The 56322-nt window shown below is 61.2% G+C and carries 52 protein-coding genes and 1 pseudogene (2 of these 53 running past the window's edge); 19 read left to right on the top strand and 34 right to left on the bottom strand.

The window, feature by feature from the left end:
* From HU739_RS07230 to HU739_RS07190, 9 genes are all read right to left on the bottom strand, one after another.
* Nucleotides 1-3466, bottom strand: the 5' portion of a protein-coding gene (locus HU739_RS07230; RefSeq protein WP_217844304.1) for a hypothetical protein. Its footprint begins 446 nt before the window's first position; only the first 3466 of its 3912 coding nucleotides appear in the window; the start codon lies at nucleotides 3464-3466; its stop codon lies beyond the left edge, outside the window.
* A gap of 266 nt (nucleotides 3467-3732) precedes the next feature.
* The gene (locus HU739_RS07225; RefSeq protein ID WP_186551659.1) at nucleotides 3733-4602 is read right to left on the bottom strand and encodes an isocitrate lyase/PEP mutase family protein; all 870 of its coding nucleotides are present in this window, start codon (nucleotides 4600-4602) and stop codon (nucleotides 3733-3735) included.
* Nucleotides 4603-4791: 189 nt separating this feature from the next.
* Nucleotides 4792-5826: an arginine N-succinyltransferase gene (gene astA / locus HU739_RS07220; protein ID WP_186551658.1), complete on the bottom strand. Its 1035-nt coding sequence runs from the start codon at nucleotides 5824-5826 to the stop codon at nucleotides 4792-4794.
* 61 nt (nucleotides 5827-5887) lie between these two features.
* Nucleotides 5888-6904 (bottom strand): arginine N-succinyltransferase, encoded by a 1017-nt coding sequence (locus HU739_RS07215; protein ID WP_186551657.1) that lies wholly within the window; start codon nucleotides 6902-6904, stop codon nucleotides 5888-5890.
* 119 nt (nucleotides 6905-7023) lie between these two features.
* Nucleotides 7024-8373, bottom strand: a complete 1350-nt coding sequence (locus tag HU739_RS07210; RefSeq protein ID WP_186551656.1) for an APC family permease — start codon at nucleotides 8371-8373, stop codon at nucleotides 7024-7026.
* A 79-nt stretch (nucleotides 8374-8452) separates the two neighbouring features.
* A complete protein-coding gene (locus HU739_RS07205) occupies nucleotides 8453-9205 on the bottom strand; it encodes an N-formylglutamate amidohydrolase (protein WP_186551655.1) in 753 nt (250 codons plus the stop codon).
* Nucleotides 9189-10520, bottom strand: a complete 1332-nt coding sequence (locus HU739_RS07200) for a glutamine synthetase (RefSeq protein ID WP_186551654.1) — start codon at nucleotides 10518-10520, stop codon at nucleotides 9189-9191. The genes HU739_RS07205 and HU739_RS07200 overlap by 17 nt, the downstream gene beginning before the upstream one ends.
* Nucleotides 10517-11161 (bottom strand): isochorismatase family cysteine hydrolase, encoded by a 645-nt coding sequence (locus tag HU739_RS07195; protein ID WP_186551653.1) that lies wholly within the window; start codon nucleotides 11159-11161, stop codon nucleotides 10517-10519. The genes HU739_RS07200 and HU739_RS07195 overlap by 4 nt, the downstream gene beginning before the upstream one ends.
* A 2-nt stretch (nucleotides 11162-11163) precedes the next feature.
* Entirely contained in the window at nucleotides 11164-12018 is an 855-nt protein-coding gene (locus HU739_RS07190) for a MurR/RpiR family transcriptional regulator (RefSeq protein WP_186551652.1), read from the bottom strand.
* 322 nt (nucleotides 12019-12340) lie between these two features.
* Between HU739_RS07190 and HU739_RS07185 the strand changes: the two genes are divergently transcribed.
* Together HU739_RS07185 and cobF are read left to right on the top strand one after the other, a co-directional pair.
* Complete coding sequence (locus tag HU739_RS07185) at nucleotides 12341-12910, top strand: histidine phosphatase family protein (protein ID WP_186551651.1); 570 nt, start codon at nucleotides 12341-12343, stop codon at nucleotides 12908-12910.
* Nucleotides 12910-13665: a precorrin-6A synthase (deacetylating) gene (gene cobF / locus HU739_RS07180; protein WP_186551650.1), complete on the top strand. Its 756-nt coding sequence runs from the start codon at nucleotides 12910-12912 to the stop codon at nucleotides 13663-13665. The genes HU739_RS07185 and cobF overlap by 1 nt, the downstream gene beginning before the upstream one ends.
* A 223-nt stretch (nucleotides 13666-13888) precedes the next feature.
* Here the strand turns inward: cobF and HU739_RS07175 are convergent, their stop codons facing one another.
* Genes HU739_RS07175 through HU739_RS07165 form a run of 3 tightly spaced genes read right to left on the bottom strand, consistent with a single transcriptional unit; the run spans nucleotide 13889 to nucleotide 16470 of the window.
* Nucleotides 13889-15070: an acetyl-CoA C-acetyltransferase gene (locus HU739_RS07175; protein WP_186551649.1), complete on the bottom strand. Its 1182-nt coding sequence runs from the start codon at nucleotides 15068-15070 to the stop codon at nucleotides 13889-13891.
* Nucleotides 15071-15081: 11 nt separating this feature from the next.
* Nucleotides 15082-15747: a CoA transferase subunit B gene (locus tag HU739_RS07170; protein ID WP_016774134.1), complete on the bottom strand. Its 666-nt coding sequence runs from the start codon at nucleotides 15745-15747 to the stop codon at nucleotides 15082-15084.
* A 24-nt stretch (nucleotides 15748-15771) separates the two neighbouring features.
* Nucleotides 15772-16470, bottom strand: coding sequence for a CoA transferase subunit A (locus tag HU739_RS07165; protein WP_186551648.1), 699 nt, complete (start codon nucleotides 16468-16470; stop codon nucleotides 15772-15774).
* A gap of 288 nt (nucleotides 16471-16758) precedes the next feature.
* Between HU739_RS07165 and HU739_RS07160 the strand changes: the two genes are divergently transcribed.
* On the top strand, nucleotides 16759-17655 hold the full coding sequence (locus HU739_RS07160; protein WP_186551647.1) for a LysR family transcriptional regulator: 897 nt from the start codon (nucleotides 16759-16761) through the stop codon (nucleotides 17653-17655).
* A 119-nt stretch (nucleotides 17656-17774) separates the two neighbouring features.
* On the opposite strand, the gene HU739_RS07155 is transcribed toward HU739_RS07160, so the two are convergent.
* From HU739_RS07155 to HU739_RS07130, 6 genes are all read right to left on the bottom strand, one after another.
* Nucleotides 17775-18614: an NAD-dependent protein deacetylase gene (locus HU739_RS07155; RefSeq protein WP_186551646.1), complete on the bottom strand. Its 840-nt coding sequence runs from the start codon at nucleotides 18612-18614 to the stop codon at nucleotides 17775-17777.
* 54 nt (nucleotides 18615-18668) lie between these two features.
* The gene (locus HU739_RS07150) at nucleotides 18669-19715 is read right to left on the bottom strand and encodes a class I SAM-dependent methyltransferase (RefSeq protein WP_186551645.1); all 1047 of its coding nucleotides are present in this window, start codon (nucleotides 19713-19715) and stop codon (nucleotides 18669-18671) included.
* 134 nt (nucleotides 19716-19849) lie between these two features.
* Nucleotides 19850-20902, bottom strand: coding sequence for an NAD(P)/FAD-dependent oxidoreductase (locus HU739_RS07145; RefSeq protein WP_186551644.1), 1053 nt, complete (start codon nucleotides 20900-20902; stop codon nucleotides 19850-19852).
* On the bottom strand, nucleotides 20889-23072 hold the full coding sequence (locus HU739_RS07140; protein WP_186551643.1) for a hypothetical protein: 2184 nt from the start codon (nucleotides 23070-23072) through the stop codon (nucleotides 20889-20891). The genes HU739_RS07145 and HU739_RS07140 overlap by 14 nt, the downstream gene beginning before the upstream one ends.
* A gap of 230 nt (nucleotides 23073-23302) precedes the next feature.
* A complete protein-coding gene (locus HU739_RS07135) occupies nucleotides 23303-24613 on the bottom strand; it encodes a sensor histidine kinase (RefSeq protein ID WP_186551642.1) in 1311 nt (436 codons plus the stop codon).
* The gene (locus tag HU739_RS07130; RefSeq protein ID WP_102902756.1) at nucleotides 24610-25350 is read right to left on the bottom strand and encodes a response regulator; all 741 of its coding nucleotides are present in this window, start codon (nucleotides 25348-25350) and stop codon (nucleotides 24610-24612) included. Before HU739_RS07130 ends, HU739_RS07135 begins: the two co-directional genes overlap by 4 nt.
* Before the next feature lie 298 nt (nucleotides 25351-25648).
* Here HU739_RS07130 and HU739_RS07125 point away from each other — a divergent pair, with 298 nt between their 5' ends.
* From HU739_RS07125 to HU739_RS07105, 5 genes are all read left to right on the top strand, one after another.
* A complete protein-coding gene (locus HU739_RS07125) occupies nucleotides 25649-25912 on the top strand; it encodes a DUF2790 domain-containing protein (RefSeq protein ID WP_016775158.1) in 264 nt (87 codons plus the stop codon).
* 32 nt (nucleotides 25913-25944) lie between these two features.
* Nucleotides 25945-26325: a hypothetical protein gene (locus HU739_RS07120; protein ID WP_186551641.1), complete on the top strand. Its 381-nt coding sequence runs from the start codon at nucleotides 25945-25947 to the stop codon at nucleotides 26323-26325.
* An 88-nt stretch (nucleotides 26326-26413) separates the two neighbouring features.
* Nucleotides 26414-27625, top strand: a complete 1212-nt coding sequence (locus tag HU739_RS07115) for a cytochrome c biogenesis protein DipZ (protein ID WP_186551640.1) — start codon at nucleotides 26414-26416, stop codon at nucleotides 27623-27625.
* Nucleotides 27626-27792: 167 nt separating this feature from the next.
* A complete protein-coding gene (locus HU739_RS07110; RefSeq protein ID WP_186551639.1) occupies nucleotides 27793-28065 on the top strand; it encodes a DUF4242 domain-containing protein in 273 nt (90 codons plus the stop codon).
* Nucleotides 28066-28098: 33 nt separating this feature from the next.
* Nucleotides 28099-28911, top strand: a complete 813-nt coding sequence (locus HU739_RS07105) for a class I SAM-dependent methyltransferase (protein ID WP_186551638.1) — start codon at nucleotides 28099-28101, stop codon at nucleotides 28909-28911.
* A 123-nt stretch (nucleotides 28912-29034) separates the two neighbouring features.
* Here HU739_RS07105 and pcsA read toward each other — a convergent pair whose 3' ends face one another.
* Nucleotides 29035-29757, bottom strand: coding sequence for a phosphatidylcholine synthase (gene pcsA, locus HU739_RS07100; protein WP_186551637.1), 723 nt, complete (start codon nucleotides 29755-29757; stop codon nucleotides 29035-29037).
* A gap of 257 nt (nucleotides 29758-30014) precedes the next feature.
* On the opposite strand from pcsA, the gene HU739_RS07095 reads away from it, so the two are divergent.
* Nucleotides 30015-30761 (top strand): tellurite resistance TerB family protein, encoded by a 747-nt coding sequence (locus HU739_RS07095; protein ID WP_186551661.1) that lies wholly within the window; start codon nucleotides 30015-30017, stop codon nucleotides 30759-30761.
* A 534-nt stretch (nucleotides 30762-31295) separates the two neighbouring features.
* Entirely contained in the window at nucleotides 31296-33917 is a 2622-nt protein-coding gene (gene ligD, locus HU739_RS07090; protein ID WP_186551636.1) for a DNA ligase D, read from the top strand.
* Here ligD and HU739_RS07085 read toward each other — a convergent pair whose 3' ends face one another.
* Complete coding sequence (locus tag HU739_RS07085) at nucleotides 33918-34319, bottom strand: hypothetical protein (RefSeq protein WP_186551635.1); 402 nt, start codon at nucleotides 34317-34319, stop codon at nucleotides 33918-33920.
* Between the two features lie 80 nt (nucleotides 34320-34399).
* Nucleotides 34400-34714, bottom strand: a complete 315-nt coding sequence (locus tag HU739_RS07080; protein ID WP_186551634.1) for a DUF2388 domain-containing protein — start codon at nucleotides 34712-34714, stop codon at nucleotides 34400-34402.
* Nucleotides 34715-34874: 160 nt separating this feature from the next.
* On the opposite strand from HU739_RS07080, the gene HU739_RS07075 reads away from it, so the two are divergent.
* A complete protein-coding gene (locus HU739_RS07075; protein WP_186551633.1) occupies nucleotides 34875-35528 on the top strand; it encodes a DUF2238 domain-containing protein in 654 nt (217 codons plus the stop codon).
* A gap of 4 nt (nucleotides 35529-35532) precedes the next feature.
* On the opposite strand, the gene sodC is transcribed toward HU739_RS07075, so the two are convergent.
* On the bottom strand, nucleotides 35533-36054 hold the full coding sequence (gene sodC / locus HU739_RS07070) for a superoxide dismutase family protein (protein WP_186551632.1): 522 nt from the start codon (nucleotides 36052-36054) through the stop codon (nucleotides 35533-35535).
* Nucleotides 36055-36195: 141 nt separating this feature from the next.
* On the opposite strand from sodC, the pseudogene HU739_RS26990 reads away from it, so the two are divergent.
* Together HU739_RS26990 and HU739_RS26985 are read left to right on the top strand one after the other, a co-directional pair.
* Nucleotides 36196-37053: pseudogene (locus HU739_RS26990) on the top strand (MCP four helix bundle domain-containing protein); the annotation flags it as partial.
* Nucleotides 37048-37911 (top strand): methyl-accepting chemotaxis protein, encoded by an 864-nt coding sequence (locus HU739_RS26985; RefSeq protein ID WP_407681957.1) that lies wholly within the window; start codon nucleotides 37048-37050, stop codon nucleotides 37909-37911. The pseudogene HU739_RS26990 and the gene HU739_RS26985, both read left to right, overlap by 6 nt.
* Nucleotides 37912-38063: 152 nt before the next feature.
* On the opposite strand, the gene HU739_RS07060 is transcribed toward HU739_RS26985, so the two are convergent.
* Entirely contained in the window at nucleotides 38064-38495 is a 432-nt protein-coding gene (locus HU739_RS07060; RefSeq protein ID WP_186551630.1) for a nuclear transport factor 2 family protein, read from the bottom strand.
* A gap of 463 nt (nucleotides 38496-38958) precedes the next feature.
* On the opposite strand from HU739_RS07060, the gene mqo reads away from it, so the two are divergent.
* Complete coding sequence (mqo, locus tag HU739_RS07055) at nucleotides 38959-40608, top strand: malate dehydrogenase (quinone) (RefSeq protein WP_186551629.1); 1650 nt, start codon at nucleotides 38959-38961, stop codon at nucleotides 40606-40608.
* Nucleotides 40609-40694: 86 nt separating this feature from the next.
* On the opposite strand, the gene HU739_RS07050 is transcribed toward mqo, so the two are convergent.
* Nucleotides 40695-41123: a nuclear transport factor 2 family protein gene (locus HU739_RS07050; RefSeq protein ID WP_186551628.1), complete on the bottom strand. Its 429-nt coding sequence runs from the start codon at nucleotides 41121-41123 to the stop codon at nucleotides 40695-40697.
* A 438-nt stretch (nucleotides 41124-41561) separates the two neighbouring features.
* Here HU739_RS07050 and HU739_RS07045 point away from each other — a divergent pair, with 438 nt between their 5' ends.
* Nucleotides 41562-42365, top strand: a complete 804-nt coding sequence (locus HU739_RS07045; protein WP_186551627.1) for an OBAP family protein — start codon at nucleotides 41562-41564, stop codon at nucleotides 42363-42365.
* 1 nt (nucleotide 42366) lies between these two features.
* Here HU739_RS07045 and HU739_RS07040 read toward each other — a convergent pair whose 3' ends face one another.
* Together HU739_RS07040 and HU739_RS07035 are read right to left on the bottom strand one after the other, a co-directional pair.
* The gene (locus HU739_RS07040; protein ID WP_186551626.1) at nucleotides 42367-43233 is read right to left on the bottom strand and encodes a CAP domain-containing protein; all 867 of its coding nucleotides are present in this window, start codon (nucleotides 43231-43233) and stop codon (nucleotides 42367-42369) included.
* 246 nt (nucleotides 43234-43479) lie between these two features.
* The gene (locus tag HU739_RS07035) at nucleotides 43480-44250 is read right to left on the bottom strand and encodes an alpha/beta hydrolase (protein WP_186551625.1); all 771 of its coding nucleotides are present in this window, start codon (nucleotides 44248-44250) and stop codon (nucleotides 43480-43482) included.
* A 111-nt stretch (nucleotides 44251-44361) separates the two neighbouring features.
* On the opposite strand from HU739_RS07035, the gene HU739_RS07030 reads away from it, so the two are divergent.
* On the top strand, nucleotides 44362-45321 hold the full coding sequence (locus HU739_RS07030) for an aldo/keto reductase (RefSeq protein ID WP_186551624.1): 960 nt from the start codon (nucleotides 44362-44364) through the stop codon (nucleotides 45319-45321).
* A gap of 166 nt (nucleotides 45322-45487) precedes the next feature.
* On the opposite strand, the gene paoC is transcribed toward HU739_RS07030, so the two are convergent.
* From paoC to HU739_RS07010, 4 genes are all read right to left on the bottom strand, one after another.
* A complete protein-coding gene (paoC, locus tag HU739_RS07025) occupies nucleotides 45488-47686 on the bottom strand; it encodes an aldehyde oxidoreductase molybdenum-binding subunit PaoC (RefSeq protein WP_186551623.1) in 2199 nt (732 codons plus the stop codon).
* A complete protein-coding gene (locus HU739_RS07020; protein WP_186551622.1) occupies nucleotides 47683-48639 on the bottom strand; it encodes an FAD binding domain-containing protein in 957 nt (318 codons plus the stop codon). The genes paoC and HU739_RS07020 overlap by 4 nt, the downstream gene beginning before the upstream one ends.
* Nucleotides 48636-49259, bottom strand: a complete 624-nt coding sequence (gene paoA, locus HU739_RS07015) for an aldehyde dehydrogenase iron-sulfur subunit PaoA (RefSeq protein WP_186551621.1) — start codon at nucleotides 49257-49259, stop codon at nucleotides 48636-48638. Before paoA ends, HU739_RS07020 begins: the two co-directional genes overlap by 4 nt.
* A 285-nt stretch (nucleotides 49260-49544) precedes the next feature.
* Complete coding sequence (locus HU739_RS07010; protein WP_186551620.1) at nucleotides 49545-51296, bottom strand: L-lactate permease; 1752 nt, start codon at nucleotides 51294-51296, stop codon at nucleotides 49545-49547.
* 243 nt (nucleotides 51297-51539) lie between these two features.
* Here HU739_RS07010 and HU739_RS07005 point away from each other — a divergent pair, with 243 nt between their 5' ends.
* The gene (locus HU739_RS07005) at nucleotides 51540-51746 is read left to right on the top strand and encodes a hypothetical protein (protein ID WP_186551619.1); all 207 of its coding nucleotides are present in this window, start codon (nucleotides 51540-51542) and stop codon (nucleotides 51744-51746) included.
* Nucleotides 51747-51794: 48 nt separating this feature from the next.
* On the opposite strand, the gene HU739_RS07000 is transcribed toward HU739_RS07005, so the two are convergent.
* Entirely contained in the window at nucleotides 51795-52067 is a 273-nt protein-coding gene (locus HU739_RS07000) for a hypothetical protein (RefSeq protein WP_186551660.1), read from the bottom strand.
* 226 nt (nucleotides 52068-52293) lie between these two features.
* On the opposite strand from HU739_RS07000, the gene HU739_RS06995 reads away from it, so the two are divergent.
* Nucleotides 52294-53376 (top strand): hypothetical protein, encoded by a 1083-nt coding sequence (locus HU739_RS06995; RefSeq protein WP_186551618.1) that lies wholly within the window; start codon nucleotides 52294-52296, stop codon nucleotides 53374-53376.
* A 205-nt stretch (nucleotides 53377-53581) separates the two neighbouring features.
* On the opposite strand, the gene HU739_RS06990 is transcribed toward HU739_RS06995, so the two are convergent.
* The gene (locus HU739_RS06990) at nucleotides 53582-53776 is read right to left on the bottom strand and encodes a hypothetical protein (RefSeq protein ID WP_186551617.1); all 195 of its coding nucleotides are present in this window, start codon (nucleotides 53774-53776) and stop codon (nucleotides 53582-53584) included.
* A gap of 106 nt (nucleotides 53777-53882) precedes the next feature.
* Between HU739_RS06990 and thpR the strand changes: the two genes are divergently transcribed.
* Complete coding sequence (gene thpR / locus HU739_RS06985) at nucleotides 53883-54422, top strand: RNA 2',3'-cyclic phosphodiesterase (RefSeq protein WP_186551616.1); 540 nt, start codon at nucleotides 53883-53885, stop codon at nucleotides 54420-54422.
* A gap of 254 nt (nucleotides 54423-54676) precedes the next feature.
* On the opposite strand, the gene HU739_RS06980 is transcribed toward thpR, so the two are convergent.
* Together HU739_RS06980 and HU739_RS06975 are read right to left on the bottom strand one after the other, a co-directional pair.
* A complete protein-coding gene (locus HU739_RS06980; RefSeq protein ID WP_186551615.1) occupies nucleotides 54677-55774 on the bottom strand; it encodes a polyamine ABC transporter substrate-binding protein in 1098 nt (365 codons plus the stop codon).
* Between the two features lie 200 nt (nucleotides 55775-55974).
* Nucleotides 55975-56322: the final stretch of an ABC transporter permease subunit gene (locus HU739_RS06975; RefSeq protein ID WP_186551614.1), read on the bottom strand. Its footprint extends 525 nt past the window's final position; 348 of the gene's 873 nt are visible here — the last part of the coding sequence; its start codon lies beyond the right edge, outside the window; it ends in the stop codon at nucleotides 55975-55977.

The raw sequence follows: 56322 nt of genomic DNA, 5'->3' as shown, positions 1-56322 counted from the left end.
TTGTAACAGAGGCGACGGTAGGATCCGACGAGACATACTCGTAAGGCGGGCTGCCACCCTGTGCGTGACGGGTTTGATGGGTGTTTAGGCTTAAGAAGTACTGTGTTTTTTCAAAGGGTGGAGTATATGGGGCGGGAGCTAGGTACGCATGAAGTCCATCCAGCACCATAGGAGTGGTATCGATCTCCAATGTGGAGACCTTAACGGTATAGATTTTTACCGGAAAACTCACCGCTTCGCCGACCGCTTGACTGCCGACAAGCCCTGCCTTGAATATCACGTTCAACTCACTGCCGTCCTTCAGATTCTTCAGATCGGCCAGTGGAATCGGATGCGTGTAATAGCCTTGGCTGATCCACCTGTCGTTGGTTGTTCCGCCAGGCGGCTGCCAGAATGTTTTCGCATAAACGCTGTCATCTTTGTTGGTGCCTTCCAGCTCCAACCAGACATATTGCCGTAGCGCAATCAGCGGCCAACTATTTACACGGATGGTCGCGTCCGCGGTCAACTGTCTGACATCGAACTCGGGACCCGCACCGCCGTTAGTCGCTTGCGTGATCAGAGGCATGCCCAGCTGCGGATCGCCATGCGCAATCGGTTGCACCGCCAGGAGGAAGGGCTTGGAGTCCTTGGGCGTGCCATTGCTGATTATTGTGTAGATTACTGTCACCGGCTTGCCCAGGTTGAAGGGCACCACCGAGTTGGGCAGCGGAACGCTCTGAGGCCCTTGCGTGGTCACGGTGATCGCCACAGTGGTGTGGCTACCATGCCCAGCCGTGCCGGTCCAGGTCACGCTCAACTGGGTGCCGACCATGTCGTCGTAGGCTGGGATAACCGCAGTCAGAGTGTCCTTGGCGGCAAACGGATTCAGTGAATTGCCGATAGCCTCTTTGATACTTGGCGGCTCCAGCTCAATAGCATTGCCGATCAAGTAAGTCCTCACCGGAAAACTCACCGCCGTACCGGCATCGGCCACACCATTAAAATTCACCTTGAAGGTGATCGTCAGCGAACTGCCATCTTTGAGTTCACGGAGCCATGCAACCTGCGCGGCATAAACCAAGCCGTCCGTATAGTGATGCGCTGCCCCGGCCCAGAACACGAGTTCTACCGGGCTACCCGTTTTGCCGATGCCGTCGTAACGCAGCCAGATGGTCTGGCCGGAGAGCTGGAGGGGCCATTTGGCGACCTGTATTTTCGCGTCATCCGCGAGATTGGCCACATCCAGCTGGCTGCCCACCGCTCCATTGATGTTCGGAACCGGCAGGTTTGTATCGCCCGGTGCAATGGGCTGCACGGTCAGGACAAACGGCTTGGAATCCCAGGGCGTGTCATTGTGGATCACCCTGTAGGTCACCGTCACTGATGCGCTCAAGTTGTGTGCGACAAGCGAGTTGGGTAACACAATGTTTTGAGGCCCTTGCGTGGTCACGGTGATCGCCACAGTGGTGTGGCTACCATGCCCAGCCGTGCCGGTCCAGGTCACGCTCAACTGGGTGCCGACCATGTTGTCGAAGGCTGGAACAACCGCAGTCAGGGCTTCCTTGGCCGCAAACGGGTCGAGGCTGGTGCCGTTCGGCGCTTCCTTGATACCGGGTGCGGTGAGATCCAGCGCCATCCCAACACTGAACTCCAGCGGCTCGGCATAACTCGTCCCGCCCGCCGTGCGCTTGATTTCGTACCGGGCGATCACCGCTCCGCCTTCATTGTTCTTGATCAACTTGGCTTCGATGTTGAACGGTACTTCCTTGCCGGCGGTGAACTCGTTCAGCTTGATCGAGTCGGTGTACTCACCGGTGAGCGAACCGATCCAGAACATGAAGACTTCGTCGCCGGCGACCGTTTCGATGTACGGCACGGTCGAGGTGGTGCCGGCAGTGTCGGCGGGCAGCACACCGTCCACCACGCCGGCCACCACCGGTTCAGGCAGTTCCAGGCGCGGTTCGCCGACTTGCAGGATCTTTGTGTGAATCGACTCGCGAACGGCCCGGGTGGCCTCGAACGGGTCCAGTGTGGCAAGCACCGCGGCGGCGACCAGTTGCTGGTAATAGAACTCGGCCGTGCCACCGTTGACCGGGGTCAGATGCTCGCCGTCAATCTTGTGCTGCAACGGTTTCGCCTCGACGATGTCGTTGTGGGTGATGGGGCGCGTTGGCAGGTCAGGCAGGTAGGGCTTGAGGCCTGGCGTGGTGCCGAGCATGACTATCTTGAGGACCTGGCCTTCGACAAAGGATTTGTCGAAGGGAATCTCGAGACTGATTTGCAGCAGTGTCGGGTCCAGCGCCCCGGAGTTCTCGTCCAGCATGATCGGCGCGGCCAGCCGCCGGATTTCGCCGATGGCATGGATGAACTGGCTTTTGGAGCGTAAATCGGCAGAGGCATCGGCTTTTTCCAGGCGGTAGGACAAGGTGATCTGCGACTTGGCCAACTGGCGCAGCACGGCGTTGGGCGCCATGATTTCCATAACGCTCGGCACACTTTCCAGCTTCACGCCTGCTGATGGTTCCCAATCAATCGGCGGCCCTTCGACGGGCGTGCCCTTGATCCTGATGAATACAAGGTCACCGACCTCGAACTTGTTCTTATCCATGGCGATAATCTGCACGGTGCCATTGGCGTCGCCCAGCTTGTCGACGTCCAGTACATTGTTCAGCGTTTCCTTGAGCAACGGCGCGTCCGCCCGAGTCGCATCCACCGCCACCGGCACACGCTGCTCGGGGCTCCAGTCCTCGGAGCGGTTGAATACGCAGTCGTATACCTCGAACACCACGGCCACGCCGGGAGAGTCCGCATCACCGGCCTCGCGGATGACGGCTTCGGTGATGGTCACGATGATCGGCGCTTTGCCTTCGGCCTGTTCCTGGGTCAGCGGCTCACTGAACATAAAAACGCCACCCCAGCTGATGCGTATAACATCGCCCGCCGCGGCAAAGGGATAAGGCGGCGTGCCATCGTTGTTGCCGATGGTGATCGGCACGCCCTCGGCCACGTTTTCCTTGTCGATACCGCCGTCAGCAATCTCCTTGGGAATCGTCATGATCAGCTTGGAATGCCCACTGTCATCGTTGTCATCGTGCCCGCCCGGGCGAGTGAGCTTGACCTGCACCTGCATGACTTCGGACGGTTGATCCGTGCCGCCCAAGGGCTTGACCGTATACGACACTGCGAACCTGCCATCGACCATGTGTCGGGAAGGTACGAACATACGGAGCTGCGTGTTGACCTCGATCTTGTCGACGGTTTCAACCCACACGTTTTGCCCGGTGCCCCAATAGAGGGTCAATGTGTCGCCAACCGCCATGTTCCCCCACGGACCCGCCTGGCACAGCAGACCATTAAGTGGAAAATTGCCCAGCGCGGCCGCGATGTTGATGCCCCAGATTTTCACCGGAGTTTCCGCTACCGGGCCGGTGCGACCGGGGATATCGAGTTCCGCGAGGACGAGAGGCTCGCTGGGGCTGGACATGGCGCTGACTCCGTGGGCAAAGGTGACGGAGTGAGTTAACGCGTATTGGAGGGCTTGCGCACCTGTAGGATCTGACAGGTGCGGGCTTGAATCCGACGGGTGGTGCGGGTTCGAGTTGTGCTTGTCAAGAAGCAAGGTGACTGAGCGTTGGCCTTCGCGAGCAGGCTCGCTCCCACAGGGATCTTAAGTGGCCACAGGTTTTGGGTCCGCCACGGACCAAATGTGGGAGCGAGCCTGCTCGCGAAGGCGCCGGTAGGGCGTTCACATTACTCCTTGACGCTCATGTATTCCTTGGCCCAGAGAATGTATTCCTCCGGCTGGGTATAAGTGTGCGTCAACTCGGTGGCGCTCAGGTCGGAGGCCTGGGTGAAGATCTGCCGCTGTTCGCGCAGGCTGTCGTAGGTTGCCTTGATCGCCGCAAAATAGGCGCCATGCCCGTCGATGGTTACGCGCACGCCGAGTTCGGCCAGGCGCTTGTCGTCGTGCAGCGCCGGGTTGCCGTAAGTCACCAGCATCAGCGGTACCGTCAGGTGTTCGGCGATTTGCTCCAGTTGATCGAAATCCTGCACGCCGACCATGCAGATGCCATCGGCGCCCGCGGCTTGATATTGGCGGGTGCGGCTGATGATTTCCTGGATCGGCAGGATGCCGGCGTTGGTGCGGGCGATGATCGCCATTTCCGTGTCGACCCGGGCTTCCAGTGCCGCGCGGATCTTGCCAACGCCTTCGGCGACGGTGATCAGGTCAGTGGATTTGCGGCCAAATTGCGCAGGCAGCAGGGTGTCTTCGATGGTCAGGGCGGCAATGCCGGCGCGTTCCAGTTCGACAATGGTGCGCATCACGTTGAGGGCGTTGCCGTAACCGTGGTCGGCGTCGGCGATCACCGGCAACTGGGCGACGCGGCCGATGCGTGTGGCCTGTTCGGCGAATTCGCTGAGGGTGATCAGGGCAAAGTCCGGTGCACCCAGCACCTGCAACGAAGCCACCGATCCACCGAGAATCCCCACTTCAAAACCGAGGTCGGCCGCGATGCGCGCCGACATGGGATCAAACACCGAGGCCGTGTGGTAGCAGGTGTCGGAGGCCAGTAACTGACGAAAATTACGGCGCAAATCTTGATGAGAAAGCCTGGTCATACGAGTTCCACCAATACAAAGGAATGGAAAGGCTTGAGCAAAGGTGTCAACGCCGAAGAGTGAAAAGGCTATCACGCGGGTGGGTCAATAATCATGACGAATTTGTCGGGGAGCCGTTTATGGCAGTCCCGAGCTGAAAGGATTCATCTTCGAACGCGAGCAAGTCCTCGCCACGGGGGGAGCGGCGTCTCAGGCAGCGGCGGCCTGCTGTTGCTGATGGGGCAGCATCACCGCCCGCACCGAATTGCCCGGTTGCAACTGCAGGCGTTTGGCGGTGAGGCGGTCGATCGCCAGGCTGTCGCCGACTCGTCGGGCGCGGGCCACGGTGATTCGGCAATTCTCCAGACGGCGGTTGTGGATCAGCCACAACGGCGCCTGATCGTCCGGGCTGCCGAGGCTCAGGGTCAGTTCAAGGCTGTCGCGCACGGTGCGGATATTGCGCACCGGCGCTTCGATCACCGGGCCACCGTCAAAAATATCGATGTAGCCTTTGTGGGCAAACCCCTCGGCCTGGAGGATTTTCAGCGCAGGTTCAGTGTTCGGATGCGTCTGGCCGATAGCCGCCTGAGCCGCCTCGGTGAGCAGGCAGGTGTACAGCGGCTGGCGCGGCATCAGTTCGGCAATAAAGGCTTTGTTGCCCAATCCCGACAAGTGGTCGGCATGGCTGAAGTCCATCTGGAAGAAGTGCCGGCCCAGGCTGTCCCAGAACGGCGAACAGCCTTGCTCGTCGGCATTGCCGCGCAGTTCGGCAATCATCTTTTCGCCAAACAGGTGAGGAAACTCGGCGACGAACAGCAGACGGCCTAGCGATAGCAGGCGGCCGTTACTGCCGACGCGCTGGTCATGGCGCAGGAACAGCGAGCACAGCTCCGATTGGCCGGTCAGCTCGTTATTGAGAAATAACGTCGGTATTTGCCTTTGAATGCCCAGGTCCGGCGCTGAACTGACGGTTACGCCGAGCCGGTAGTTGTACCAGGGCTCGCGCAGGCCGATGGCGCCGGCCATCGCGCTGACGCCGACCACGCGCGATTCGTCGTCCTCGAGCACAAACAGATAATCGGCGTCGGCGCGCTCCACCTGTTCGGCGAAAGCGCGCTGTGCCCAGCGCACCCGGTGAGCGAGGCGGTCTTCGTTGGCCGGCAGGGTCGTGAACCCCGGGCCCGCCTGCTGCACCAGGGTCATCAAGGCGGGCAGGTCGCTGACTTTGACCGGACGGACAATCATGCTGTAACTCCTTTTGCGCGCCTGGCGGGGCGCTGTCGTGGGGTTCGGAACCGGGCGCGGTTCACAGGGCAATCAGCCGGATCGGGCTGCCCTCGGTCACGTTCAGCGCCGCACAGAGGGCGGGGGTGAGGCACAGCGGTTGATCGGGTTGATAATCGAGTTCGGCCACAACGGCTCGAAAACCGTGCAGTGCATCGTTGCTCAGCAGGTAACGCCCGCGCGCATCGATGCGTGGCTGTTGTTGCACCGCGACAATTTGGCTGCGTGCGATCGAGCGGATGTTCGCCGTGCGCGCATACAGCGTCGGGCCGGCATCGAACAGGTCGATGTAGCTGTTGGTCTCAAAACCTTCCCGCGCCAGGATGTCGAACGCTTCCTGGCCGTCCGGGTGAATCTTGCCAATACAGTCCTGCGCCGCTTGCGGCAACATCGGCACGTAAATCGGGTATTGCGGCATCAGTTCGGCGAGGAATGTCCGGCTCTGCAATCCGCACAGACGTTCGGCTTCGAGGTAGGGCAAGTCGAAGAAATGTTTGCCCAGTGCATCCCAGAACGGTGAATGGCCGTCTGCGTCGCTGTAACCGACGATTTCGGTAATCACCGTCTCGGCAAAGCGTGGCGCGTGTGCGGCGATGAACAGCAGGCGCGCCCGCGACAGCAGCTCGGAAAATACTGTGCGCACCAGCTTCGCATCGATGTGGAAACCGCGCAGCAAGGTGTGGCCGCTGAGGTCATGGCACAACGACAATGCCGGCACCCCGTGTTCGATGTTCAGCTCCCGCGAGGCACTGGTGAAGTGACGGTTGCGCAGGCTGTAGAACGGCTCGTTGAAACCGGCGGTGGCGAGGATCTCCGAGCAGCCGAGCAGTTGTTGGCTGTCGAGGTCTTGCAGGACGAAAAAATAGTTCTCCGGGCCCTGCGCTGCCGCTTCGCTGTCGAACGAAGCGCAGGAGGCGGCAATCTTGTCGCGCAGGCGTTCGCGGTCGTCAGGCAACGAGGTCACGCCGACCAGACTGTCGCGGGCCAGTTGCTGTAGCTGGGGCAGGTCGCTCTGCTCGACCGGGCGTAAGACCAGCATGGATGTAACTCCTGTATCAAAAGGCTTGGCGCGTTCGCCAAGCCTGACTATCACTGTCGGTGTCCACGCGATAAATCGGCGGTCGCCTGATTTGTTGTCAGACGCCGCTCTTTTTCTTGTCAGCCGTTGCTCGGGTCAGGCAGCGCCGTACTGGCGCCAAGCTTGTTGAGGAAAAACAGATAGACCAGACCCAACGCAATCCAGATCAGCCCGAGTTTCTGGGCATCGACGCCCATGTTGTACATGATGGCCGCAACGATGCTGAAGCCGATCGCCGGGCAGAGCAGATGGCGTACCACCCGACCGGACTTCTGCCGACGCCAGTAGTAGTTGATGACCGTCAGATGCAGCAGCATGAAACCGCTGAGCGCGCCGAAGTTGACCAGCGAGGTGAGGGTGTCGACCGAGTTGATGAACAGATAGCAGATCACCAGCGACAGCACCGCCACCAGATAGATGCTCAGGTACGGTGTGTTGTGTTTCGGATGAACCCTGGCGAGCACTTTTGGCAGTTTGCCGTCGCGGGCCATGCCAAACAGCAGGCGCGACACCGCAGCCTGCGACGTGATTGCCACGGCGACGCCCCAGGCCAGAGCGGTTGCCACGGCGGTCAGCGTGGCCAGCCAACTGCCGGCGGCGATTTCGGCGATTTCATAGAACGCGGTGTCGGCGGACTTGAAGCCCATGCCGGCCGCCAGGTCGGTGGCGATCCAGGTTTGCGCGACAAATATCACCCCCATCACCAATAGCGTGATCAACGCCGCTTTGCCGACGCTCTTGCCCGGGTCGCCCTTGATTTCCTCGGCAAGCGTGGAAATCGCATCGAAGCCCAGGAATGACAGCACCGCAATCGACACCGCTTGCATTAGCAGGGCGAAGTTGAAGGTTTCCGGGTGATACAGCGGCGCCAGCGTCAACTCACCATTGCCGCCGCCGCTGTGCAGGGCATTCCAGGCGTAGAACAGAAAAATGCCGAGGACCACCAACTGCGCGAGCAGAAAGACAATGTTCATCCGCGCTGTGAAGGTGATGCCGCGCAGGTTGACGAACGTCGCGCTGACCAGGAACGCCAGAATGAAGCCGACCTTGGGAATGTCCGGATACAGATGGTTCAGCGCCATCGCCGCATACACATACAGCAGCGGCGGAATCAGCAGGTAGTCGAGCAGCATCAGCCAGCCGGCGATGAAACCGACGTGTTGATTCAGGCCGCGCTGCGCGTAGGAATACACCGAGCCCGCAATCGGAAAAGCGCGGGCCATGCTGCCGTAGCTCAGCGCCGTGAACAGCATTGCCACCATGCCGATGATGTACGCCAGCGGCACCATGCCCGGCGCTTCGGCGTTGACGTAGCCATACACACCGAACGGGGCGATGGGGATCATGAAGATCATCCCGTAAACCACCAGATCGGTGAGGGTCAGACTCCGTTTCAACTCTTGTTTGTAGCCGAATTCTTCAATTTCCATGAAGCGCAACTCCTTGTCTGGCAATCGGTCGTTTCAGTTGTTATGGCGGTCGATCATTTACAGCGTCAGCAGAGTTTTCCTACAACAGTGGTGCGAGGTAATCGGCCCAGCGCGACACGTCTTCGCGGTTGCGCAGCAGATCGTTGCGCACCTCGATCAGCACCGAGTCCAGGCCCCGGGCATCACCGTGAACCGGCACTGTCATATCGCCCAGCGGGTCGATCCGGTACGGCTGGTTGCCCGCCACTTTCAGCGAGTGTTTGTCGAGACCGTCGAGTACGCGTTGGGCGTAGGCCTGCGCCTGGCCGAACAGCACGCCGATTTCCAGCGGTCGCGGCTGGCCGTAATACACCGGGGTGAAACTGTGAATCCCTACGACCCGCACCGGTTGGCCTTGGGCAATGCGCTCGTCGATCAGCGTCTGCAAGCGCGCATGAAACGGCTTGAACAGCTTCTGCCGGCGGTACTCGCGGGTGGCTTCGTCGAGCTCGCGGTTGCCCGGAATCTGATAGATCTCGCTCTGCGTCGGAATACTGTCGGGCGCGTGGCGTGGGCGGTTGAGGTCGATCAGCAGTCGCGAGTAGTTGGCGCTCAACAGCGTCGCATTCAGTTGCTGCGACAGTTGCTCGGCCAGTTCGAGGGCGCCAATGTCCCAGGCGATGTGTTCAGCCGCCGCGGCATCGTCCAGGCCCAGATTGTTCAGGGCCTTGGGGATGTAGCGACTGGCGTGCTCGCACACGAGAATCAACGGCGTCGTCGACTGCTCGCGACTAAGGTTATAGACCGGTCGGGTGTATAACCCCAGTTCGGCGGATTCAGTACAGGCGTGCATAGTGCTCACACAAGTCAGCGGGCGAGAGCTGTTCCGTCAGCGCCAGTTCCTCGGTTTTAAGGGCGTGGTAGGTGTCGAGCAACGGCTTGGGCAGCCATTCGTTGAAGGCGCCGCTGTCGCGCAGGCAATCCAGTGCCTGCGCCAGCGAGGCGGGCAGGGCAACAATGCCCCGGGCCTTGCGTTGCTCGTCGTTGAGTGAATCGGGAATCTCGTCGGTGATTGCGTTCAGCGCCAGCCGTTGCTCAATGCCCAGGCGGCCGGCGATCAGCAGTGCCGCCATGGCCAGGTGTGGCGAGGCGGTGGCGTCCATGGCGCGGAACTCCAGGTTGAACTGCCGGGCCACGGACTTGCCGCCCAGGGTCACCGTCGGGCAGATGCGCAGCGCCGCTTCACGGTTCTGTTGCCCCAGGCAGGCGTAGGACGCGCTCCAGTGATGCGGCTGCAAGCGCTCGTACGACACCGGCGTCGGTGCAGTGAACGCACACAAGGCCGGCAAATAGTGCAAGACGCCAGCGGCCCAGTGTTGGCCAATCTGCGACAGGCCATTGATGGTGCCGGCGTCGTACAGCACCGGCTGGCCGGCGAGGTCGAGCAGACTGATGTGCAAATGCACGCCGTTGCACACGGCATTGGCGGCGGTCTTCGGCGCGAAACTCAGCGCCAGGCCCATCTGCCGGGCGATCTCGCGGCTGATCTCGCGCACGTTCACCGCGCGGTCTGCCGCGGCCACGCCGAGCGTCGGCCGGCAGGTGATTTCGTATTGATGCTTGCCGTATTCAGGCAGGAACATTTCCGGCTCGACTCCGCCGGCGCGTAAAGCGCTGAGCAGCCAGCCGCCGAATTCGGCGCCCTGACGTTGCGCTTCCAGGGAAAATGCCGAATGTTCGGCAACGCCCGCGTGCAGGTTGAATTCGTGTTCGAAGGCAGCATTGACCTGCAAGCCCAGCGTCTCGCGATAACGCTCGATTTCATCGCGCAGCAACGTGCGCGGGCAGGCGCCCCACGGTCGGCCATCGGTCTCGCGAATGTCGCCGTGAATGAAGTCCAGCGTCGGCGCGTCGGCGTCCGGGCCAGTGCCGACGGTGACGCGGCTGCTCAGGTCGGGAATCAGGCGCAAGTCGCCATACGCGCCCCACGGGTTGGTTGAGGCAATGATGTCTTGCGGGGTCAACGCGCTGTTGGCCGGCACCCAGCCGCAACCGGCCACTTCATAATGCTCCAGCTCATCGGTGGGAAACGAGCGGCCCCGGGTGATGCCGATCAGGTCGGTGGTCACCAGGGTCGTCATCGGCAGCGGCGTCAGGCGGGCGCTCATGGCTGCATCTCCTGGAGACGGCCGAGCACAGTGGCGGTGTCGGTGATCCAGCAGTAACCCTTGATTGCATTCAGACAGGCGTGATGGCGTTCGGCGCTGTAGGTGGCGCAGGCGTCTTCGACCAGCGTCACCAGGTAGCCACGGTCGGCGGCGTCGCGCACGGCCATGTCGACGCACTGGTCGGTGACGATGCCGGCAATGATCAGGTGGCGGGTTTCGAGGTTGCGCAGCACATAGTCGATGGCGGTCGAGTTGAACACGCCGGAGGAGGTCTTCGGCAAGACGACTTCATTTTCCAGCGGAGTCAGCTCGGCGATTACCTGTGCCTGCGGGCTGCCCTTGGGCAGGTGCATGTCCGACAGCTTGTGGTCCAGCGAGCGGTCGCGGCCATCGGCGGTCAGGCTTTCGATCAAGGTATGCAGGACGTTTTGCCGGGCCTGACGAAAAGCCCCGAGCAAGCGCCGCTGATTGGGTATGACCTGCCCACGGGCACGCCCAAGGAAATACGCCGCGTCCGGGTCATTGAGGTGGGGATCGAACTGTGGTTCGAGCCAGGCACGCTGCATGTCAACCAGGAGCAATGCCGTGTGATCGGTGACAAACGGCAGATCCCGCGGCGAGCGGTGGGGAAGGCTGAACATCCTTATTTATCCTCCAGCAGGTGGGTGGCGAAGTCGTTGCGCAGGGCGTCGATGCCTTCCAGGCGATCGGCCAGATCCGGGCCGCGCTGGGTCAGGCAGGCAATCAGCGCCTCGACCTGTGCCAGCGCCGGCACCATGGTGTCGAAGGGCGACGCCGATTCCACCGGTGCGCTGATGATCAGGTCGGCCATTTCGCGCAGTGGCGAGGCATAAATGTCGGTGAACAACACCACCCGGGCATTGTGGTTTTTTGCCGCCGCGGCCACGCGCAGGGCCTGGGTCTGATAGCGGCGATAGTCGAACACCAGGACCACGTCCTGACGTTGCAGGTCGAACAGCCGGTCAGGCAGCAGTGCGTTGTCTTCCAAAGCAAAACAGCCCGGACGCAGCAGACGCAGATGGTTGAGCAGGTAGGTGGCCATCAGGCTGCTGAAGCGACCGCCAAAGCAATACACCTGATGCCGGGTGTCGAGCAGCCATTCGGTGAGGATGCGCACGTCTTCCGGCTGGGTCAGCGATTGGGTGTCTACCAGCAAGCGATGGCTCTCGCCCAGATAATGGCCCCAGACGTCGTCTTTATTGTGCTGGGCGCGCGGTTGCAACAGCGTGCGTGGCGAACGCAGGCGATGGTCCATGTCGCTGAGCAAGGCATCCTGAAATTCGGCATAGCCGCTGAAACCGAGCTTTTTTACCAGCCGGACGATGGTCGGGTCACTGACGCCGGCGTGTTCGGCCAGCCGCGCCATCGGGCCAAGGCCATTGCGTGGATACTGATCAAGCGGCGCGCGAACGACTTTGCGCTCCGACGGCGTAAGATCCAGGCCGGGGTTGGTGATCAGATCTCTAAGAGGGGGCATCCGGGCTCCTGCTGGATGAGGGGTTGTTGAATTCGCTTCACAATCCGTTAAAAGAGTATTTATGTAACTGTGGCTACATGTCTAGTGAATTTTTGTAGCTGTTTAAGCGGCCCCGAAACAGGGCAAGCAGCCCGTATCAAAAGGGCTACACGTAAGTCGATCTACCTTGTAGTCCATCGCCTACGACAGTGTGCGAAATTGCCGTCTTTGCGCTTGCCAGCGCTACAGTGCATAACCATGAGGCCCCCTGTTTCCGTCGGTCTACTCCAAAAAACGGCGGTACCTCCTTGATTTTCAATAACCTTCAACCGAGTGAAAGCATGTGCAAAGCAGCCGTTTGACATTGATCTGCCATGCGCGAACCGTCGCACAAAAATTGGCGATATTTCCTACTGATGAGCCTGTTGAAAATTCCTGTCAGGGGACCGACTTTTTTCCTGCACGTTTCAGCGCCGCACGCCGGCTGATCTGCGGTCCGGAACTGCGTACCCGGCAGACTGCCGCGTGGTTCGGTGCGGATGCTCAAGTGGAGCGAGCGTTGCGCGATTGCGATTGGGGGCGCTGGCAGGGCCGAACGCTCAAGGATTTGCAGGCGAGCGAGGCCGATGCGTTGCAGCGCTGGCTGAGCGATCCGCAGGCCGCCCCTCATGGCGGCGAGTCAGTGGCGCAGTTGCGTGCACGGGTCGCGAATTGGTTGTGTGAAGTTCAGCTCAATCCGGGGCATGTGGTTGCTGTGACCCATCCTTACGTCATGCGTGCGGCTTTGCTACACGTGATGCAGGGCGCGGCGTTCAATGCGATTGATGTCGAACCGCTGTCGACTATCGAGTTGCAGTTCAACGGTCTCTGGCGGTTACGTTTGCCTGGGGCTGACCTCCAAGGAGCACGCTGATGAAACACTTGCTGGTGATCGGTATCGGTGCCGGGAATCCGGACTACATCACAATGCAGGCAGTGAAAGCGCTGAATCGGGTCGATGTGTTCTTCCTGATGGATAAAGGTCAGCGCAAGCACAAGCTGATCGATTTGCGCCGCGAGATCTGCGAGCGCTACATCACGCAGCCCACGTACCGCTTCGTCGAAGCGCACAGCCCGGAACGCGAGCGTGGCGATGTCGACTACGCCATAAGCGTCGATGAGCTGAACCGCGCCCGGCAGCAGACCTTCGAGCGTCTGATCAATGACGAATTGGCCGACGGTCAGTGCGGCGGTTTTCTGGTGTGGGGCGACCCGGCGTTATACGACAGCACGGTGCGCATCCTCCAGGCGATCCTGGCTGCCGGGACGTGTGTCTTTGATTTTGACGTCATTCCTGGCATCACCAGCGTTCAGGCCTTGGCGGCGCAACACAAAGTGCCGCTGAACGCGATCGGGCGCTCGGTGGAAATCACCACGGGACGTCGCCTGGCGGCGGGGCAGGCGAGTGAGGCGGACAGTCTGGTGGTGATGCTTGACGCCGAGGACGCGTATCAGCGGGTGGCGGATCGGCAGACGGAGATTTTTTGGGGGGCTTACCTGGGCACGCCGGACGAAATTCTGCTCAGCGGCCGGCTGGCGGATGTCGCAGACGAGATTGAACGGGTGCGCAAGGCGGCGCGGGCGCAGCATGGGTGGATCATGGATACCTATTTGCTGCGTAAGCCCTGAATGGTCAGTAGACGTGCCGGCGCTATCGCGAGCAGGCTCACTCCTACAATTGACTGGGTTCACAATTCAAATGTAGGAGTGAGCCTGCTCGCGATGACGGCGGCACATTCACCACAGATTCTGAACAGCAAAAAGAAACCCGGCGCAACGCCAGTCGCACCGGGTTTTTTGTTGCCAGCCCACCGCCGATGTCGTGGATCCGCGATTGGCCTTTAACGCTGTATCAGGCGCGTTCCAGCGCCAGCGCCACACCCTGACCGCCACCGATGCACAAGGTCGCCAGACCTTTTTTGGCATCGCGCTTGATCATTTCATGCAGCAACGTCACCAGCACGCGGCAGCCCGAGGCACCGATCGGGTGGCCGAGGGCGATGGCGCCGCCGTTGACGTTGACCTTGTCCAGGTCCCATTGCAGATCCTTGGCCACCGCCAGCGATTGTGCGGCGAACGCTTCGTTGGCTTCGATCAGGTCGAGTTGGTCAAGGGTCCAGCCGGCCTTGTCCAGGCAACGGCGCGTCGCCGAAACCGGGCCGATGCCCATGATCGCCGGGTCAACACCGGCATTGGCGTAAGCGGCGATGGTTGCCAGCACGGGCAGGCCCAGGGCTTTGGCTTTCTCGGCGCTCATCAGAATCACTGCGGCGGCGCCGTCGTTCAACGACGAAGCGTTGCCAGCGGTGACGCTGCCGTCCTTCTTGAATGCCGGGCGCAGTTTCGCCAGAGACTCGGCGGTGGTCTCGCCGCGTGGCTGTTCGTCAACCTGGAAGGCGACAGGCTCGCCCTTGCGCTGCGGGATCAGAATCGGGGTGATTTCATCAACGAAGCGACCAGCCTCAATCGCGGCAGCCGCTTTTTGCTGAGACGCGGCAGCAAACGCGTCCTGTTGCTCGCGGCTGATCTCATATTTGTCGACCAGATTTTCGGCGGTGATGCCCATGTGGTAATCGTTGAAGGCGTCCCACAGGCCATCGCTGATCATGGTATCGACGATTTGCGCGTGGCCCATGCGCAGACCGGTGCGCGCGCCCGGCATGATGTAGTTGGACAGGCTCATGTTCTCCTGACCGCCAGCGATGATCACCTCAGCGTCGCCGCAACGGATCGCTTGTGCACCGAGGTGCAAAGCCTTGAGGCCCGAGCCGCAGACCTTGTTCAGGGTCATGGCCGGTACGGCGTGGGGCAGGCCGGCCTTGATTGCGGCCTGACGCGCCGGGTTCTGGCCGGCACCGGCGGTCAACACCTGGCCCATGATCACCTCATCGACCTGCGCACCGTCCAGACCGGTCTGTTCAAGCAACTGGCGGATCACCGCCGCGCCCAGATCCACCGCGGAAACATTGGCCAGGGCACCCTGGAAACTGCCGATCGCGGTACGCGTGGCGGCAACAATGACGACGTCTTGCATTTTCAAATTCCTCACTGGGCAGCGAACTGCATTTCCGGTACGTGGTCAGGCACAATCAGTTTGCCGGCGGTTTTGGCCACGATCTCTTCGACGCTGACGCCCGGCGCGCGCTCTTTGAGAACGAACGCGCCGTTCTCGATTTCCAGATAGGCGAGGTCGGTCAGCACACGCTTGATACAGCCGGCACCGGTCAATGGCAGGCTGCACTTGGCTAACAGCTTGGACTCACCGTCTTTGGACGCATGGGTCATGATGACAATGATGTTATCGGCACCGGCCACCAGATCCATCGCGCCGCCCATGCCTTTCACCAGTTTGCCGGGGATCATCCACGAGGCGATGTTGCCCTCGACGTCCACTTCGAATGCGCCAAGCACGGTCAGGTCAACGTGGCCGCCGCGGATCATCGCAAAGGATTCGGCGGAATTGAAGATCGACGCGCCAATGCGTGCAGTCACGGTTTGTTTGCCGGCGTTGATCATGTCGGCATCGATGGTTTCTTCGGTAGGAAAAGGTCCCATGCCGAGCAGGCCGTTTTCCGATTGCAGCATGACTTCCATGCCTTCGGGAATATAGTTGGCGACCAGGGTCGGAATGCCGATGCCGAGGTTGACGTAGTAGCCGTCCTGCATTTCGCGGGCGACGCGCTGAGCCATTTGTTCGCGGGTAAGTGCCATGTTGTTGTTCTCCGTAGCCCTGAATTATTTGCGGACGGTGCGCTGTTCGATGCGTTTTTCGAACGTGCCGCAAATGACCCGATCGACGTAAATGCCCGGGGTGTGGATCTGGCTCGGGTCCAGCTCGCCGGGCTCGACGATTTCTTCGACTTCGACCACGGTGATTCTGCCGGCGGTGGCGGCCAGCGGGTTGAAGTTCTGCGCGGTGTGGCGGTAGACGACGTTACCGAAGTGGTCGGCTTTCCAGCCTTTGACGATGGCGAAGTCACCGGTGATGGATTCTTCCATCAGGTATTTGCGCCCGTTGAATTCACGCACTTCCTTGCCTTCGGCGACCGGGGTGCCGACCCCGGTGGCGGTGAAGAACGCCGGAATGCCGGCGCCGCCCGCGCGCATCTTCTCGGCGAGGGTGCCCTGCGGCGTGAGGATGACCTCGATTTCGCCCTTGAGCAGTTGCTCTTCGAACAGCTTGTTCTCGCCAACGTAAGAGGCGACGACCTTGCTGATCTGACGGTCGGTGAGCAGCACGCCAAGACCGAAGCCATCGACGCCGCAGTTGTTGGAAACCACTGTGAGGTCGCGGGTGCCCTTGCGCTTGATCTCGGCGATCAGGTTTTCCGGAATGCCACACAAGCCGAAGCCGCCGGCGATGACGGTCATGCCATCCTCAAGCCCGGCCAGGGCTTCCTCGTAGGAACTCACACGCTTGTCGAAACCTGCCATAGGCACCTCTTTTATTATTTGCGGGCGGCTGGCTAGCCGAATGGTTTGAGTGTCTCTCTGTGAAATATATTTGTTAAGTTGATTTTTACGGTTGATTGATTGATAAAACTCAATAACGCTTTGATCGTTCCCACGCTCCGGGTGGGAACGCCTCTAGGACGCTCCGCGTCCAGTGATGCGGAGCGTCACGGGCTGCATTCCCACGCCGGAGCGTGGGAATGATCAACAATCAACCGCGTTGTGGCTTGCAGCTTGACGCTTGCAGCTTACAACTGGAACGAAGCGACCATGACCATAAAACAGATCCGCGCCTTTCTCGCCGTGGCCCAAAGCCTGAGTTTCGCCGTGGCCTGCGAGCGTCTGCATTTATCTCAATCGGCGTTGAGCCTGACCATCAAGGCGCTGGAAGAAGGCCTGGGTGGGCGCCTGTTCAGCCGCAACACACGTAATGTGGCACTGACGGCCGAAGGCGAATCCTTGCTGCCACTGGCGCGGCGGCTGATTGCCGACTGGGACAACGCCGAAGACGAAATGCGTCAACGCTTCAGCCTGCAACGCGGGCGCGTGACGCTGGCGGCGATGCCGTCGTTTGCCGGCAATTTGCTGCCGCCGATCCTGAAGACCTTTCGCGCGCGCTATCCCAACGTTAACGTCACGGTCAACGACGTGATCAACGAGCAGGTGCTGGAAATGGTCCGCGATCGTCAGGTTGAACTGGGCGTGGCATTTGAGCCCATGCAAAACACCTCGATGACCTTCACGCCGTTGTACCGGGATCGCTTCGTGGCGGTGGTGCCGATGGATTCGCCGTTGGCGCAGCGCGGCGAGATCGATTGGCAGACATTGCTGCAAGAGCCATTTATTACCTTGCAGCGACCGTCGACGGTGCGGGTGATGCTGGAAGAGCATTTGCAGGCGCGGGGGATGAAATTGCCGGTGGAATTCGAAAGCCACCAATTGGCGACCGTCGGCAGAATGGTCGCCAGTGGCCTGGGCGTCAGTGCGGTTCCGGCATTGTGTGCCGGGCAAATGCAGGAGCTGGGCGCGCACTGTCTGACCTTGAAGGACTCGGTGGAGCGCGCCATCGGTGTGCTGACCGAACCGGGCAATGAACTGTCGGCAGCGGCGCAAGCATTATTCGACATTCTCCAGCAGGAAAACCTGAGTGAACGCCTGCCTTCCTGATCGCCCCGATCCCCTGTAGGAGTGAGCCTGCTCGCGAAGGCGGTGGGTCAGGCGGCGGGGATGTTGACGGTGCAGGCCCCTTCGCGAGCAGGCTCACTCCTACAGGGGGAATAGTGTGGTCAGGAAAGGAGGCGTTCGGTCAGCAGCGGTAACAGCTGTTCGCAAGACGCTTCGATCTTCAGGTCGAGCAAATCGTCCGCGCGAGTCTTGCCCAGATTGAGCGCAATCAGCGGCTTGCCGCGGTCAGAGATGACCCGGCACAGGCGAAACGCCGAATACGCCATCAACGAAGAACCTACCACCAACATTCCCGCGGCATGCTCTGCCGCGGCCATCGCACGGGCGGCGGTGTGTTGCGCGACGTTCTCACCGAAAAATACGACATCCGGTTTCAACCGCTCGCCGGCACAATGAGGGCAATGCGGCACCTCGAAGCGCGCCTCGAATGCCGGGTCGAGCAGGGTGTCGCCATCGGGTGCCTGCACGGCATCTACGCCCGCCAGATACGGGTTTTGCCGCTCCAACAACTGCTGAATTGCGTCGCGCTCACTGCGCTGGCCGCAATCCAGGCACAGCACACGGTGCAAGTTGCCATGCAGTTCGATCACGTCAACACTGCCGGCCTGATCGTGCAGGGCGTCGACGTTTTGCGTGATGAGGTCGCGGAGCAGCCCATGGCGCTGCAGCGCGGCCAAGGCCTGGTGCGCCGCATTCGGCTGCGCCTGGCGCACCTTCGGCCAGCCGAGCATGGCCCGCGCCCAGTAGCGACGACGAGACTCCGCAGCCGCGAGGAATTCCTGATACATCATCGGCTGCCGGCCACGGCGTACGCCGTCGCTGTCACGGTAATCGGGAATGCCCGATGGCGTGCTGATCCCGGCCCCGGTCAGTACGAGAAAATCGCCATCGGCCATCGCCTGTTGCAGTGTATCGAGGTCGCGGGTCGGGCTGTCGAGCATGGTCAGCACTCCAGAGTGGGCAGTGCCAGCAGGTTAGCACGCGATCCGCATCGTCTACTTGCGCGCCTCCAGAATCAGGTTGAACGGCGTCTGCGTGGCCCGACGGAACTGCTTGAATCCGGCCTCGGTGAACACTTTGCGCAGGCGCATTTCGCCGGCTTGCGCACCGAGGCCGAGGCCGACTTCCTGGGACAGCGAGTTGGGGGTGCAAATGAACGTCGAAGCCGCATAAAACAACCGTCCGACCGCGTTGAAATTATCGTCCAGCTTGTCGTTGGCGAACGGTTCGACCAGCAACACGGTGCCATCGTCTTTCAGCGAGTCGTAAGCGTGGCGTGCGGCTCCGACTGGGTCGCCCATGTCGTGCAGGCAATCGAAAAAACAGATCAGATCGTAGTCGTCGCCGGGGTAGTTTTTTGCCGTGGCCTCGAAGAAGCCGGCCCGGTTGCCGACACCACCTTCTTCGGCCCGTTGGGTGGCGACCGCGATCGACGGCGCATGAAAGTCGAAACCGACAAACTGCGACCTTGGAAAGGCCTGAGCCATGATCACCGTCGAGGCGCCGTGGCCGCAGCCGATGTCGGCGACTTTGCCACCGCGTTCGAGTTTGGCCACTACGCCGTCCAGCGCCGGCAGCCATTCGGCGATCAGGTGGCCCTTGTAGCCGGGGCGGAAGAACCGTTCGGTGCCGGAGAACATGCATGGATGGTGATCGCCCCACGGCAGGGCGCCGTTGCCGCGCATGGCTTTGACCAGTTTGTCCTTGTCATGGAAAAACGACGCCACCACCCCGAGCCCGCCGGCGACATACACCGGCGAGTCTTCCACCGCCAGCGCCAGCGCTTGTTCTTCCGGCAAACGGAACTGGCCGTCACGGTGTTCCATGTAGCCGGACGCCGCGTGTGCGCTGAGCCATTCGCGCACCAGACGCGGGTTGCAGGTGGTTTTCGCGGCGAGGGCTTCGGGGCTGATCGGTTGGCTGTCGGCCATGGCCCGGTACAAGCCGAGCTCTTCGCCGACGATGACATTGGCCAGCATGGCCGCGCCGCCCATATCGTTGAGCAATTTGCCCATGAATTCGTTGAGTTTCGCCTCATTCATCACGTGTGCTCCTGAAACAGGATCACCGTCCGGCGGCGTTGAGTGTCGAGGCAGGCGCCACCGGGCGGTGGTCACGGATTAGGGCAGGGCACCGCTGAAGTCCTGCGTCCCCCTCGACTGGGTAATGAATGAGTCTAGCTCGGTTTTGCCGGGCAACCGAGCCATTGTGGCGGGTAGGGATGCTGGCGGTAGAAGTGGCGCAGTTGGGTCGCGTCGCGTTCAAACCAGGCATGCAGCCATTGCCGGTATTGCGCCTGTACCGCCGCTTCTAATATAGGCCGCCGAAGGCAGTCGTGAACCGCTTGTGCCGCCTGCATGCCGCTCATCAGCGCCTTGAGCACACCGTGTGACGCCGCCGGATCGAGCCGGCTTGCGCAGTCACCGACCAGGAAATAGCCGTTGCCGGCGGCGGCCTTGCTGATACGCCAGCTGACGTCGGCGCCGCGGATCGGACCGGCTTGCGGCAATACGCGCAGCGCTTCGGGCAGCATTTGCCGGTCAGCGTTTTGCGCCCGATCAGTTGCGAATGCCAGGTTTGTCCAGTGCAGCAATTGTGTCTGGACCTGAGTGATCCAGGTCCAGCCGTAAGGCCCGGCCAGCAGGTGCGGGGTGTTTGCGTAAGGACCGAGACAGCCGTGGAGATAACCATAGCGCACCTGGAGCGGCGGTGAACCCGCTTGATCCGGCAGCGCCAATTGCCGGCCCAGCCAGCCAGTGGCGCCGCTGGCATCGACCAGCCAGGCAGCGTGCAGGCAACCGCTGTCAGTTTCCAGGCCTGTCACGCGGGCATCGAGAGTGAGCACTCTGCTCGCGCGGCACGGCTGGCGCACATGCACGCCGAGCCGCCGTGCTTGTTGCAGCAAGGCGCCATCGAGGTCGGCCCGGGCAATCTGGAAACCCCGCCACGGGCCATTCTCATCCGCGCCAAAGGGGCTGAAACGCGGCGGGCCGTCCCAGTGTATCCAGTGCCCGTCAAAACGCATGGCTGGCGGGGAGTATAATTGTCCGGCGACGCCGAGGTGTTGCAACAACGGCTCAATGCCCGGATGCAGACTTTCGCCGGGGCGATATCGTGGGAACGGCTGGCGTTCGACCAAAGCCACCCGCAGGCCTCGCTGGGCGCAACTGATCGCACAGGCGCAGCCTGCGGGACCGGCGCCGACGACAACGACATCAAACTGCGTCAATGGCGACCTGCCAGGGCAAAGCGTCAGGTTTCATCAAAATGGCATCGGCGCTGACCAGCAGAATCACCTGTTCTTCGACCTCGACGTTGCGCAACTTGAAGTCCTCTTCGGCAATCTGCACGGCGCCGCGCTTGTACATGAAAAAACGCAACACCCAACCTTCGAGGATCAGTCCGGCTTCCTGTTGCGCCGTGTCCAGTTCACTGTCGGGACGCTGCACATCGCGCAGCGACAACAGGGGCCAGGCGTTGCGCAGGGTTTTGTCGTTATCAGCGCCGAGCGCGCGGTACACCCGATACATCGACAAGACACGCTGCTCATAGGCCCGCTGCGACGTTTTGCCGGTCATGCTCAGGGAGAAACGGCCGTCGAGGGCTACCTGGGTGTAGTCGGCGTAGGCATAGGCGCGATACTGAGCAATCAGCCGATCCTCCTGGACGATCAGTTGTGGCCCGCGCTGATCGTCCCAGGCAACCGCGCCGTCCCCACCGATTTCCTGATCCGTCAGCGGAATAATGCTGTGCAGGCTTGAGCGGGGTTCGAAGACTCGCGCCGAATCCGGTGCCACCCCCGGCCAGAAGGAACCCAATGCCGCGCAGATTTTCGCATCTTCGGGGAATGGGCTGGCCATCTGATAGCCGGCCAGAATGTTGAGCCATTGCGCATCGGCTGCTGGCCGCCGAACCCAGCCGACTTCCCACCCCGGGCCAAAAACGCCGGCAGCGCTGTCGGGCAGCGAAGACGGGCGCAAGACCTCGGGAAGTGACTTCTGGCCTTGAGCCGGGTCGCCATGCTCGGCCAGCGCGACGATTGCCGTCACGCCGCGATCGGCGGGCGAAAATAACTGGTCTTTCAAGTCGAGGTTGGCGCAGTAGCGCACATTAGATAGCGCTTGCAGTCGGGCATGCCAGATATCGGGGCTTGTGAGTATCGGTTCGTCGTTAACCCATTGCAGCAATTTGCGCTGCGTGCACAGTGGGTAAAAGTCGGGAGGGCCGATCACCGAATAGGCGGCGATTGCTGGCAAGCTGTCCGCCAGCGCCGGACAATGCGGCCGCACCCAGCCATCGGCTGTGGCGTCCTGATAATGCAAGGCCCGATAGCCACCCTGGCGCACGAGCGCTTCGACGTCCTCGCGCTGGTTAAGGTCCTCGATACGGCCGTCCTCTGTGACCTTGTGGCGACCGTGGACCATCCCGCCGGTGTTGGCCGGCATCAGGAATGACAGCGGCTGGCCCTGAAACTCGACGGGTTCGACCAGGCGCGTTCGCGGTTGCGGCAGCAGCAGACCCGGGCCGAAGTCTTCGGCGTCTGCCCAGTGGGCCAGCCCCGCACTCACGACGAAAGGCGGCTGGCTGATTTCCGGTTCTTGCCAGCCCGTGCCGCTGTGACGCAAATGGACGTGGCGCAGCTTTTCGTTGACCTGATGATTCTCCAGCGTTACCACCAGTGCCATGCAGGCCAGGCATTGCGGGCCATCGAACAGTTTGTGCAGCGGCACCCAGAACTCCAGGCCGGGATCGACCTCATCCTGAAAGTCCATTGGCCCAAAACGCTGGGCATCGCCGGGCAACTGCATGGCAACCCAGGCGCTGTAGCGTACCGGCATCACGCGGATGCCGTGGGCGTCGTTGTCGACAAACGGCAGAAAGCTGCGCAGCCTGGCGTCATAGCGGGCGGGCGCGGTGCCGACACGGGTGATGCCGGTGCGCGAAAAGCACAGGTCGGCGTGTCGGCCATGCACGGTGTCGGCGGCGCAGCGATACTCGCTGGCAAACGCGACCACCGCCAGCGGCGCGCCCCGGGCGGTCAGGCGCAGTTGCTCCAGCGTGGGCGGATCAAGGCTGTAGACATAGTTCAGAACGGTCTCGATTTCACCCGCCGTGGGAAAAAGCTGCAGGGCCTGACCTTTGTCATCGACCGTCACCCGTGGCGACGCCAGCGCGTGATACAGCAAGCTGCGCGAAGGCGCCGCCGCTGTTACTGCGCGCTCACCGTCCGCGGCGAAGTCTTCAAATCCTGGCAGCGCTCGGTTGATGGCCAGCGTTCGGCCCAATTCAGCCGCCAGCGGTTCAGCGAGCAGGTCCAGCCCATGGGCCAGCATCAGCGAATGCCAGCCGCCGGGTGCCAGTCGCCGACAGATCTGAGTGACGGATTCGAGCAGAGCCATGGCGGCACCTCGGTACGATTCGGGCGAATCGTCATGAGACAGCAGAGCGCTGTGGGCCGCTACTGTCAGATCTGACAGTAGCGGGGCGTGAGGGTCACGCCATCAACAGTAATGCCCTTTGCTCAAGCGCAACAGTCGGTCGATTCCGGCGAGGCTGTAGGCGCATGCCCAAGGTGTTGTCGGTGCAGGGGTGGCGTGCGGAACAGCTTTAAACACGAGGGTTCGAAAGCTTAGCCATGCAGCGGTAATTTGAGTTCGGCACACAGTCCGCCGCCGTCGCGGTTGCTCAAACTCAGAGACCCGCCCAGCGCCATGGCCAGTTGCTGGGCAATCGCCAGGCCCAGGCCGGTACCACCAGTGTCGCGGTTGCGCGAGTTCTCCACGCGGTAGAATGGCTCCATCACCTGCGCCAGCTCATCCTCGGCGATGCCCGGGCCACGATCCAGGACTTTCACCGACAGACTGTTGCCATCCGCTTCGACCCGCAATTGCGCGGCGCCGGCAAATTTCAGCGCGTTATCGGTCAGGTTCACCAGCACCCGGCGCAGAGCCTGCGGGCGGGTGTCGATCACGGCTTTGCTTTTGCCGCCGAGCTGCACGTCCTTGCCCATGTCCTGGTAATCGAACACCAGGCTGTCTAAAAACGAGCCGAGATCGGTGCGCCGACTTTCCTCGGTGGCACCGTGAATACTGCGGGCGTAGGCCACGCCTTCACGCACCAGATGCTCGATCTCGCCGAGGTCGCTGCTCAGCTTGTCTTTCTCCACCGAGTCGTCCATGAATTCGGCGCGCAGTTTCATCCGCGTGATCGGTGTTTGCAGGTCGTGGGAAATCGCTGCGAGCAACTGCATGCGTTCCTTCAGGTAGGCAGCGATGCGCGTCTGCATGGCGTTGAACGCCCGCGCCGCGTGGACCACCTCGGTCGGGCCATGCTCGTCGAGCTTGATCGGGTGCGCGTTGGGGTCAAGGGTTTCCACCGCGTTGGCGAGGCGAGTGAGGGGGCGGATGGCGATGCGCACGGCAAGCCAGGTGCACAGGATCAGCAGCGCCAATTGGCCCAGCAGCACCACCGGCAACCACGGTGAAAGTGGCACCATCGCCGGACGTATATCAATGGTCACCGGGCTGCCGTCACTCAGGCGCAGGTGGCCCTGGAAATGCCGCCTTGGCCCACCGGGAATTTCGGTAAAGACCACCGGGTAGGTGGCGCCAATGGCGGCGGTGATCGAGGCGATGGCCACCGATTCATCCCCTGAGGTGACCGGCATGCCCGGCTCGCCTTCATTGAGCAGGTAGGCGTAATTACGCCGCGCCAGGCGCGGCAGCCAAGCCTCGCGCTCGGCGGCGGGCAAGCGATCGAGGATCGCCATCGAGGTCGCAACATCGGTTTCGAGATTGCCGAGCATGGTGCTTTTGGCGCTCTGGTAACGCTCGTAATACTGCGCGCCGAACGACAGACCCTGGGCCAGAATCAGCCCGATCAGGAAAATCAGCGACAGACGCGAGGCGAGGGTGCGCGGCCATTGCAGCTTGAAATTCATGCCGGCGCCCCGAGCAGTTCAACCGGCAGGGAAAACACATACCCCTCACTGCGCACGGTCTTGATGTAGGCCGGCTCGCGGGCATCGTCGAGCAGACGCTGACGCAGGCGGCTGACCAGCAAGTCGATGGAACGGTCGAACAGATCGGCGTCGCGGCCCTGGGTCAGGTTCAGCAGTTGATCGCGGCTGAGGACCCGTTGCGGGTGATCGAGAAACACCCGCAGCAAGCGATATTCGGCGCCGCTGAGGGCGACCATGGTGCCGTCCTTGTCCAGCAAATGGCGGGCCGAGGTGTCCAGTTGCCAGCGGCCAAAGGCGAGCAAGCGCCCGGCTTCAGTGACCACCAGATTTGGCGGCAACATCCGTGTGCGGCGCAGCACGGCGTTGATGCGCGCCAACAATTCACGGGCGGCGAACGGCTTGGTCAGGTAATCGTCGGCGCCCATTTCCAGGCCGATGATGCGGTCGGTTTCATCGTTGCGCGCGGTGAGCATCAACACTGGCGTAGCCTTGTGCTTGCCGACGCGCAGTTCCCGACACAGCTGCAGGCCATCGTCGCCGGGCATCATGATGTCGAGCACGATCAGGTCGACGGTATTGGCTTCGAGAAAACTGCGCATCTGCCGGCCATCGGCGACCACTGTGGTACGCAGGCCGTTTTTCTTCAGGTAGTTACCCACCAGTTCACGGATCTCGCGATCGTCGTCGACGATGAGAATGTGATCGACATGTTCCATCGGTTGCAGCCTCTGTGGGAAGGGGGAATGCCGTGCAGTCTATAGCGCCGTTAACCGCACGCCTGCCTGCCTTTGTATTGCAGTGTATCTGCCGCAACGGCGGATACACGATGACGCAAAAACGCGATTTTTTCGGGGTTTTGTATCGCTGTGTATCTATGCCGGACGTGGATACACAGCGAGTGATTCTCGTCCTTTCCTGACACAGACGCGATACCTCAAGAGCCTCAAATAGGCTCCATCGAGGCACACACAGATCGCCTCGGCTCAAACCCACTGAAGCCTTGAGGACACCACCATGAACAACAAATCCGTATTCGCCGCCTGCCTGTTCGCCGCGCTGAACATCTGCACTCTGTCGGCCCACGCCGAAGCTGACGTCAGCCGGCAAACCTACACCTACGGCACGCATCTGGATATCCAGAAAGTGCTGTCGATGACTGAGGACACCTCGGTGACTTGCGGCATCACCGAGGCGCGCATGACCTACCTCGATTCCGCCGGCAAGACCCGCGAGCTGGATTACAGCAAATTCGCTGACGGCTGCAACAACCAGAACTGAGTCATCCCCAACTTTCTGCAAGGAGTTTTGCCATGAACAACGTCTCGCGCTTTTTAACCGCTGTTGCCTTTTCCTTCGCCGGTGTTGCGGCCCATGCCAACAGCGCCGTCGAACAGAGCAGTTGCGCCAGCAGCACCTGCTTCCAGCTGACGACGGTGGCGAAGGAGGGCAGCGATGCACTGATCGCGGCCGATGGTTCCAGCCGCACGCCGCAGGGCCAGATGGTCGCCGCCGATGGGTCCAGCCGCACACCGCAGGGCCAGTTGGTCGCCGCTGATGGCTCCAGCCGCACGCCACAAGGCCAGACCCTCGCCGCGGATGGCTCCAGCCGCACACCTCAAGGCCAACTGGTCGCAGAAAACGGTACCAGTCGCACGCCTCAAGGGCAGTTGCTCGACGGCCAGAACGTATGAGTCACGGCGTCAATAAAGCGAGCTAGCGAGGGGGTGTTTCCCTCGCTGGCCGGTTGCGTGCCCAGCCCTCATTCAAGGTGACCCCCCTATGTACCTCATTGCATTTCTCGGCGGTCTGCTGACCGTCCTCAGTCCCTGCATCCTGCCGGTGGTGCCGTTTCTGTTCGCTGGCGCCAACCGTACGCGTTCCTCGATCTTGCTGACCCTCGGCGGCATGGCGCTGACCTTCGCGCTGATCTCAAGCATCGCCGTGGTCAGCAGCGAGTGGGTGATTCAGGCCAGTAACACCGGCCGCCACGTTGCCTTGGTCGTGATGGCGCTGTTTGCCCTATCGCTGATCTCGGCACGCGTCGGCGACTGGCTGACCCGGCCCTTTGTTGCGCTGGGCAATCGCCTCGACCAGGACACCCGTAAACGCGCCGGCCCGATGGGCTCGATCATGCTTGGCGTCGCTACCGGTCTGCTGTGGGCGCCGTGTGCGGGGCCGATCCTCGGGGTGATTCTCACCGGAGCGATGCTGCAAGGTGCCAATGCGCAGACCAGCCTGTTGCTGCTGGCTTACGGCGCCGGCAGCGCCTTGTCGCTGGGGACATTGATTTTCGCCGGGCGCGGTCTGGTCAATCGGCTGAAACCGTCGATCCCGTTCAGCGGCTGGTTGCGCCACGGTGCCGGGGTGGCGGTACTTGCGACCGTTGCAGTGATCTCGACGGGCGCAGACAAAACCCTGCTCGCCGGCACGTCCTCCGAGGGCATTGCCAGTGTCGAGAAAAACGTTCTGGAAAACGTACCGAAAGTGGTCGATTACTTCGTCAGCAAGGTCCGCGCCGACTCGATGATGGATGAAGCCAAAGGCGCCATGCCGTCGCTGTCCGGCGCCGTGCAGTGGCTCAATTCGCCGGAGCTGAGCCCCGAGTCTTTGCGCGGCAAAGTGGTACTGGTGGATTTCTGGACCTACGACTGCATCAACTGTCAGAACACCCTGCCGTACGTCAAAGAGTGGGCCAGGAAATACGAGAAGGATGGCCTGGTGGTAATCGGTGTCCACACTCCCGAATATGGCTACGAGCGCATTATCAACAACGTCAAGGATCAGGTGAAAAAGCTCGGTATCACTTACCCGGTAGCCATCGACAACAACTATGTGATCTGGCGCAACTTCAACAATCAATACTGGCCGGCGCATTACCTGATCGACGCCAAGGGCCAGGTGCGTTACAGCCACTTTGGCGAAGGTCGCTACGAGGCGCAGGAGCAAATGATCCAGCAGTTGCTGAAAGAAGCGAAGGCGCCCGAGGCGTAAACCCACAACCTGTTGCAGCGGCTTAACAGATTGCCACCACTCATCGGCAAAGCCGCTGTTTTACTGCTCTGCCGGACGATCGGCAAGGACGCCGCAGCGCCTCGGCGCGATAGTGAGGGAGCAGGGCCACTGCCGACCCTGCGACACAGCAAGAACGCGAGGTTGCCATGCCCAGATTCGTGATTGAACGCGAGATTCCGGGTGCAGGGACGCTGTCGGAACAACAGCTCAAAACAGTGTCACAGACCTCCTGCCAGGTATTGCGTGAACTCGGGCCGCAGGTGCAGTGGCTGCACAGCTACGTTACCGCCGACAAAATCTATTGCGTCTACATTGCACCCGATGAAGACCAGGTGCGCGAGCATGCCCGGCTGGGTGGGTTTCCCGCCAACAGCGTGGCACGGGTGATGCGGGTCATCGACCCGACCACGGCCGAGTAACGGCATACCCAATCTGTAGCGGAGCTCGAAGCCATGAGTACCCCGATTGATCTCACTACCTTAAAGGAACGTCAGAAAGTCGCCTGGGCCAGTGGCGACTACGCCGTGATCGGCACCACCTTGCAAATCGTCGGCGAAAACCTCGCCGAGGCCTGCGACCTGCGCTGTGATGAACAGGTGCTGGATGTCGCGGCCGGCAATGGCAATGCGACGCTGGCGGCGGCGCGGCGCGGTTGTGTGGTGACCTCGACCGATTACGTCGCGGCACTGCTGGAGCGCGGCCAGGATCGTGCCCGGGCCGAGCATCTCGAGGTGATATTTCAGGTGGCCGATGCCGAAGCGCTGCCTTTTCCCGATGAGAGTTACGACGCTGTACTGTCGACGTTCGGCGTGATGTTCGCACCCGATCAGGTCGCGGCCGCTGCTGAACTGGGGCGGGTATGCCGACGCGGCGGACGCATCGGTCTGGCCAACTGGACGCCGGAAGGTTTCGTCGGCCAGATGTTCAAAACGCTCGGCCAGCATCTGCCACCGCCAGCCGTTGCTCAGCCACCGTCCAATTGGGGCTCGGATGCGTGGCTGCACAAGCACTTCGATGATCGCGACTTTGTCGTCCGCGTGACCCGTAGTCACTTCAATTTTCGCTACCGCTCGGCGGCGCATTTCATTGAGGTTTTTCGCCACTGGTACGGCCCTGTGCACAAAGCGTTCGCGGTGTTGCCGGGGGAGGGTGGGCAGGCGCTGGAGGACGATTTGACGGCGTTGCTCAATCGCTCGAACCGGGCGGGGGAGGATTCGCTGGTGGTGCCGAGCGAATATCTGGAAGTGGTGATTACCAAGCGCTGACTTTGGATTAACGGAGATCCCCTGTAGGAGTGAGCCTGCTCGCGATAGCGGTGTATGAGTCAGATAATGGTTGGCTGACACACCGCTATCGCGAGCAGGCTCACTCCTACAGGGGAGATGTGATTATTTCATCTGCGGCCGATCAAACCACTCCAGCGCAGTGCGCCAGATGCAGATCCCCAGGAAGTAAGCCGACATCAACAACCACAAGCCCATCACCAGCGGGTTGATCACCGGGTGATTGAGCACCAGTGACAAGCTGCACAACAGCCAGATCGCCGTCACCGCAATGTTGATCGGCATGAACCGGCGTACGCGGAACGGGTGCAGAAACTTCATCCGCGTCACGGTCAGCAATGCCAGACCGATCACCGTGAGAAAGGTAATCCATGGCCCCGGGCCAATGATGTACAGACACAAGGCAACCACGTTCCAGGCTGCCGGGAAGCCGACAAAGTAGTTGTCCTTGCTCTTCATGTTGACGTTGCAGAAGCAGAACAGCGACGACACCAGAATCAGCGACACTGTCAGCAGCAAGGTGTATTCAGGCAGGGGAATGTAGCGATAGATAAACAGCGCCGGGATGAAAACGTAGGTCAGGTAATCGATCACCAGATCGAGGATCGAACCGTCGAAACTCGGCAGTACCGATTGCACGTTGACCTTGCGCGCCAGCGCGCCATCGAGGCCGTCGACGATCAGCGCTACGCCCAGCCACATCAGGCAATGGATCGGCTGGTTTTCCAGCAGGGCCAGGGTGGCGAGGAAGGCGGTCACCACGCCGGTCGCGGTAAAGCCATGGGCGCCCCATGCTTTGAGCCTGGCAATGTGTACGGTCGATATCACGGGGGCGTTCTCCAAAAAGTGAAGCAAGCCGGGTATCGCCCTGGGAAAAAGGGCGTCGGCAAACCGGGTCGGGTTGCAGCTATCGACCGGTCTGGCCGGGATAAGGTTCACCACCCTTGAATCTTAGCTCGCTGACGAAAAATGTCCTGCGTGACAAGCCATCGGCGAGCCGGCGTCAGCCCAACGGTGCTGGCGCTGTGGCCACGGCGGTCTATCGTTGCCTGACGCAATGGGGCAAGGCCCTTGAGAAAGACGTCATGAATACCAGCGATTTGCTCGAACAATTACTGCGAGGCCAGGCCTCGGCGGGACAACAACGCGGGGCTTCGGCCAGTGACGGTTTGGGCGGACTGGGCGGATTGCTCGGCGGCCTGTTGGGCGGCGGCAGTCAGGCCGGGGCGGGTGGTGCGACTTCTTCTGGCGGGCTTGGCGGCCTGGGCGGTTTACTCGGTGGCTTGCTCGGCGGTGGCGGGCTCGGCGGTGCACTGGGCGGCGGCAGTCGAAACCGCGCCGGTGGCAGCAACTACGCAGCATTGGCCTCGCTGGGAATGATGGCCTACCAAGCGTATCAAGCCTGGCAACGCAGCCAGGCCAGCACGGCGCCGCAACAGATGCCACAAACCGCCGACTTGCTCGCCGGCCCACAAATCGAAACCCACAGCCACGCGGTACTGCGCGCCTTGATCGCCGCCGCCAAGGCTGACGGACGCATCGACGCATCGGAAAAGCACCGGATCAGCAGTGAAATCGGCAAGCACACCGCCGATCCGCAATTGCAGCAATGGCTCGACGCTGAAGTCGCCAAACCGCTGAATCCTGCTGAAGTAGCGCAGTCTGCGCAAAATGACCCAGCCGTAGCCGCCGAAATGTATCTGGCGAGCGTCATGCTGGTCGACGATCAACAGGACGCCGAACGCAGCTATCTCGATGGGCTTGCGTCAGCGTTAAAAATCGATCCTGACCTGCAAGTGCATCTGGAACACCAGGCCAAACGGCGAGCCTGAAGCAACATCAAAAGATCGCAGCCCATAAAGGGTAATCCCCCTAGCGCAACGATACGGCGCGAGCAGGATGGCTGACGCTTTCGCGAGCAAGCCCGCTCCACAGGGTACCGGCGATGTTCGGGGATTTTCTGGCTGGCACGGGACCCGTGTGGGAGTGGGCTTGCTCACGAAGGGGCCGGAGCATTCACTACCGATGTGTCTGACCTGACGCCTTCGTCGGAACGCCGCCCGGAGCAAGCCCGCTCCCACAGGGTACCGGCGATGTTCGGGGATTTTCTGGCTGGCTCAGGACCCGTGTGGGAGTGAGCTTGCTCACGAAGGGGCCGGAGCATTCTCCATCCATGTGTCTGAGCTGACGCCTTCGCGACCAAGTCCGCCCCCACAGGGAATTTTTTGCCAGCCGATGCAATTACTGGATGTGTCGCTACCAGCCCCGGCCGCTCCATCCGTCCGGGGCTTTTTTACGTCGATTGAATTTTTCCGCTGCCGTGTCGCTCTTCTGCATAACAGAACCCGTCTGCAATCGGTGCGCCCATGAACAGCAACCTCGACGATTACAACCGTATGCGCGATTTTTCGGCGACTTCGGAACCGGCGGCGGTCAAGCGCCCCGGTCGCAGGGCCGCCAAAGACCATGCCTTGCAGTTCTGCATCCAGAAGCACGACGCTTCGCACCTGCATTACGACTTTCGTCTGGAGCTTGATGGCGCCCTCAAGAGCTGGGCGGTGCCGAAAGGGCCTTCACTGGACCCCAAGGTCAAGCGCCTGGCGATTCACGTCGAGGATCATCCACTGGATTACGCCACGTTCGAGGGCAGCATTCCCGAGGGGCACTATGGCGCCGGTGACGTGATTGTCTGGGATCGCGGTGTATGGATTCCTCTCGAGGATCCGCACAAGGCCTACGCCAAGGGCCGGCTCAAGTTCGAATTGCAGGGCGAGAAACTGGCCGGGGTGTGGAATCTGGTGCGCACGCACATGCCGGGCAAGAAAGAGCAGTGGTTCCTGATCAAGCATCAGGACAACGCCGCGCGCCCGCAGGATGACTTCGACGTATTGGTCGCCGAGCCCGACAGCGTGCTCAGCGAGCGCACGATTGTCGGTAAATCTGCGCCCGCCGCCGATAAGGCCAAACCGGTGAAGAAGGCCCCGGCCAAGCCGCGCAAGCAAGCGTCCGGCCAGCTCACCGGTGCGCGCAAGGCCAAGCTGCCGGCGCTGATCAAGCCGGAACTGGCGACCCTGGTCGACAGCGCGCCCGAAGGGCAGTGGAGCTACGAGATCAAATTTGACGGCTACCGGATCATGGCGCGGATCGACCACGATGAGGTTCAGCTGTTCACCCGCAACGGCCATGACTGGACGCACAAACTGCCGCAACAGGCCAAGGCCCTGGCCGCGTTGGGTCTGGAGTCGGCCTGGCTCGACGGCGAAATGGTCGTCGCCAACGAGCAGGGCGTGCCGGATTTTCAGGCCCTGCAAAACGCCTTCGATGCCGGACGCAGTGGCAACATCGTTTATTACCTGTTCGACGTGCCGTATCTCAACGGCGTTGACCTGCGCGACGTGCCGGTCGAAGAGCGTCGCGCCGCGCTGAGCACCATCCTCGGCGCTCAGCCAGAATCCTCGCTGCTGCGCTTTTCCGAAGCCTTCGAAGAAACTCCTGATGCGCTGCTCAATAGCGCTTGCCAGATGCAGATGGAAGGTCTGATCGGCAAACGCCTCGGCTCGCCCTACGTGTCGCGGCGCAGCGGTGACTGGATCAAGCTCAAGTGCAAACATCGCCAGGAGTTCGTCATCGTCGGCTACACCGATCCGAAAGGTGCGCGCAGTGCGTTCGGGGCCCTGCTGCTTGGCTTGCATGACCGTGACAGTGGCGAGTTGCGCTACGCCGGCAAGGTCGGCACCGGCTTCAACGAAACCACGTTGAAAAGCATCCTCGCCCAGCTCAAACCGTTGCACGCCAAAAGCGCCGCGGTGGTCAACCCGCCCAGCGGTTTCGAGGCCAAAGGCGTGCACTGGCTGAAACCCAGGTTACTGGCCGAAGTGGCGTTCGCGGAAATGACCAAGGACGGCTCGGTGCGCCACGCCGTATTCCATGGATTGCGCGACGACAAGCCGGCCAAGGACATTACAGAGGAGCGAGCGAAGCCTGTGAAAGCTGCCAAATCTGAAAAATCCGCAAAGGGCGGAACAACCAAAACCGCCGCGAAGAAACCGGCAAAGAAAGCCGCTGCCAGCAAAGCCGAAACCGCGCCGTCGCAATCGGGGCTGGCCGGCGGCAAGGTGCGCATCACCCACCCGGATCGGGTAATCGACGCGGTCAGCGGCACCACCAAAATGCAACTGGCGCAGTATTACGCCAGCGTTGCCGAATATATCCTGCCGCAACTCAAGGATCGCCCCGTGGCGCTGGTGCGTGCGCCGGATGGCATCGCTGGCGAACTGTTCTTCCAGAAGAACGCCGAACGCCTGGCGATCCCCGGCATCACTTCGCTGGACAAGGACCTCACCGGCCAGCCCGTAATGCTGATCAACAATGCCGAGGCGCTGATTGGTGCGGTGCAGATGAGTACGGTCGAATTGCACACCTGGAACGGCACGACCGTCGACCTGGACAAGCCTGATCGCTTTGTCCTCGACCTTGACCCGGACCCGGCGTTGCCGTGGAAAAGCATGGTCGAAGCCACCGCGCTGACTCTCACCGTGCTGGACGAATTGGGCCTCAAGGCCTTTCTGAAAACCAGCGGCGGCAAGGGCATCCACCTGGTGGTGCCGCTGACCCGCAAGCACGGCTGGGACGAAGTGAAGGACTTCAGCCACGCCATTGTCAGCCACATGGCCAAGCTGTTGCCGGACCGTTTTTCTGCGGTGTCCGGGCCGAAAAACCGCGTAGGGCGGATCTTCATCGATTACCTGCGCAACGGTCTGGGCGCCACCACTATTTGTGCCTACGCGGCGCGCGCGCGCGAAGGCATGCCGGTGTCCGTGCCGGTGTTTCGCGAGGAAGTCGCCGAGATCAAGGGCGGCAATCACTGGAACATCCACAACGTCCATGAGCGCCTGGCCGAGGTCGGCGAGGAGCCTTGGGCGGACCTGAAGAAAACCCGACAGACCATTACCGCAGAAATGCGTAAACGCGTCGGCCTGAAAAAATGATCAGGTATCGCGTAGCAAGTCGTGGGCGTTGAGCAGTTCGAAGGCGATTTGCGGGTGGTTTTCCAGGCCCTTGCGAATCGCCGCCGGGATCGCCGCGCGGGTCTTGCGGCACAGGCCGGGCAAGTGGTCGATTTGAATGGCGATACCGCGCATGGTGCGCACTTCGTTGAAGCCGGGAGCAACGTCGACGCGGATGCCCAATTGCTCAAACATGCGCTGCTGCAGGCGTTTGAGATCGTCGAGGTCTTTGAGTTGTTCCAGGCGCGCCAGGAGGATTTTTTCCTCGGCGCGAGTCAGGCGCAGAATGCGCAGATCCGCACCGGGCGTTTCCAGCAACGGATCGCGCCCGCAGATGCAGGCGCCGGGTGGGCAGGGAGAGCGCAGGGGCACGTTCGTCGTCATGGCCTCCATCATAGAGGCCGTCGGACAGTTTTGCCTATGTGCACTCAGCGGCCGTCCATCGGCCGCAGCTTCCCTCGTGGCTACTGATGCAAGCCTTCGTATTGCACCAGAATGGCGTTGGCCAGATCTTCGTCACTGGCATTGAGGCCAGGGTTGGCCTGGCGCACCTGTTGCAGCACCGACTCAAGATAAACCCCACGGATGGCCCCGCCGCTGGCGACAAAGGCAGACACGTCGTCACGGGCCGGAATCACCATTTTGTCGTCCTTGAAGGTCGAGTACAGCGACGCGGAGACACCCGCCGAGGTGGCAACATCACCCGCATCGACGCGGGCCAGCGCCGAACCGACCGGCAGGCAGAGAAGTAAAGAAGAAACCAGGACTAACTTGCGCATGACGTGTTCCTCCACAAGCGCGAAGCAAAAAGGAAGGGACTGCATAACGTCAGAGGTGAACCGCGCGCGGGAGTTCCGTACGCGACGAAAACGCAACGGTGAGGAACCGGGCGAAGCGGCGAAGGGTCTACCGCATGCCTGCATTGCCGAGAAACGAATCATGCTCGTCAGAGTCAGCCACAACGTTGTACGCCCCGCAGATCCGCGAATCGAAGCCGCATTGTTCGGCGCATTTGTCCTGCTTACCATCGTGCTCGGCATTGCCCCGCGCAGCCGCGTCGACTGGTTGCTGGAGAATGTCCTCGCGGTGGCGCTGGTGTTGACCCTGCTGCTGGCGCATCGACGTTTTCGCCTGTCGACACTGTCGCTGGGGATGATCTTCGCCTTCCTGTGCATCCATGAAGTAGGCGCCCATTACACCTATTCGCGAGTGCCTTACGATCAGTGGAGCACGCTGCTGACCGGCGTCAGTGTCAACAAGACCCTAGGCCTGGAACGCAATCACTATGATCGGCTGGTGCACCTGAGTTACGGATTGCTGTTGGTCTGGCCGATACGCGAAGTGCTGCTGCGCCTGACGCCATTGCGCGGCGCCTGGCTGACGCTGCTGACCTTGAACGTGGTCCTCGCAACCTCGGCGTTGTACGAATTGATCGAGTGGGTGGGCGGCGCCTATCTGGGGGATGACACCGGCCAGGCGTTCGTCGGCGCGCAGAACGATCCGTGGGATTCGCAGAAAGACATGGCCCTGGCGCTGTTCGGCGCCGGGCTGTCTTTGCTGGTATTGGCAGGTTGGCGCCGAGCGCCGCGCTGAAGGCTCAGATCACCCCACAAGCCATGCGATCGCCGCCACCGCCCAGTGGTTTGGGCGTATCGGAGTGGTTGTCGCCACCGGCGTGAATCATCAGCGCGTGGCCTTTGATCTCGGCGATTTTTTTCAGGCGCGGGGCGAGCACCGGATAGTTGGCCACGCCGTCCGCCGTCACGTACACCGCTGGCAAGTCCCCCAGATGGCCGTCGGCGTAGGGGCCGAGGTGCTTGCCGGTTTTCTTCGGATCAAAATGTCCGCCAGCCGCCAATGCTGCACCTCTGACGCCGTCCTTCACGCCGGCTTCGCAACTGCCGTTTTCATGGACGTGAAAGCCGTGAATGCCGGCCGGCAGCGATTTCAGATCGGGCGTGAACAGCAGACCATACGGGGTCTCGCTGACCGTGATCGAGCCGATCGCCTGCGGCGCACCGTCGGCACTGACCAGGTTGATCGCGACTTTTTCCGTTGCTGCCTGTGCCGAACCGATGGCGAAGGTGCCGAGCAGACCTAACCACAATGCGCGTTTCATTAGCGTTTCCTTTAGCTGCATGAGTGTTCTTGACGACGGACTCGATACCTTGCCTGAGTTAACCGGCGATGAAGGCGTATCCATCGGCGCTGCAAAATGTGACTGGTCGCTCAAAGCAAAAGTTTTGCCGGATTCAAGTCGGTGCTGACATCAGCCGATACGCTCTGTGTCGGCAGGTATAGCGAAATAGGCTTAACTGAAACCCGACAAGCGCAATTCCGCGTGTCCAGGGGAGATTCCACGGTGTCGATCAAACTGCGTTTGGTGTTGCTGATTGCGACCAGTCTGTTGACGGCGCTGATCGTGAGTCTGGTCAGTTATGTCGGTAACCAGCGGATGGCTGCCGCCGTCAGCGACAATGCCGCCAGCATGAGTGCGCTGCGCAACCACATGGAAGCGGACATGATGCACGACGCCCTGCGCGCCGATGTTTATTCGGCGCTGCTGGTCGGCCTGGGCAAAAGCACCAGTACCGCCGCTGAAGTGCGTGAGTCGATTGCCGAGCACGCCGGGCATTTTCACCAAGTGCTCGAAGACAACCTGAAACTGCCGATCAACCCGACCTTGCGCACGGCGCTGGAGCAAATCAAGCCGAGCCTCGACACCTACATCAAGACCGGCGAACAGATCGTCGCGGTGGCGCTGGACAATCCGGACGCCGCCCAGCAACAGCTTGGCACCTTCAATAGCGCGTTTACCCAGCTCGAAGAGCAAATGGGCGCGCTCAGCGAACTGATCGAAAGCAACACCCTGCACACCAGCGAAGGCACCGAAGCTGCCATCCGCCACGCCAACCTCGCGTTGGGCGTGGTGCTGATTGCTGGCCTTGTGTTGCTGCTGGGGCAGGGGCGCTGGGTCATCCTGAGTATCATGGGCCCGCTCAAGTCCGCCAGCCGCATCGCTGAAAGCATCGCCCATGGCAATCTCAGCGAACCGATCATCGAACCCGCCGGTAAAGACGAAGCCAGTGTTCTGATCCGCACGCTGGCGACGATGCAACGGGATTTGCGCAACATGATCGATGTGGTGCGGCGCAACGCCCACGGCGTCAGCGGCATGAGCGAGCAACTCAGTCAGGGCTGCCATCAGGTCGCCGACAGCAGTCAGCAACAAAGTGTCGCCGCCGGTACGATGGCGGCCGCCGCCAGCCAGATGACCGCCAGCATCGAAGAAATCACCCGCCACGCCGAACGTGCCCTGCACATGGCCAATCAGGCCGAAACCCTGGCCAAGGAGGGCGGCGGGGTGATTCATCAAGTGGTCAGCGATATGGACGACATCGCGCGTTCGGCGCAACAGTCGGCGCAGGTGATTCGCACGCTGGACCAGGAATCCGAGGCGATCTTCAACATCATTCAAGTGATCAAGAGCATCGCCGACCAGACCAACCTGCTGGCGCTCAATGCCGCAATCGAGGCAGCCCGGGCGGGTGAACAGGGCCGCGGTTTTGCCGTGGTGGCCGATGAAGTCCGCAGTCTCGCCGCTCGCACGAGCGCGTCGACCCAAGAGATTGCCGCGATGGTCGCGCGCATTCAAAACAGCACGCGCGAAGCGGTCACCAGCATGGAGGCCGGCGTGGCGCAAGTCGACAAGGGCATGGCGGTGACGGCCGACGTGGAGCGGGCGATCCGCGAAATTCTCCAAGCCACACTGAACACTACGCAACTGGTCAACGACATCACCCGCACCATTGGCGAGCAGAGTCACGCCAGCAATGAGATTGCTCATCAGGTGGAAATGATTGCCGGGATGTCCGAGGGCAATAGTCGGGTGATCGGGCAGACAGCTACGACGACAGATGAGTTGTCGAATCTGGCGGGGCAGTTGGCGCAGTCGGTGGATCGGTTTCGTCTTTGAAATTCAATAGAGTCAGGCGGTTTTGTAGTGCCTGGCCGGCCGCCTTCGCGAGCAGGCTCGCTCCCACATTGGAATGCGTTCTCCTGTGGGAGCGGGCTTGCCCGCGAAGAGGCCCGCCCAGGCAACATTGAATCAGGCCAATTGACCTTCGATCAGAACTTGAACGCCTGCCGCCCGATCAACAACCACTTGCCATCCTGCTTCTGCCAGATCTGAAAATTTTCGATCTCAGTCGGAACCACCTCGGTACCCTTCAATGCCTGCGCGGAAAAATGGTTACGCACCAGCGCGGTATCGCCAGACAGAGTGATGGTCTGTTTTTGCATTTCAAGGGTCTTGAATGCACTTCGGCCGGTTTCGATGTCGGCGATGAATTCCTTTTTGTCCTGAATTTTGCCGCTGGAGTGGCCATAAGTCAGGTTGGGCGCGGTGAGTGCGTTGAGCTCGGCGATGTCCTTGTGCAGCATCGCCTGGGTCAGGTGATCAACCGCTTGGGCGACATCTTTCTCGGCCGGGGCAGGGGCGGCGAGGGCGTAGCCGCTAAAGGCGCAGAGAAAACCGATCAGGAGGCGGGTCTTGTTCATTGAAGATTTTCCTTGTTGTTATGGGTTGTTGACTGCTGAATTCGTCAGTCATCGTACAACGTAGCAGGTTCTTTCGGGATTGTGCAGCGTCGGCGGGTCATGTTCGGCGCTTGTCGGCCGATAAGTGCCTGAGTGCAAAAAGACTTTCAGGTCAGGAAGCGACGCGCGAGTTTGCCCTGACGTGATATTCTTCGCGCCAACTTGGTTTGACCTAATTCGGTTGGCCTGCCTTTTGGGGCGGGCCGACGGGATCCCTGTCGCTCAAGCAGCTGAAGCCAATAACGATAAGAAGTCAGTTCAGAAGGGACATTAACTGGGGTCGATGCGGCATGTCGGCCTTGTGTGCCCACCCGTCAATATTGAAGTGTGCCGTCATCCGCGACGCGAGCCTGAGCGTCAGCCAAGCGGAGCGCATACAGATAACAGCGGCGGGCGGAAGGCGTTTTATCCATAGGTGCAACAGATGTTTAAAAAAGTGAACACAGCCTTGCTGGGGCTGGCTTTGGCGATGGGGATGTCGTCCGCCAATGCTGAAGAAGCAAAGAAAGTTGACGTCCTGCTGATCGGCGGCGGCATCATGAGCACCACCCTGGGTGTGTGGATCAATGAGCTGGAGCCGAGCTGGTCGATGGAAATGGTCGAGCGCCTCGATGGCGTCGCCCTGGAAAGCTCCAATGGCTGGAACAACGCCGGTACCGGTCACTCGGCGCTCGCCGAGCTGAACTACACCCCGGAAGACGACAAAGGCAACGTGACGATCCCGAAAGCTGTCGAGATCAACGAAGCGTTCCAGGTGTCCCGTCAGTTCTGGGCCTGGCAGGTTCAGCAAGGCGTTCTGAAGAACCCGCGCTCGTTCATCAACACAACTCCGCACATGAGCTTCGTGTGGGGCGATGACAACATCAAGTTCCTGAAAAAGCGCTACGAAGCCCTGCAAGCGAGCCCGCTGTTCGCTGGCATGCAATACTCCGAAGACCCGGCTGTGATCAAGAAGTGGGTCCCGTTGATGATGGAAGGGCGTGACCCGAACCAGAAAATCGCGGCCACCTGGAGCCCGCTGGGAACGGACATGAACTTCGGCGAAATCACCCGCCAGTTCGCCGCGCACCTGCAGACCAAGCCTAACTTCGACTTGAAACTGTCGAGCGAAGTCGAGGACATCACCAAGAACGCCGACGGCACCTGGCGCGTCAGCTACAAAAACCTCAAAGACGGCAGCAAAACCGAAACCGACGCCAAGTTCGTGTTCATCGGCGCTGGCGGCGGTGCCCTGCACCTGCTGCAAAAGTCGGGCATTCCTGAAGCCAAGGAATACGCAGGCTTCCCGGTGGGTGGCTCGTTCCTGGTGACCGAGAACCCGACCATTGCCGAACAGCATCTGGCCAAGGCCTACGGTAAAGCCTCGGTTGGCGCGCCACCGATGTCCGTTCCGCACCTGGACACCCGTGTCCTGGACGGCAAGCGCGTCATCCTGTTTGGCCCGTTCGCGACCTTCAGCACCAAGTTCCTCAAGGAAGGCTCGTACCTGGACCTGCTGACCAGCACCACCACCCACAACATCTGGCCAATGACCAAGGTCGGCATCAAGGAATACCCGCTGGTCGAGTACCTTGCCGGTCAACTGATGCTGTCGGATGAAGACCGTCTGAACGCGCTGAAGGAGTACTTCCCGAACGCCAAGGCTGAAGACTGGCGCCTGTGGCAAGCCGGCCAGCGCGTGCAAATCATCAAGCGTGATGAAGCCGCGGGCGGCGTGCTGAAACTGGGCACCGAGATCGTTACCTCGCAAGACGGTTCCATCGCCGGCCTGCTGGGCGCATCGCCAGGCGCGTCGACCGCTGCACCGATCATGCTGAGCGTGCTGCAGAAAGTCTTCAAAGACAAAGTCGCGACCCCTGAGTGGCAGACCAAGCTGCACCAGATCGTGCCTAGCTACGGCACCCAGCTGAACAGCGATCCGGCCAAAGTGGCCGCAGAGTGGGCCTACACCGCCAAGATCCTCGAACTGCCGACGCCTCCGGTGATCGGTCAGGCCGCTGCTCCGGCAGCCGGCGCTGCGGCTCAGAAGGCTGTGGCACCGAAGGAAAGCGCTGCACGTGACATGGCTCTGTAACTAGAACCCTGACACACAAAACCCACTGAGCCGGCGACGGTCAGTGGGTTTTTTTGTGGCCTGGATTTGGTCGCGTAGGGATGAATTCAGATTTTCGCGTTCGCCAGGTAGGCACCCAACCGCCGGCCCATTTCCTCGCCCAACGCCTGCAACCCGCTCAGCGGCCGCACCATCACTTCAAACTCGATAATCTTGCCGCTGTCGTCGAAGCGAATCATGTCGATGCCTTTGAGTTCTTTCGTACCGACCCTGGCGCTGAATTCAAGAATCACGTTCAAGCCATCGGCGGTGGCCAGCTCGCGGTGATAGGTGAAATCCTCAAAGACCTCGAACACGGTGTTAAGGATCATGGCCACCACCGGCGCGCCAGGGTAGGGCGTGTGGGCCATGGGCGAGCGAAACACGGCTTGCGGATCAAGCAGTTCGGGAAGGGCGGTGAGATTGCCGCTGCGAATCATCTCGTGCCAGCGCTCGAGGGATGCGCTGACATTGGGCTGTAAGGCGAGATCGGGCATGGTCACTCCTGTTTTTTATTGTTGTTCGACGGCAATGACTCTAGATCAGTCCGGCTGAAATGGGATCCTTGAATATAAAATTGAATACCTGCCTATGTCGGAAGCGGATCAGATGCGCATCTGATCCGTATTTTTCAGTCTCATCTGCCTCTGTATCTAACACAGCCACACGCTCAAAATGCCCGGCAGTGCGGTCACTCGCGACAAATCTTCATCCCGAAGCGTCCGGTGCACCGCAGGTTTGGCATTGAGGAGAGCTGTATGTACAAGATGGCGTTTTTTCTCGGCGGTTTTCTGACCCTGACCATTCTGATTGGTGTCCTCGCAACGATTTCTCCGGTCTGATCCCGGCGCATTTTTTCGAACTCTGTCGTTCTCCTGCTTTCAGTTGCAGAACAGGGCAAATCAGCCCGCCACTGAATGATCGAGGAGCGAAACATGCGTAGCACGACCTTGCAGGGACGTTGGGTTCCCGTGGGCTTGATGGTTGCGGCCCTGACCGGTTGCGCGATGAGCAACACCGATTCGCCGGTGCAGACGCCCGGTCAAGCCAAGGCATCCGACACGGAGATGCTTGAGGTGGGCGCGCAATGGCTGCAGGACAAGCCGCCGATCCGTGCGTTGAACATGTACCTGGATGGCTTCCATTTCTACAACGGCCATCCTGACGCCCAGATGGAAGCGCATCACTACTGTTCGGCGCTCAACGAAGAAGTGTTTCAGTGCGTGATCTACGATGGCAACACCACCGAAGCCAAGTTGATGGGCGTGGAGTACATCATCAGCCAGCGTCTGTTCACGCAGTTGCCTGCCAAGGAAAAGGCGCTGTGGCACAGTCACGCGCATGAAGTCACCTCAGGTCAGCTGATCGCGCCAGGCATTCCACAAGTGGCGGAAACCCGTCTGATGGAAAAACTCGCCAATACCTACGGCAAGACCTGGCACACCTGGCACACCGATCAGGACAAGCAACTGCCTTTGGGCGTGCCGCAATTGATGATGGGCTTCACTGCTGACGGTCAAGCGGATGCGCAAATGGTCCGCCAGCGCGATCAGCGTCTGGGCGTCGACAGCGCCGAGAAGAAACAGGCTCGCGCCGGGATCAAACCGGCGCCTGTTGCGCCTGGGGCTGACGCCTGGCAGAAGGGCAACGTTGTGCAGATCAAGGATCCGACCGGACATCAGCACGTCATGCCGCGCCCGGCCACCCCCGGCGATGAAAACGCCCGCAGCCAGCCGTGACTTACGGCGCGCCGAACAGCATCGTCCAGTAGACGCCTTTATCACTGCGCGATTCACTGGTGAACCCAGCGCCCACCTGCGTGAAGATCGGGCTCATCAGGTTGGCGCAATGGCCCGGGCTGGCCAGCCAGCCCGCCATCGCCTTGCCGGGCGAGCTTTGTCCGGCGGCAATGTTCTCGCCCACTTGCCGACCACGATAACCGGCAGCCCGGGCGCGATCGGCGGGCATATCGCCGTCAGGGTCGCGGTGGGCAAAGTAGTTGCCATACGCCATGGCTTTGCTGTGTCCCTGTGCCGCTGCGCCCAGTGCGGCATTCCAGCTCAGTGGCCGGGCCGCGGCGAAACGCTGGCGTCCGCACATCCGCGGACGGGCGCGGGCGGCGTTGACCTCGGCGAGCAAGGCTTTGCCAACGCTGCGGTTATCGCCGACGCGACGGTCGAGCACCGGTTGCGCGAGCACCACTTGCCACTGATTGCGCGAGCGGCTGACGCCGATATCGGCATAGCTGGCGTCCAGCAAGGCGGCGCAGTAATCACTCTGCAACAGGTCGAAAGCCTCGTCGGCGTCCTCGGCACCGACAATGCGAATGCTGCGCACCGCGACGGCCGAATACCCGGACGACTTCAACGCTTCCCGCATGCCGCCGCCATAGCGATAGCCGATTGGCAAGGCCAGATTCGCCTGCAACGTCAGCGGCGCCAGGCGGTGTCCCGGCCGGCGCTCGCAGCGCTGCGGATGCGCACGATAGTCGTTGATGGCGGCCACCAATTGTCGCTCCGCTCCGGCATGGGCGGTTGGCACAAACAGTGGCGACAGAATCAGCAGGCACAGCGAAAGCAGGCGAGACGAACGAACGGCGTGGCGCATGGGACGGGCAGCTCAAGGGGGGACAGCGCTAAAGTGGGAGAGCCGCGCAGGGCGGCGCGAATAGGACTGGGGTTTGCGGACTTGGTTCAGGGGCGGCGGGGGCATTTTTAAACTCGCAGAATGGTGTCGTCTGGACCGACGCCTTCGCGAGCAGGCTCGCTCCCACAGGTGCAAGGCACGCCAAATGTAGGAGTGAGCCTGCTCGCGATAGGGCCAGTGGAAACAACACCTCACTCAGGCCCGACCTCAGCGATTCAACACATCCCCCATCCACCGCCAATATTCCCCCCGCCCGGAAATCGAGTTATGCCCCGAATCCGGTACCACCTTCAGCGTCGCCACGCCTTGAGGGAAGCTTTCGAACAACCGCTGCGTGCTGCTGCGTCCAATCACTTCGTCATCACTGGCCGCCAACAACAACGTCGGCACGCGGATATGCGCCGCGTACTTGCCCGATTCGAAACGATCCTTGAGTAACCACTTCACCGGCACCCATGGGTATTGCTGCCCGGCGATTTCCTTGAAGCTGTTGAACGGCGTCACCAATATCAGCTTCTGCACCGGCCGCTGGCTGACCAGACGCACCGCCACGCCCGAGCCCAGACTTCGTCCGACCACGGTAATTTGCGGGTGGCTCGCATACACCTGATCGAACAATGCCAGCGCATCTTCGGCAATCGCCGCTTCGGAAGGTGAGCCGGTGCTGCCGCCAAAGCCCCGGTAGTGCAAAAAATACAGCGCGTAATCGGGAAACGCCTCGGCAAATTCCTCAAGATTGCGCGAAACGTCTTCGGCATTGCCGCCGAAATAGATCAGTGCCCGCGATCCGCTGCGCTCGCGAGTGGTCACCCAAACCTCCGCGTCCGGCATCGACAGCTTCAGCCGTGAATCTTCTGAGGTTACTGCGGCAGGCTGTGGAAAATAGATCAGCGAACGCTGAAACACGAACAGCGCCGCACACAGCACCAGGTACACGGCAACGATGAAAACGACGAGTGACATCAGCGTTCGGGACATTCGGCTACTTTTAACGGGGTGAGGGGTTTGCTGTCGCAGTGTAGTTCAGCGACTGCGCCAGACAGCCGTCGCACACAACATGCAACAGATCCGCGCAGCAGGAGGACCCGCATGCGCCACACTGAGGGTTACTCCCGTCGTCGCTTGCTGAGGCTGGCTGCCGAGGCGACGGCGGTTTTTACGGTTGATCGAGCGCTGGCCGCTGTCTTGCCGCCGACCCTCACTTCGCCGGACAAGGCAGGAGAGCAGACTATGCAGACCCGTACCATCCCTTCCAGCTCCGAGTCGCTGCCCATGGTCGGGTTGGGCACTTATCGCGGTTTCGACGTCGCCCCGGGTGATCCGGCTTACAAACAGTTACCGGCGGTACTCAGCGAGCTGTTTCGCAAGGGCGGCACGGTGGTCGACAGCTCGCCCATGTACGGCCGCGCCGAGCAGACCACCGGCGAGTTGCTGTCGATTCACGAACCGCGCTCGCCGGCCTTTCTGGCAACCAAAGTGTGGACCCGTGGACGCGAGGAGGGCATCGCGCAGATGGAGCAGTCGTTCAACCTGCTGCAAACCGAACGCATCGACTTGATGCAGATCCATAACCTGCTCGACTGGAAAACCCATTTGCCGACGCTGCGCGAATGGAAAGAGCAGGGGCGGATTCGCTATATCGGCATCACGCATTACACCTCCTCGGCCTACGACGAAGTTGAAGCCGTCCTGAAAGCCGAAAAGCTCGATTTTCTGCAAATCAATTACGCCCTCGACGACCGAGGTGTCGAGAAACGCATTCTGCCGCTGTGTCGCGAACGTGGAGTGGCGGTGATTTGCAACCGGCCGTTTGGTGGCGGCGATTTGCTCGCCCGGCTCAAGGGCAAAGCCCTGCCGGCGTGGGTCTCGGATGTGCAGGTCAACAGTTGGCCGCAACTGGCGCTGAAATTTCTGCTGGCACATCCAGCGGTGACCTGTGTGATACCGGGGACCGGCAATCCGCGTTACATGGCCGATAACGCCGGGGCGGGGTTCGGGCCGATGTTGACCGATGCGCAGCGGCATCAGTTGATTGCACTGGTGGGCTGACCCCGCACAAACGTTGCTGCCCCAGCGTAACGCTTCGAGCAACAACGCAATTACCGTGAAGTGGCGCCACCTGTAGGAGCTGTCGAGTGCAACGAGGCTGCGATCTTTTGATCTTGCTTTGAAGATCAAAAAATCGCAGCGTGCCGCAGCGCCCACAGGGACGTTTTCAGATCATCTCCGGCAACGAATCAAGAAGCTTGTCCAGCGTAATCGGATATTCCCTGACCCGCGCCCCGGTGGCGTTATAGATCGCATTCGCCACCGCCGCACTCACGCCGCAAATCCCCAACTCACCGACACCCTTGGCCTTCATCGGCGAAGAAATCGGGTCGGTTTCATCCAGGAAAATCACTTCCTGATGCGGAATGTCGGCATGCACCGGCACTTCATATCCAGCCAGATCATGGTTGACGAAAAAGCCCAGGCGTTTGTCCACCGCCAGTTCTTCCATCAATGCCGCGCCGACGCCCATGGTCATCGCGCCGATCACCTGACTGCGTGCCGACGTCGGGTTGAGAATCCGCCCGGCAGCGCACACCGCAAGCATGCGCCGCACGCGCACTTCGCCGGTGGCGGCATCGACGGCGACTTCGACAAAGTGCGCGCCGAAGGTCGATTGCTGGTATTTCTCGGCCAGATCACCGAACTCGATGCTGTCCTCGCCGACCAGTGCGCCGTTTGCCGCCGCGTTGCGCAGCGGCAGGCTTTGGCTGCCGACGCGCACTTGCCCGTCGACGAATTCGGCCTGATCCGCCGCCAGCCCCAGTCTGGCCGCCACCGCTTCGCGCAGTTTTACGCAGGCAGCGTAGACGCCTGCGGTCGAGCAGTTACCGCCGAACTGGCCGCCGGAGCCGGCTGACACCGGAAAGTTTGAATCACCCAGACGCACCACCACATCATCGAGGCCAACGCCCATCATTTCGGCCGCCGTCTGCGCGATGATCGTGTAGCTACCGGTGCCGATGTCGGTCATGTCGGTTTCCACGACGACTTTGCCATCGCGCTCCAGCCGTACGCGGGCGCCGGACTTGACCAGCAGGTTGTTGCGAAACGCCGCGGCGACGCCCATGCCGATCAGCCAACGGCCTTCTCGGTGCGTGCCCGGCTTCGCCTTGCGCTGATTCCAGCCGAACTTCTCGGCACCGGTCTGCAGGCATTTGATCAGTTGGCGTTGGGAGAATGGCCGCTCGGTTTTCACCGGATCGACCTGGGTGTCGTTGAGAATGCGAAATTGCACCGGGTCCATGTTCAGCTGTTCGGCCATTTCGTCCATGGCGATTTCCAGCACCATCAGCCCCGGCGCTTCGCCGGGCGCGCGCATGGCGTTGCCCTCGGGCAAGTCGAGCGGCGCCAGGCGCATGCTGACGCGGCGGTTTTGCGCGGCGTAGAGCAGTTGGCTCGGCTGCGCGGCGAGTTCGACCTTGCCGTCAGCCAGGTTGCCCGACCAGCCTTCGTGGGCAATGGCCGTGAGCTTGCCGTCAGCGGTTGCACCCATGCGGATGCGCTGAATCGTCGCCGGGCGGTGGGTGGTGTTATTCGCCATCTGCGGGCGGGCCAGGGCGACTTTCACCGGTCTGCCGGCCATGCGCGCCCCGAGGGCGGCCAGGATCACGTCGGCGCGGATGAACAACTTGCCGCCAAAACCACCGCCGATGTACGGCGAGACCAAACGGACATTTTCCTTCGGCAGGCCGAGGGTTTTCGCGATGTCACCGACACTCCAGGCGACCATCTGGTTCGACGTCCACACGGTCAGCTGATCGCCTTCCCATGCGGCCAGTGTCGCGTGCGGTTCCATCATCGCGTGGGACTGGTCAGGGGTGGTGTAGGTCTGATCGAACTGCACCGGCGCCGCGGCAAACGCCTTGTCAAAATCACCGTGATTGACGTCAGGCAACTCGTCTTTCGGCTCGACGCCCAGATCTTTGACGCTGGCCAGATCGAACTTGCCTTCCGTGGTTTCGTAATCAACCTTGACCCATTGCGCGGCGGCGCGGGCTTGTTCGAAGGTCTCGGCGACGACCAGTGCGACGGCCTGCTGATAGTGCTGGACTTCAGGCCCGGCGAGTAGGTGCGCAGCGTTGTAATCGCCCTTGGCGAGCTTGCCGGCGTTCTCGGCGGTGACGATCGCCAGCACGCCCGGCGCGGCTTTGGCCTCGTCCAGATGAATCGCTTTGATCCGGCCTTTGGCGATGGCCGAATCGACCATGAAGCCGTAAGCCTGGTTGGCTGCTGCCTCATGTTGCTCGTAGGCATAAGTGGCTTGGCCACTGGTTTTCAGCGGACCTTCGATGCGCTCGGTGGGTTGGCCGACGACCTTCAGGCGGTCGATGGGGTTGGTGGTGGCGGGCGTGTCGAATTTCATGCCGTTTCCCTCGCTTGCGCCAACACCGAGGCCAGCGTGCGCTCGACCAGTGTCAGTTTGAATTGGTTGTCAGCGGTGGGTGTCGCGCCTTCGAGCAGGCGTTCGCTGACCGCTTTTGCGCCTTTTGGCAGCAGGGCGTCTGCCGCTTCGACCCGCCACGGTTTCGGCGCGATGCCGCCGACCGCCACGCGGCCTGTGCCGTCCTTTTGCAGGATCAAACCCACCGAGACCAGCGCAAAGGCGTAGGACGAGCGATCGCGCACCTTGTGATAAATGTGCGTGCCACCGACCGGAGGCGGCAGCGTTACGGCAGTGATGAATTCGCCGGGCGTGAGGCTGGTTTCGATATTCGGTGTGTTGCCCGGCAACTGATGAAAGTCAGCCATCGGGATACTGCGCGTGCTGCCGTCGGGTTTCACCGTTTCAATCTGCGCATCGAGGGCACGCATGGCGATAGCCATGTCGCTTGGGTGGGTGGCAATGCACGCGTCGCTGACGCCGATGATCGCCAATTGCCGTGTGACCCCGCCGATGGCTGCGCAGCCGCTGCCGGGATTGCGTTTGTTGCAGGCTTGGTGCGTGTCGTAAAAGTACGGGCAGCGGGTGCGCTGCAACAGGTTGCCGGCGGTTGTCGCCATGTTGCGCAGTTGCCCGGACGCGCCGGCGAGGAGGGCGCGGGAAAGCAGCGCGTAATCCTTGCGCACGCGGGTATCGGCGGCCAGGTCGGTGTTGCGCACCAATGCGCCGATGCGCAGTCCGCCCTCGGGCGTGGCTTCGATCTGATCCAGACCGAGGTGGTTGATGTCGATCAGGTGCACCGGGGTTTCGATGTCGAGTTTCATCAGGTCGAGCAGGTTGGTGCCGCCAGCGATGAACTTGGCGCCCTGGACTTGCGCAGCTTGTGCGGCGGCTGCGGCAGGCGAGTCGGCGCGGCTGTAATTGAAGGCTCTCATGCCGGCACCTCCGCGACTTCAGTGATGGCTTCGATGATGTTCGAGTAAGCGCCGCAGCGGCAGATGTTGCCGCTCATGCGCTCCTGCAATTCGGCGGCGATCAGCTTCGGCGGCTCGGTCAGGCTCGGGCTGACGTGGCTGGGAATGCCGTCGCGGATTTCCTTGAGCACGGCGACCGCCGAGCAGATCTGCCCCGGCGTGCAATAGCCGCATTGATAACCGTCGTGCTTGATGAATGCGGCTTGCATCGGATGCAGTTTGTCCGGCATGCCGAGGCCTTCAATGGTGGTGACCTCGCTGCCCTCGTGCATGACCGCCAGGGTCAGGCAGGCATTGATCCGCCGCCCGTCGGCGATCACCGTGCAGGCGCCGCACTGGCCGTGGTCGCAGCCTTTCTTGGTGCCGGTCAGGTGCAGGTGTTCGCGCAGGGCGTCGAGCAGGGTGGTGCGGTTGTCGACATCCAGCGTTTGCGGTTTACCGTTGACGTGCAGGGTGACTTTGCTCATGGCCGGTTGCTCCAGACTGGCCGCGTAGGCCTTGAGGCTGATGAAAGGAGGCATTGCGAACGCCGTCGCGGTTACGGCGCCGAGGATCATGAAGTTGCGTCGGGAAATCGGCATGATTCGATTCCTTGTCTCATCGGGCGGCAGGATTGCAAAAAGGCCCAAAGGGGCGCGCCGGCATGCATGCCAGTCTCATTAGGGAGTGACCGCCGGAGAGGGGAAAAGGTTTTGTCGGATTTGCGCTAAAGGGTTATGTGCTGGATTCATCAATCTTCAAAACAACACAAACCCCCTGTAGGCGTGAGCCTGCTCGCGATAGCCGTCTGTCAGTTGATATTGATTTGACTGACACACCGCTATCGCGAGCAGGCTCGCTCCTACAGTGGAGATGTGTTTCTCCAGTTAATGCCCTACCACCATCGAAGTAAACGGCGGCACATACGCCTGCAATGTCACCAGCCCGCCAACCAGGATCGCCAGCACGATGGAGTGGAAGAACACGTAACGCAGAATCTCGCCCTCATGCCCGTACCAGCGGGTCGCGGTGGAGGCGACGACGATGGATTGCGCGTCGACCATTTTGCCCATCACCCCGCCGGAACTGTTCGCTGCCGCCATCAGCACCGGGCTGATCCCGAGCTGTTCCGAGGTCACCCGTTGCAAGCCGCCGAACAGCACGTTCGACGCGGTATCGGAACCGGTCAGTGCCACCCCGAGCCAGCCGAGCAGGGTGCCGAACATCGGGTAGAAAATCCCCGTCGCGGCGAACGCCAGCCCCATCGTCGCGTCCAGCCCCGAATACCGCGTGAGGAAGCCCAGCGCAAGCATCGCCGCAATGGTAATCAGCGAAAACCGCACCACCCACAACGTGCGCAGGTACTGCCTGATCAACTGCGGGATCGAATAGCCCATCAGCAAGCCGCCAACGATCGCCGCCAGCAAAATCCCGCTGCCGGTCGCGGTCAGCCAAGTGAATTTGTACACCGCTTCCTCGGCTTTCGGAGCCGCGACCACTGGCGGGACTTTTTCGATTTGCAGGTGCAGGCTGGTAAAGGTCACTGCGGGGGCGAAGAGCGGATTGGCCTCGCGCATGGGTTTGCCGTGCGCATCAAGCTTGGCCGACTGCGTGACCGGATCAATCACCGGGCGCGTATCGAACATGTTTTTGAAACCCTGGGTGCCCCAGGCAAACACGAACACGGTGAGGATGATCCACGGCATCCACGCGCGCATCACCGCGGGGCGCGCCTGATCGCTGAATGCGGCGCTGGCGGTGATGTTTTCTTCATCAACCTTTGAATTGTCGACGCGGCCGGACAACGCCGCCGAGGTGTGAATGGTCGCCGGTTTCCAGACTTTCAAGAACAGCGTCAGGCAGGCCATGGAAATCAGCGCGGCGATCACATCCACCAGCATCGGCCCGTGGTAGTTCGACACGACGAATTGCGGGATGGCGAAACTGACGCCGGCCACCAGAATCGCCGGCCACACCTCAAGCATCTTGCGCCACCCGGCAAAGGCCCAGATCAACCAGAACGGCACCAGCACCGAGAAGAATGGCAACTGCCGCCCGACCATCATCGACAGCTCCATTTCGTCCAGCCCGGTGACTTTGGCCAAGGTGATGATCGGCGTGCCCAGCGCACCAAACGCGACCGGCGCGGTGTTGGCGATCAGCGCCAGGCCTGATGCCGCCAGCGGCGAAAAACCCAGGCCGATCAGAATCGCCCCGGTCACCGCCACCGGGGTGCCGAAGCCCGCCGCGCCTTCGAAGAACGCGCCGAAGCAGAAGGCGATCAGCAACAGCTGCAAGCGGCGGTCATCGGTGATGCGCGCCAGAGAGTCCTGCAGCACTTTGAACGAACCGTTCTCGGTGGTCAGGCGATGCAAAAAGATGATGTTAAGGACGATCCAGCCGATCGGCAGCAAGCCATTCGCCGCGCCGAACAACGCCGCCGAACCGGCCATGCCCGCCGGCATGTCGAAGGCAAAGATCGAAATGAGCAACGCTGAAGCCAGCGCCAGCAACGCTGCCAGATGCGCCTTGACGTGAAAAAACGCCAGTGCCGCGAGCATCACCACCACCGGCACGGCGGCCATCAATGTGGAGAGCACCGGGTTGCCGAACGGGTCATAAATTTGCTGCCAGACCATGGTCCACCTCTGCTTGTTGTTATTGAGGGCGCAGATCCGTTGCGTGGGGGTTGGTTGCAAGCAGTATAGGAGGCATTTCGCCGCTGTTCGGTCAGCGCAGGCGGGGCGACAAACGGTCGATAGTGGCCACTGAATCATCGACCGATTGCCCGGTCGTATCTGCGGCTGCGCGCAGCGTGTTTCGAAGACACGGGCAGCGCGGCGATTTCCGTCGTCAAGACCTTGGTTTTAGGGAAGTGTTGAATGAAGCGCGCGACAACGATGCTGCTGACCGTTTGCGCCGCCGTACTGCTCGGCGGCTGTATTGCAGACTTTGATGATGACCACCGGCATGGCCGGCATTACGACCGTGATCATGGCCGCTATTACGATCATGACCGGCGCTGGGATGACCGCGATGACGATCGCCGCGACGGGCGTCGTTATTACCGTGATCGCGACGATGACTGATTGAATGAAAAAGAGGGCGTTCATCCGAAAGGGGAACGCCCTCAACGGTTAAAAACGAGCGCTCGCCCGGACGCTGGATCGCGCAGGCACGGCGGCCTCGATGTCCAGCAAATGGGTGGCGAGGATGTCGCTCAGAAAGCGGAACTGATCGTTGAGGCCGACCACTTCATTGCTGAAATGATTGCTCGCGGCGGGCATCAGCAGATCTTCGAAATCTTCGTTGAACACCAGGGTCGGCACCTTGCGGTTCACCACATGCTGTTCGTAGTAGTTGCTGCCGAACACCGGGAAACTCACGCAGAGGGTGATTGGGGTATGCATCTTCATGTGAACGCCTCGTTGTGTGTCGGATGAGCTAATCGTGCCTTTCATGAACGATGGGCGGAAGGCAATCGTGGCGATGGTGGATATCGACAACAGTGATGGTTAGCGAAGATCCCTGTGGGAGCGAGCCTGCTCGCGAAGAGGCCGCTGCATCGACCATCACCTTTTACTGACCCACCTATACTCAAACCTGCATCTCCCTCATCCAAAGGACACCGCCACCGTGAACCCCCGCGCGCTGGTCGTCGTCGCACTGTTTCTGCTGGCCGGCTGCGCCTCTTCGGCCCGGGCGCCGGTGAGTGCGCCGCAAACTGTGGTGGTGTCACCGCAAACCTGGCAGCAAATCGACCGCGACATCCTCAGCGCCTCGCAGCAGGCCACCGAGCAGGTCAAGCTGTTCGCCCGTGGTTCGATGGAACATTGGCGCACGCGGGTCTATCAGCAAACTGAAGAAAATTTCATCCCGTGGTTCAGCAGCTACTGGACCCAGGAATGGCTGTCGATGAAGGTCAGTTGGTACACGATCAGCGCCGGCGGCGAGCAGGACGCTTCGGCGAAACGGCTGGCGGCGTATCTGCTTGAGCAATATCAGGAAAGAGTGCTGGCCCCCGTCGCTGTAGAGATCGATCCGGATGCGATTCTTGCCCAGGCCACGGCGTTCTATGCGCAACTGATGGCGCAGCAGATGCCGCTCATCGCCCAGCGCCATGGCGTGCCGGTGGCGCAACTCAACGGGCGCTTGCAGAAGATTCCCGCCATCGCCCTTGGGCCGCCGCCTGCGCGCGACGCTTCCTTGTTCAAGGTGATCAGCACCGAGCCGCTGAACACCCTGCCGGCCTATGCCGCGCTGATTGACAAGATCCACACCGACGGCGGCGCCAAGGGCATTTCCTCTACCGATGCGGCGATGGCCCCGGTCGCCAAGCGCGCCAGCCAGCGCATCGAAGCGGAAATGGCCCCGCGCGGCGCGGCCAGCGCAGTAGCCGCTGCCGCGGGAAAGCTCGCCGGGGCGATGATCTCAGTGGGGGTGGCCGGTATTCGCGCAATTATCCAGGCCAACGACCGCCCCGACAGCGAAGCGCTGATTCGCAGCAGCTTGGGTAATACCTTCGACAAGGCCTGGCTGAAGCTGGTGCAAAACCCGACGACCGGGGTCATGGCCGGCACGCTGCACATGGCCGGGCACATCGAGCGCAGTCTCGGTGCGGCTGATGAGTCACCGGTGGGGCTGGGGGTGAACCGTGTCGAATGGCGCCCAGGGCAGTCTATCAGTCAACCGATCGAACCCGGCATGCAAGGAGAATGAAAGAAGTCGGTGTCTGAACCACCGCTTTCGCGGGCAAGCCCCACTCCCACAGGATCTGTGGATTGCCGAAACAGTAATCACACAACAAGACCCTGTGGGAGCGGGCTTGCTCGCGAAGGCGGTGAATCAGTCACCTTTTTGCCATCTGACGCACTGCATTCGTGGGCAAGCCCACTCCCACAGGATGAGTGTCCACGGGCTGTATTCACTCGGGTGAGGGGGTGATGCGGCAGCTTTTGCGCTGGCGAATGTCCTCGTCGCTTGGACGCTCGCGCACGAATTCAAAGCGGGGTTCACCCTCGCTGTAGTGCACCAGCCAGCCCCATTCCAGTTCGCTTTCGTCCTGCCCGGGGTGCGGTGGCCGGGCCCACCAGGGTTCTTTGCTGAGGATTGTGCGCATGGCAGCCTCCGGTTATTGGCAATCCTTGAACTATAGCTTCCTGTCGCAAGTCGTCAGAACAGGCTGTGTAGAATCGCACGTATCACAATGAGAAGGAGGCAGGGCGATGATGGATGAGGTGCGCAGGGACGAACCGTCGAAGCGGCTGTTTTTCGCCCTCGACTGCCCGCCGGCTCAGCGCAAGGCGATTGCGCAATGGCGTGCGCAGTTGGGTTTGCGAAGCGGTAAACCGGTGCCGGCCGACAATTTTCATCTGACCCTGCTGTTTCTCGGCGCGGTGCCGTTAGCGCAGATTCATGGCGTCTGCGAAGCGGCTGGCAGCGTGCGCACGCCGGGGCAGGCGTTGAGGGTTGCGCTGGATCGTTTACAGGTCTGGCAACGTGCGGGGGTTTTATCGCTGGCACCCGAGCAGGCACCGCCGGCGTTGTTGCGTCTGGTCTACGCCCTGGAGCAGGCGATGTTGCCATTCGGCTTTGAAGAGTCCACCCGTGAGTTCCGCCCGCACCTGACCCTGGCGCGCGAATTCCGAGCAGCGGAACCGGAAGCAAGCACACCGCCGGAATTCTTGCTGCGCGCTGAACGCTTCGCTTTGTTCGAATCACACAAGGGGCGCTATCGGGTGTTGCAGGACTGGTCGCTGATCTGACCGCATAAAAAAAGGCGCACGAAGGCGCCTGCAAATTCACCCGAGCCGAGGGAGCCGGGTGAGGCCGTTCAGAGCAGAGTGCAGCGGTGGTAAGGCGCTGCGTGAACGGAAAATTCTCACACTGATCGTTCCCACGCTCCGCGTGGAAATGCAGCCCGGGACGCTCCGCGTCCCAAAGCGGACGCAGAGCGTCCATTGAGGCATTCCCACGCGGAGCGTGGGAACGATCAGTCGATCGGCGTTGACTAGCTTGCTTATTTACCGAGCTTCACCCGGGTCCAACCCCGGGTCATGATCCGCTGCGTAGCGATCGGCTGATCGGGCACCGCATACAGCGTCGCCATCACCGCTTGCGACGGGTACGAGCCCGGCTCGTTGCGGATCGCTTCATCGACCAACGGCGTCGCGGCGGCATTGGCGTTGCTGTAGCCGATGCTGTTGGTGACTTCGGCGATGATGTCAGGCCGCATCAGGAAATCCATGAACAGATAGGCATTGTCGACGTTCGCCGCATCGCGCGGGATGGCGACCATGTCGTAGAAGCTGCCGGCGCCTTCCTTGGGAATGCTGTAGTCGATCACCACGTGGTTGCCCGATTCCACCGCGCGGGCCTTGGCCTGCAACACGTCGCCGGAGTAACCGACGGCCACGCAGATGTTGCCGTTGGCCAGATCCGAGATGTACTTGGAGGAATGGAAATACGCCACGTAGGGACGGATCTTCATGAACAGCGCTTCGGCTTCGGCGATGTGGGCCTTGTCCTTGTCGTTCACCGGATAGCCCAGGTAATGCAGCGCGGCCGGGAGCATTTCGGTCGGCGAATCGAGGAAACTGATACCGCAGGCTTTGAGCTTTTCAGCGTTCTCGGGTTTGAACAGCAAGTCCCAGGAATTGGTCGGGGCGTTGGCGCCGAGCACCTCCTTGACCTTGGCCGGATTAAAACCGATGCCGATCGAGCCCCACATGTACGGGAACGCATGGGCGTTGTCCGGATCGCTGGCGGCGGCGTTTTTCAGCAGCACCGGGTTGAGATTCTTCCAGTTCGGCAGTTTTGATTTGTCCAGCGGCTGGTAAACGCCGGCCTTGATCTGCTTGGCCAGAAAACTGTTCGACGGCACGACAATGTCGTAACCGGATTTGCCCGCCAGCAAGCGCGCCTCAAGGGTTTCGTTGCTGTCGAAAACGTCGTAGGTCACGCGGATGCCGGTTTCGTCTTCAAACTTCTTCACGGTGTCTGGCGCGATGTAATCGGACCAGTTGTAAACACGCAGCACCTTGTCGTTGGCCTGGGCGCCCATGACCATTGCGCCCGTTAAGGACAGTATCAGCAGAGTCCTGCCAAACATTTTCATCGGTACAACTCCATTCTTCTTATTCAAAAACACAAAGCCAAAACCCGGTGCACATAAACCTTGTGGCGAGGGGATTTATCCCCGCTCGGCTGCGAAGCAGTCGCAAAACCCGAATACAGAGTTTTCAGGTAGAACTGCTGGGTCTGCTTCGCAGCCCAACGGGGATGAATCCCCTCGCCACAGTTATTCATCAATGTTGCTTAGGCGGTCGCCGCACGTTGCGGCTGCCACGACTCGTTTGCGGTCTGCTCCATCGCTTCCTGAATCGCCCGCTTGCGGTTGGCTTCTGCCTGACGGCCGAAGTACCAGACGAGGAAAGTCACCATCGACACCGCCAGCAGAATCAGGCTGGCCACGGCGTTGATCTCAGGCTTGACGCCCAGACGTACCGCCGAGAACACTTCCATCGGCAGGGTGGTGGAACCCGGCCCGGAAACGAAACTCGCCAGCACCAGGTCGTCCAGCGAGAGGGCGAAGGACATCATCCCGCCTGCCGCCAGCGACGGCGCGATCATCGGAATGGTGATCAGGAAAAACACCTTGAACGG

The organism is Pseudomonas hamedanensis (assembly GCF_014268595.2).
Lineage (GTDB): Bacteria > Pseudomonadota > Gammaproteobacteria > Pseudomonadales > Pseudomonadaceae > Aquipseudomonas > Aquipseudomonas hamedanensis.
Note: the sequence above shows the minus strand (reverse complement) of the source record. Positions and strands in the feature narration are given on the sequence as shown.

What these genes read in the sequence shown, in the direction of transcription:
- HU739_RS07150 (WP_186551645.1), bottom strand. Translation starts at nt 19,715, where the DNA reads ATGAATGAGGCGAAACTCAACGAATTCATGGGCAAATTGCTCAACGAT.
- HU739_RS07010 (WP_186551620.1), bottom strand. Translation starts at nt 51,296, where the DNA reads ATGGTCTGGCAGCAAATTTATGACCCGTTCGGCAACCCGGTGCTCTCC.
- HU739_RS07035 (WP_186551625.1), bottom strand. Translation starts at nt 44,250, where the DNA reads ATGTCCCGAACGCTGATGTCACTCGTCGTTTTCATCGTTGCCGTGTAC.
- HU739_RS07215 (WP_186551657.1), bottom strand. Translation starts at nt 6,904, where the DNA reads ATGCTGGTCTTACGCCCGGTCGAGCAGAGCGACCTGCCCCAGCTACAG.
- HU739_RS07135 (WP_186551642.1), bottom strand. Translation starts at nt 24,613, where the DNA reads ATGAATTTCAAGCTGCAATGGCCGCGCACCCTCGCCTCGCGTCTGTCG.
- HU739_RS07020 (WP_186551622.1), bottom strand. Translation starts at nt 48,639, where the DNA reads ATGAGAGCCTTCAATTACAGCCGCGCCGACTCGCCTGCCGCAGCCGCC.
- HU739_RS07175 (WP_186551649.1), bottom strand. Translation starts at nt 15,070, where the DNA reads ATGCAAGACGTCGTCATTGTTGCCGCCACGCGTACCGCGATCGGCAGT.
- paoA (WP_186551621.1), bottom strand. Translation starts at nt 49,259, where the DNA reads ATGCCGATTTCCCGACGCAACTTCATGATCCTCGGCGCCGTAACCGCG.
- thpR (WP_186551616.1), top strand. Translation starts at nt 53,883, where the DNA reads ATGATGGATGAGGTGCGCAGGGACGAACCGTCGAAGCGGCTGTTTTTC.
- HU739_RS07000 (WP_186551660.1), bottom strand. Translation starts at nt 52,067, where the DNA reads ATGCATACCCCAATCACCCTCTGCGTGAGTTTCCCGGTGTTCGGCAGC.
- HU739_RS26985 (WP_407681957.1), top strand. Translation starts at nt 37,048, where the DNA reads ATGCAACGGGATTTGCGCAACATGATCGATGTGGTGCGGCGCAACGCC.
- HU739_RS07190 (WP_186551652.1), bottom strand. Translation starts at nt 12,018, where the DNA reads ATGCCCCCTCTTAGAGATCTGATCACCAACCCCGGCCTGGATCTTACG.
- HU739_RS07080 (WP_186551634.1), bottom strand. Translation starts at nt 34,714, where the DNA reads ATGCGCAAGTTAGTCCTGGTTTCTTCTTTACTTCTCTGCCTGCCGGTC.
- astA (WP_186551658.1), bottom strand. Translation starts at nt 5,826, where the DNA reads ATGATTGTCCGTCCGGTCAAAGTCAGCGACCTGCCCGCCTTGATGACC.
- HU739_RS07170 (WP_016774134.1), bottom strand. Translation starts at nt 15,747, where the DNA reads ATGGCACTTACCCGCGAACAAATGGCTCAGCGCGTCGCCCGCGAAATG.
- cobF (WP_186551650.1), top strand. Translation starts at nt 12,910, where the DNA reads ATGAAACACTTGCTGGTGATCGGTATCGGTGCCGGGAATCCGGACTAC.
- HU739_RS07105 (WP_186551638.1), top strand. Translation starts at nt 28,099, where the DNA reads ATGAGTACCCCGATTGATCTCACTACCTTAAAGGAACGTCAGAAAGTC.
- HU739_RS07125 (WP_016775158.1), top strand. Translation starts at nt 25,649, where the DNA reads ATGAACAACAAATCCGTATTCGCCGCCTGCCTGTTCGCCGCGCTGAAC.
- HU739_RS07060 (WP_186551630.1), bottom strand. Translation starts at nt 38,495, where the DNA reads ATGAACAAGACCCGCCTCCTGATCGGTTTTCTCTGCGCCTTTAGCGGC.
- HU739_RS07140 (WP_186551643.1), bottom strand. Translation starts at nt 23,072, where the DNA reads ATGGCTCTGCTCGAATCCGTCACTCAGATCTGTCGGCGACTGGCACCC.
- mqo (WP_186551629.1), top strand. Translation starts at nt 38,959, where the DNA reads ATGTTTAAAAAAGTGAACACAGCCTTGCTGGGGCTGGCTTTGGCGATG.
- HU739_RS07205 (WP_186551655.1), bottom strand. Translation starts at nt 9,205, where the DNA reads ATGCACGCCTGTACTGAATCCGCCGAACTGGGGTTATACACCCGACCG.
- ligD (WP_186551636.1), top strand. Translation starts at nt 31,296, where the DNA reads ATGAACAGCAACCTCGACGATTACAACCGTATGCGCGATTTTTCGGCG.
- HU739_RS06990 (WP_186551617.1), bottom strand. Translation starts at nt 53,776, where the DNA reads ATGCGCACAATCCTCAGCAAAGAACCCTGGTGGGCCCGGCCACCGCAC.
- HU739_RS07210 (WP_186551656.1), bottom strand. Translation starts at nt 8,373, where the DNA reads ATGGAAATTGAAGAATTCGGCTACAAACAAGAGTTGAAACGGAGTCTG.
- HU739_RS07165 (WP_186551648.1), bottom strand. Translation starts at nt 16,470, where the DNA reads ATGGCAGGTTTCGACAAGCGTGTGAGTTCCTACGAGGAAGCCCTGGCC.
- HU739_RS07120 (WP_186551641.1), top strand. Translation starts at nt 25,945, where the DNA reads ATGAACAACGTCTCGCGCTTTTTAACCGCTGTTGCCTTTTCCTTCGCC.
- HU739_RS07085 (WP_186551635.1), bottom strand. Translation starts at nt 34,319, where the DNA reads ATGACGACGAACGTGCCCCTGCGCTCTCCCTGCCCACCCGGCGCCTGC.
- HU739_RS07075 (WP_186551633.1), top strand. Translation starts at nt 34,875, where the DNA reads ATGCTCGTCAGAGTCAGCCACAACGTTGTACGCCCCGCAGATCCGCGA.
- sodC (WP_186551632.1), bottom strand. Translation starts at nt 36,054, where the DNA reads ATGAAACGCGCATTGTGGTTAGGTCTGCTCGGCACCTTCGCCATCGGT.
- HU739_RS07200 (WP_186551654.1), bottom strand. Translation starts at nt 10,520, where the DNA reads ATGAGCGCCCGCCTGACGCCGCTGCCGATGACGACCCTGGTGACCACC.
- HU739_RS07130 (WP_102902756.1), bottom strand. Translation starts at nt 25,350, where the DNA reads ATGGAACATGTCGATCACATTCTCATCGTCGACGACGATCGCGAGATC.
- HU739_RS07225 (WP_186551659.1), bottom strand. Translation starts at nt 4,602, where the DNA reads ATGACCAGGCTTTCTCATCAAGATTTGCGCCGTAATTTTCGTCAGTTA.
- HU739_RS07030 (WP_186551624.1), top strand. Translation starts at nt 44,362, where the DNA reads ATGCGCCACACTGAGGGTTACTCCCGTCGTCGCTTGCTGAGGCTGGCT.
- HU739_RS06980 (WP_186551615.1), bottom strand. Translation starts at nt 55,774, where the DNA reads ATGAAAATGTTTGGCAGGACTCTGCTGATACTGTCCTTAACGGGCGCA.
- HU739_RS07160 (WP_186551647.1), top strand. Translation starts at nt 16,759, where the DNA reads ATGACCATAAAACAGATCCGCGCCTTTCTCGCCGTGGCCCAAAGCCTG.
- HU739_RS07155 (WP_186551646.1), bottom strand. Translation starts at nt 18,614, where the DNA reads ATGCTCGACAGCCCGACCCGCGACCTCGATACACTGCAACAGGCGATG.
- HU739_RS07040 (WP_186551626.1), bottom strand. Translation starts at nt 43,233, where the DNA reads ATGCGCCACGCCGTTCGTTCGTCTCGCCTGCTTTCGCTGTGCCTGCTG.
- HU739_RS07005 (WP_186551619.1), top strand. Translation starts at nt 51,540, where the DNA reads ATGAAGCGCGCGACAACGATGCTGCTGACCGTTTGCGCCGCCGTACTG.
- paoC (WP_186551623.1), bottom strand. Translation starts at nt 47,686, where the DNA reads ATGAAATTCGACACGCCCGCCACCACCAACCCCATCGACCGCCTGAAG.
- HU739_RS07195 (WP_186551653.1), bottom strand. Translation starts at nt 11,161, where the DNA reads ATGTTCAGCCTTCCCCACCGCTCGCCGCGGGATCTGCCGTTTGTCACC.
- HU739_RS07110 (WP_186551639.1), top strand. Translation starts at nt 27,793, where the DNA reads ATGCCCAGATTCGTGATTGAACGCGAGATTCCGGGTGCAGGGACGCTG.
- HU739_RS07095 (WP_186551661.1), top strand. Translation starts at nt 30,015, where the DNA reads ATGAATACCAGCGATTTGCTCGAACAATTACTGCGAGGCCAGGCCTCG.
- HU739_RS07115 (WP_186551640.1), top strand. Translation starts at nt 26,414, where the DNA reads ATGTACCTCATTGCATTTCTCGGCGGTCTGCTGACCGTCCTCAGTCCC.
- HU739_RS07045 (WP_186551627.1), top strand. Translation starts at nt 41,562, where the DNA reads ATGCGTAGCACGACCTTGCAGGGACGTTGGGTTCCCGTGGGCTTGATG.
- HU739_RS07050 (WP_186551628.1), bottom strand. Translation starts at nt 41,123, where the DNA reads ATGCCCGATCTCGCCTTACAGCCCAATGTCAGCGCATCCCTCGAGCGC.